Below are 56,213 nucleotides of genomic sequence, written 5' to 3'. Positions count from 1 at the left end.
AATTTTTGCCATTAAACAACTGCTGCTCGTAAACGGTTTTGATTTCCGGTGCGTTAATCTGTAATTGCATCATGCACTCCTCGCTATTTCAGCTTCTCGTGAAGCTCAATCAGTTCCGTCACCAGCTCGCGTGCCAGCATCGACGTCATCAGGTGATCCTGTGCGTGAACCAGAACCAGGCTCACTTTCATTTTACCTTCGCCCTGATCGCCTTCAATCAGTTTCGTTTGTACGAGGTGCGCTTCGTTCAGCGCCATACGAGACTGTTCCATCATGGCCTTCGCCGCCTCAAAATCGCCCTGTTTGGCCATCTTGAGTGCGCCATAGGCCAGGCTACGCGCCTGCCCCGAATTGATGATAAGCCCCATCACCACTTCTTCAAGCTCTTCAGCTTCTGACGATGTATCCACGATATTTTCGATATCCAACATACTCTTTTCCTCTGGTCCAGTCCGGCATGACCGAGAGGCCATGCCGGATTAAATTTAGAATTTCAATGCGTTAGCGATATCTTCTTCGCTTTCTTCTTTATCAATGACGTTCTGCGCTTTGTTGGCGACGACGACGAATGGCAGATACACCAGCGTGGCGACCCCAAGGTTGAACAGTGCCACCAGCAGAGCCGCAACGCTACCGTTGGTGTTAAAGAACGCGCCTAACCCGGTTGGCATCGTCCACGGCGCAATATTGGTAATCGGTGGAATAATGCCAGTGTAGTAGGCTGCCAGCATAATCGCGGCCAGAATCGGTTGAACCAGAATGAACGGGATGAACATAACCGGGTTCATGATAATTGGCAGACCGAACAGAATCGGTTCGTTAATCTGGAAGATACCTGACGGCAGGGCCAGTTTCGCCACCTGACGATAATCCGGACGACGAGATGCCAGGAAGATAGCAATAATCAGCCCCAGGGTTGCGCCGCTACCGCCGAGGAAGATATAGGAGTCCAGCATCGGTTTTGCCCAGACGTGGAACGTCTTACCGGCTTCCAATGCTGCGTCTACAGAACCAAACTGTTGATAGATAGCGATGTTTTCCAGTGCCCAAGGCGTCATGATACCGCTGTCCAGCGCGGTCAGCGCCAGCGAACCGTGAATACCAAAGAACCACAGCAGCGGAACAAAAATCACGTAAGCCCAGCCCACTACGCTGCCCAGCGACGCCAGCGGGGTCGAAATAGAATCCATGATGATCTGGTGGAAGTTGGTGCCCCAGATTGCCAGTGCCCAGCCAATGATCCCCATAATGGAGAGAATGATAAATCCAGGAATCAGTGCTGAGAAGGAGCGCGAGACCGAGGCAGGAACACTATCGGGTAATCTGATAACCCAATTACGACGGACCACAAAGGTGAACATTTCTGCGACCACAAGACCGATAATAATACCGGAAATAATGTTCGCACCACCCAACCAGTTAGCACCAACGGCATAGGCTTCACCCACACTATAAGGCGTGACGGTCATAAAGGCTGCGACGGAGAGCAAACCTGCGGCCAGAGAGTCAACTTTGCGTTCATCGGCCATCGCCATGCCGATAAAGAAAGGCGCCATCAATGACATGATACCCAGCGTACCGTTATAAACGTTCCCACCGATACCTTTTAAGCTATTGAGATTCTCAATAGTCGAAGCATCAAGTCGGATACCCATTGAATAAAAAAACGACCCCTCCCCAAAGCTCAGGAAAACGTTATTGATTAATACAAACATGGCCCCTGCGAGGGTTAACGGCATTAAACGAATAAAACCGTTTTTGATTGCATTAACGTGTGGCTGCTTTCCAATTTTTACAGCAAAAGGAAGGAGTACCTTTTCAAGTGAAGCAATAGCGTTACTCATAGAAAAATACCCTTAAATACCGCAATATAATATTGCGGTGAATGTTAATGAAATAACTCTTTGACGGGAAATTTAAAAAATATAATTAATTTGCTGCGGCTTTTTTAATTGCTGCAACTGCAGCCTTAAGCACGCCTAAACCATCGACTTTGCCATATAACAGCGAGTCAATCACTTCTACAGGCTTGTTAGGTAACAAACGCTGAATTTCGGGTAACATATAAGCAATTTGCGGGCCTAATAACACGACGTCAGCAACAGGACCTTTTTCCCCAGCCAGCGTTTCAGGGAATGCTTCAATAATAACCGGCACTTCGTATTTTTCAGCCTGCGCACGCATCTTCGAAACTAACAAGGAAGTCGACATGCCCGCAGAACAAAACAGATAAATGTGTTTCTTTTCCATAAAAACGATCCTCATATGCGATTATCTGTCATCCAGACACTCCGCAAGCCATAACCTGCATCCATGCTCTGGGTAACTTGCGTCAGCTAAATTACTTTTTTAGGTGGCTGAAATGAGTATACGGGATTGCACCAGAGGATGGTATTTCCTTGACCAACTAAATTGTCTCTCATTGACCTGGCGTTATGACACCCCTCACATTTCAGGCAAATAATTCGCGACATTAAATAAGATCGTACGGCACAAAAAAACCGGCGCAATGGCCGGTTCCGTTGAGTGCTCAGGCATTAAGCAGTCGTTACTGCTTCGCCGCCTGCGGATCGGTGTCGTACTCGGCACAGGTCTGATAACCAGAATTAACCACGTGTCCTGTATCATCCAAAGCTACAAAATAGGTCTCTGCTTTACCATCTCGTTGACCCAGGATGTAGGTCTGACACGTCCCGCGAGCATGCACCATTGTCACTTCAGAAGACGGCTTGCCGGCAATCTGCGCAACCTGCGCCCGGCTCATCCCTTTCTTCACATCTTTCACCACGGGCTGAACAAATTGGTCTTTTGTACGATCGTAGGCCGTACACCCCGCCAGCATAGTCAATACCGCCGCTGCACCCAGAATTCCTGTTAGATTCTTGTTCATTTTCTCGTCCTCTTGTTTTTCAGCGTGTTATATAAGCCTGGAGCACAACAACACATTTTTCAAGCTTACAGATGAGTCTCAGACCATTTCGGAAAAATCTACACCCTAAATAATTCGAGTTGCAGGAAGGTGGCAAGGGAGCGAATCCCCATGAGCTTACTAAAGTAAGTGACTGGGGAGAACGAGTGCAGCCGACGCACATGCAACTTAAAGTATGACGGGTATATTAAAACAAAATACTGCGATATCAGGCTGCATCCCTTGTCGTTTGGACGTCAACGCGTTAGCTTTAACCGATCATATTTTTTGTCATTATTTTTTTCGGAGGGGTTAGATGACTCTGCAGCAAGAGATAATCCAGGCACTTGGCGCACAGCCGCACATTAATGCAGAAGAGGAAATTCGCCGTAGCGTAGATTTTCTGAAATCCTATCTGAAAACCTATCCTTTCCTGAAATCACTGGTATTAGGGATTAGCGGCGGTCAGGATTCAACGCTCGCCGGAAAGTTATGCCAAATGGCCATTTCAGAGCTGCGCGACGAGACCGGGAACGACGCGCTGCAGTTTATTGCCGTGCGCCTCCCTTACGGTGTGCAGGCCGATGAACAGGACTGCCAGGACGCCATCACCTTCATTCAGCCGGATCGCGTGTTAACCGTCAATATCAAAGCTGCGGTGCTGGCCAGCGAACAGGCATTACGTGAAGCCGGTATTGAGCTGAGCGATTTTGTGCGCGGTAATGAAAAAGCCCGTGAACGTATGAAGGCACAGTACAGCATCGCCGGAATGACCAGCGGCGTAGTGGTAGGTACCGATCACGCTGCGGAAGCGATTACCGGCTTTTTCACCAAATATGGCGATGGCGGCACCGACATTAACCCACTATTCCGCCTCAACAAGCGTCAGGGGAAACAGCTGCTGGCCGCGCTAGGCTGTCCGGAGCACTTATATAAGAAAGCGCCTACCGCCGACCTCGAAGACGATCGCCCTTCTCTGCCCGATGAAGCCGCCTTAGGCGTAACGTACGACAACATTGATGATTATCTGGAAGGCAAAATTCTGGATGATGCTATCGCGAAGAAAATTGAAGGCTGGTATTTAAAGACGGAACACAAACGTCGCACGCCCATTACGGTGTTTGACGATTTCTGGAAAAAAGCGTAATCCACCTTCTTGCATAACGCCGGACAGCAACAAAGCTTCGTATGTCCGGCGTCAACAACTTCACACATGTTGCTTTTTTAATCAACAATCGCCTGCTACACTGGATGAATAACCAGCATCCGGAGTAAACAGTGGTACGCCGCCAATCAGCCCCTCGTATTACCTTTGAAGCAGCTGCAATTTATGAGTACCCCGAGCACCTGCGCCCCTTTTTACAAGCGCTTCCGGCCACGCCCGGTGTTTATCTGTTTCACGGCGAAAGTGACACCATGCCGCTTTATATCGGTAAAAGCATCAATGTTCGCAGCCGGGTGATGGCGCATCTACGCAACGCAGACGAAGCGGCCATGCTACATCAATCCCGACGTATTACCTGGATTTGCACGGCGGGTGAAATGGGTGCCCTGTTGCTGGAGGCACGACTAATTAAAGAGCAACAACCTTTATTCAATAAGCGCCTGCGCCGCACTCACCAACTCTGTGCTCTGCAATTAACCGATCAACGCCTCCAGGTTATCTACGCGCGCGATGTGGATTTTTCACAGACCCCGAATCTGTTTGGCCTGTTTGCACACCGGCGCGCGGCGCTGCAGGCATTACAGACGGTCGCCGACGAGCACCAGCTTTGCTACGGTTTGCTGGGACTGGAGCCGCTAAGTCGCGGTCGCGCCTGCTTTCGCTCAGCGCTTAAACGTTGCGCCGGAGCCTGCTGTGGGAAAGAAAGTCCCGAGGCGCATCATCTGCGTCTGATGGCGGCACTGGAAAGATTGCGTGTGCTCTGCTGGCCGTGGAGCAATGCGATTGCGCTAAAAGAAAGCCGCGCAGAAATGACCCAATATCACATTATCAATAACTGGCTATGGCTGGGCGCGGTTTCATCGCTGGATGAAGCCGCTACGCTGGCACGAATGCCCGCCGGCTTCGATCAAGATGGTTACAAAATTCTCTGCCGGCCGGTAATGTCCGGTCACTATGACATTATTGAACTGGATCCGGCGAATGCCCCGGCATCCAGTTAATCTCACTAAACAACAGCTTCCCTTCCGCTTTTAACAACCGCAGCGTGTGCTTGCCGTCGTGCCAGCATGCGCCCTGGTCCGCCGTCAGTAACTTATCGCCCAACTGCCAGGCTCCGCTTAACACAAACACCACACCGCCGCGCGAACCAAAGGTGGTAAACGTTCGATCCGCAACCCTGACTTTGGCCTGGCAGACATCACGACGGGTCATAATATTGAAATCCATCGACATCTGACCTTCTGTCAGTTTGGCTTTGACTACCTGATCGCCCGCAAAGGTAAACGGTTGATGCTGTTTCAGGGTATGGCTGAAGGGATTGGCGCCTTCCAGAGTCACTTCGCCTCCTTCCAGCAGGGTAATCACTCGCTCTACGCCCGGGAAAAGAGAAAACTCACCGTTCGCGGCAATGGACGCGATACTTGCCCGCCAGTGAAAATCGCGGGTCGCTGGCGGAAAACAACAAATCTCTCGCGTTTCACCCGCACCATTGCGCCAAAGATTAACCGGCATTTTGCGGATATCAAAGTATTCCATCATCCCTCCAGAAAGGCGCGGTACGTCAGCATGACGCTCCCTGGCCGCCATAAGTTCACTCTGCACATTTATTGTTATCGGCAGCAGAGTTGATTTGCCTTAGCGAGGATGAGGACGTTTTAAGAAAAAAGATTAACGCGCTGATCCAAGTAGAATTTTCGCAGGCTTCAGGAGAATAGCGTGTCGGTTGCAGGGTGCAATAGGCTGGAAAGAAAAAACCGCCGATCCTGCCCACCTCGTTAAACGTGTTGTGGACAAGACCGGCGGTCTTGAGTTTTGATTCGCGCCGTCCTGAGTAATGCCCAGACACAACGCGAATAATGTAGTGTAGACGCTAATCGGTTACTCAGCAGCCTCTGGCATTTTACCTTTCTGCGCCGCGCGTTCTGTCAGACGCTTCTCAAAATTGGCATTAAACTGTTTTTTCTGTTCCGGCGTCAGGATGTTGTAAATCTTGTTCTGGGTTTCCATATGCGCCAGCATATTAGCTTTGCGCTGTTCTTCCATCTTCGCAATCTGCGCTTCAGCTTTCGCTTTGTCGAAGCTGTCGCTGGCGATGATATCGTGCATTGCACGGCGTTCTTCCAGCGGCGGACGTTTCATCTGATCGCGCTGGCCTTTCATAATGTCGCGGATCTGCTGTTTCTGCGCATCAGTCAGATTCAGATCTTTAAACATCATGTCGTGGTGCGGGCCAAACTTGCCGTTATGGTGCATCATCGGTTTGGCATCAGCCGGAGCGGTAGTTGTGGTATCAGCGGCGTGTGCCAGATTTGCAGCGCCCAGCGCCAGAGTAGAGGCAACAAACAGAGCAGTCAGTTTACGCATAATTTCTATCCTTCCTTTCAGTTATTCTGACGACATTCTTACGATGCTTATCTCATCGGATGTCGTGTTGACGAGATTAACTTTACCGGTAGAAGCGTCAATTAATCAGAGCAACGGTAAAACAATGAAAGTATAAAAAACAAATTCTCATCAATTATGGAGAAAAAAAGAATTAATTGCGCAGAATTGAAATTAAATATTACAACAGGATGATTTTGAAAGGATTATGGAGAACTATACATGAAGCCTGATTATTAATAAAGCAACTCACCAGGAATAATCCGTAATAACGAAAGCGCACACAAAAAAATACCCCCCGGAGATAAACCCGAGGGAAAGATATTGATTATAACCTTTCCAGCATCAGCCCCGCGCGTAAACCACAGGCCACGTTTGGGTTGGGAAACAGCACATATTCAACATCATGAGTAACAACAAAACGCGCATCGCCGTCCTGCGCCAGCAATGTGCCCTCGTTAAAGGGGGTAAAATTCAGCGTCTGATTGTTCATATGAAGAATAAAATCGTCGCTGTGTCGCGTGATTTGCGACACCACGCGATAGCGCAGCGGCGTGGTTTGCGTGGATGATGCACGCTCACCCTGCAACAAAGCCGCCAACGCCTCCGCCGTGTGAGCAAACTGCGTCAAATCGTTTTGCCCGAACGCCAGAGCCTTACCCAGCTCCAGCGTACAGGCCAGCGCACCGAAATGCTCGCCACTGAAATGGGTAAATGTCCCGCCCGGTGTCTGATGGAAAACCAGCGCCTCCAGTCCCGCATCCCCCAGCCACGATAGAAACCCTTCGTCCCAGGGCACGTTGTGCTGCGGCAGTACGCCAAAGCGCAGATGATGCGAACCGCGAATGGCGGTGTGCAGATCCAGATGCCAGCGCACGGACTCCCTGGTGCGCGAATAAAACGCTTCCAGGCACAGCTCAAGTTCGCGGGCGCGCCGCGTTTCACCGCTCTCGACAAATATCTGCCAGCGCCCGCCAAACATACGGTTCATGTCGCTATGGCAATAGCGCTTCCCCTCCGCCAGCGCCTGCGGATTGCCCAGAATCACCAGCAACCGCCATGTAAGCGTCAACTCGCCACGAAAAAGCGCGGACAGCAGCGCATCCAGCATCTCAACCGGTGCCGTTTCATTGCCATGAATACCTGCAGAGATCACCAGCGAACGATCAACCTCGGCGACCGGCGTCAGCTCCAGCATCCCGTGCCCTGTCCACCGCCAGTTAAAACCATGAGCCTCACCGTGGGTGATACCCGGCGAGGTTCCCGCGAGGGTCAGGGCCAGAAAGTTATCCATAGATCGCCCGCTCCTGCTGGAAAGGATACACCGAGCCGAGATTGAGCAGTTGCGTCAGCGAATCCAGCGCTTCGCGCCCTTCACGTAACAGCTGGGGGTCAGCAAGATCTGCAGCGGTAAGCCGGTCCCGGTAGTAACGATCAACCCAGTTATTGAGCGTATTGAACAACGTGTCGTTCATCATTACCGCCGGATTCACCGCCTGCAGTTCCTGTGACGTTAACACCACTCTCAGTCGCAGGCATGCCGGACCGCCGCCGTTCGACATACTTTCACGCAGATCGAATACTCGCAGGTCGTCAAGCGGATTATCCGCGTCCAGTAGACCGTTCAGATAGCGCCACACGCCCGCGTGCTCCCGACACTCCTGTGGTAAAACCAGCATCATTGAGCCATCATCACGGCTCAACAACTGGCTGTTAAACAGATACGTTGCCACCGCATCCGCCACCGACACCTCTGCAGCAGGTACTTCCAGCGCCGTAAACCCATCAACCTGAGCGCGTAGCTGGCTCAACAGCGCCTGCTGTCGGACAAATGCCTGTTCATGGCAAAACAGCACCTGGCGATTCGATACCGCGATCACGTCGTTATGGAACACGCCACTATCGATAACGTCCGGGTTTTGCTGGGCAAAGATAAGTTGATGCGGATTAACCTGGTTCAGCCGCGCCACCGCTTCGCTGGCCTCACGCGATTGTCTGGCCGGGTAGCGCCTCGGCTGTGACACATTCCCCTCCTCGCGACCGTAAACAAACAGCTGCACGCCAGGTGCACCGTAATCTCCGCCAAGGCGATTGTGGTTGGCCGCCCCTTCATCACCCAGCAGAGCCACCTGAGGTAGCGCGCTGTGGACCGCAAAAGCATGCTCATCACGGAATATCGCCCGTAATAACGCTTCGGTAGTCGGCGCTTCCAGTGAACGGTGGAATTTGTTGTTCAGGTTCGCCACCGTCAGATGCACTTTCCCATCCAGTGAATCGGCCGAAGGACAGACCGTGGCCGCATTCGCCACCCACATCGGCGAGGCCGAGCTGGCGCTGGAAAGCCAGTGTGGCGCCTGACGCGCCACCTTTTCCAGGATCTGCTCATCGCTACCGCTGAAGCCGAGCTGACGCAGAACCGGAATATACGGACGTTCATGCGGCGGGATCACCGCCTGAGGAAACCCGGCATCTGCCAGCGCTTTCATCTTTAATAAGCCCTGCTTCGCCGCCAGACGGGGATTCGACACCTGAAAACGGTGCCGAGTCGAGGCCTCATTGCCAAACGACAGCCCCGCATAATGGTGGGTCAGTCCCACCAGCCCGTCGAAATTGACCTCACGCGCTTTCATCGCTTTTCTCCACGAGAAAAATCCAGACCTGGGCTCAGCGTCGTCGGCAATGTTAATGCCGGAGACTCCAGACTCGCCATTGGCCAGGCGCAGTAATCTGCGGCATACCACGCGCTGGCACGATGGTTTCCTGAAGCCCCCACTCCGCCAAACGGTGCCGTACTCGCCGCCCCGGTCAACGGTTTATTCCAGTTAACGATGCCCGCCCGCGCTTCCAGCAACAGCTGGTCAAACTGATTGCGATCCGGTGAGACCAATCCGCATGACAGGCCAAATCGGGTGTGGTTCGCAAGGCTTATTGCCTCGTCGAAACTGTCATAACGCCAGACGCCGAGCAGCGGACCAAATACCTCTTCATCCGGCACGTTGGCCACACCGGTGAGTTCGATAATGCCCGGCGCCAGCAGTGACGTGCCCGCGTTTACCCGTCGCGGCGCCAGCAGCGTACGGCCACCTAACGCCTCAAGACGCTGCCAGGCATCACAGACATGTTGCGCCGCCTGCTCAGATATCAGTCCGCCGATAAACGGTTGCGGCTCGTCATCCCACTTGCCGGGCAGTAAACGCTGGCTGACCTCAACCAGGCGCGCCAGAAACGCATCGCCCTGCGCGCCTTTTTTTACCAGCAGACGGCGGGCGCAGGTGCAACGCTGCCCGGCGGTGACAAACGCCGACTGAATAGTCAGATGCACGGCGGCATCAATATCTTCCGGGTTCTCAATAATTAACGGGTTGTTGCCCCCCATCTCCAGCGCGAGGATTTTTTCCGGCTGACCGGAGAGCTGTCGATGCAGTTGATAACCCGTATTGGCGCTACCGGTAAACAGCAAACCGTCGAGATCTTCCAGCGCGCTTAGCGCCTGCCCGGTTTCGCGCCCACCCTGCACCAGGTTTAGCACGCCCGCAGGGAGTCCCGCCTGCGCCCACAGTTTAGTCACCGCTTCACCGGTCCACGGCGTCAGTTCACTGGGTTTAAAAATCAGCGTATTGCCCGCCAGCAGCGCCGGAACGATATGACCGTTGGGGAGATGGCCGGGGAAGTTATACGGACCAAACACCGCCAGCACACCGTGCGGACGATGGCGTAACGTCGCCGCGCCGTCGGGTAATTCGTTGTATTGCTCCCCGGTACGCGTGTGGTACGCCTTTACGGAAATGGCGATTTTATTGATCATCGCCGTCAGTTCGGTGGCTGCTTCCCAGCGTGGTTTTCCGGTTTCTCTGGCGATAATGGTCGTCAGCTCGGCTTTGTTGCTCTCCAGCAATTTGGCGAATTTTTCCACCACCGCCTGGCGCGCGGAAAAGGGTTGCCTGGCCCAGCCCGCAAACGCCGCACGTGCGGCGCGGCATGCCTGCGCCACCTGCGTAACATCTGCATCATGACCTTGCCACAATACATCGCCGCCCACCGGATTAGTTTTAACCCGACGCTCGCCCTGGCCCGTTACCCAGTCGCCGTTTATCCATAAAGTCATGCTGTTTTCTCCTCTGCACATAGACGAACGAAACGGACGTGGTCACCCGCATGGCACTTCAGGGCATCCAGCTGCGCTGCCGTCAGCACCAGCCGCTGGGTATGCGGATCGGCGCGCACCAGCATGACGCGGAAGTTATGGTAGTTTTCATTCGCCACCAGACAAGCCGGATACTCGCCCGGCGCGGGCTGGCCTTCAGCCACCTCCACCAGCCGGCTTTTCCGAATCGCCCGCACCCGGTCGATATCGCATTCCAGCGTCGGTCCGCCGTCGAAAATGTCGACATAGTTGCGATAGCGGAAGCCTTCTTTCTCCAGTACCGCACGCGCCGGTGCCGTTTGCGGATGCACTTCGCCAATCACGCTTTGCGCTTCATCCGACAGGAAGTGGGTATAGATAGGATGCTTGGGCATCAATTCGGCAATAAAGGCTTTTTGCCCAGTGCCGCAAAGAAAATCGGCACGGCTAAACTCCATCGAAAAGAAGCGTTTGCCGAGGCTCTGCCAGAACGGGGAGTAACCGTGTTCATCAATCACGCCACGCATCTCGGCCACCACTTTTTCATTAAACCGGTCGCGGAATGCCGCCATAAACATAAAGCGCGATTTCGACAGCAAATAGCCGTTGCCCTCTTTACGCCAGTCCGGATCAAGAAACAGGGTGCAAAGTTCGCTGCTGCCGGTGTGATCGTTACTGAGAAACAGCGTCGGCAGCGCGTTATAGACGTTCAACTCCTTCGAGGCATGGACCAGCGTCCCGACGCGATAGTTGTACCAGGGGTCGTTTAGCCCGACCGCCACTTCAATCGCGCAGATCCCGGCCACGGTACCGGTGGCACTGTCCTCGAGTACAAAAACGTAGCCCTGCTCACTTTTTGGCAGTTCGCCCTGCCAGGTTTGCAGTGAACGCTCAATACGCGCCATCAGCGTGGCTTCGTTAGCCGGAAGCGAGGTCAGCCCACCGCCGGTCTTACTGGCCAACTGCATCAACGCCGTAATATCGGCGCGTTCAATGGGACGGATCACCATCATGATGAACCTCCTGCTTTAATACGTTCGCAGGCCAGCGCAAAGCGATCCAGTCCGCTGGCAACCTCTTCTTCGCTAACGTTCAGCGCAGGTGCAAAACGCACCACGTTACCGCCAGCAATCAGCACCATCACGCCGACATTGGCCGCCTCTTGCGAGATAAGCTTCGCTTTACCGGCAAACTCCGCATTCAGCACACAGCCGATCAGCAGGCCCAGTCCACGAACCTCACTAAACAATCCAAAACGTTCGTTAATGGCGTTAATACGCTCCACAAACCAGTCGTGACGCTGTTTTACGCCAGTGAGGATTTCTGGCGTGTTAACGATCTCCAGCAGTTTTCCGGCCACCGCAGAAGCCAGCGGGTTTCCGCCGTAAGTGGTGCCGTGCGTCCCCACCGTCATAACGCTTGCACATGGTTCGGTCGCCAGCAGCGCACCGATAGGGAACCCACCGCCCAGCGCTTTGGCCGTGGTCAGCAGATCCGGCGTCACGTCGTAGTGCATATAGGCATACAGTTCGCCGGTACGTCCCACGCCAGTCTGCACTTCATCAAAAATCAGCAACGCATTGTGGCGATCGCAGAGTTCGCGCAGTCCCTGCAAAAAGGCCTTTGTCGCAGGCACCACGCCACCTTCCCCCTGAATCGGCTCAACAATAACCGCACAGGTGGTGTCATCAATCAGCTGGCTGGCAGAGTCAAGATTGTTATACACCGCATGGCGGATATCCGGCGGCAATGGCGCAAAATCCTGCGAATAGGCCGGCTGGCCCCCGGCGCTGACGGTAAACAGCGTGCGGCCGTGGAAGGCGTTTTTAAACGCGACGATGCCGCTTTTCTGCGTGCCAAAACGGTCGTGAGCATATTTACGCGCCAGTTTTAATGCCGCTTCGTTGGCTTCTGCGCCGGAGTTACAGAAGAAGACACGCTCGGCAAAGGTGGCATCAATCAGTTTTTTTGCCAGCCGCAGTACCGGCTCGTTAGTGTAGCCATTTCCGGTATGCCAGAATTTACCGGCCTGATCGTTTAATGCTTCGCGCAAAGCCGGGTGTGCGTGACCCAGCGCGTTAACCGCAATGCCCCCCGCGAAATCGATATACTCTTTGCCCTGCTGATCCCACAGTCGCGAGCCTTCACCGCGAACCGGCACAAAAGGAGCCGGTGCGTATACGGGCATCATCCATTCATCAAAATTTTCACGCGTAACTGACAGAGACATAGCGACCTCTACGGTAAATAAAAAGTTATTTATATGTTAATAAATATAGTGTTTGCGGTGTAAATGTAGAGTGCAGGGTTCGTGCCAGCCAGCAAAAAATATGCATAAACACGACGAGACAACGAAATATCAATAAGTTACGAACCATCAATATTCATCATATGTGCATATAAAGTGAATACGTTCGCCAGCGGGGTGAATAATTAGAGGAAAAAACGCAATTCTATTCAGTCGCCAAATATAATTCTGGAATTGTGATCGTATACGAAATTTTTCGGAAATTATTGCCCCATTCTGACGCGTATCGCGCCAAAACAGTGCAGTTTTTGCCCCATCGTTAACGCCATTAGCAATCATTGTTGGAATCAGGTGACAAGAAGCAGTCAGCCTGCGGAAATTCTGCTACCATCCTTGCACTATTCATCTTGCAAAGTGGCAGCGACTATGAAATTTGTCTCTTTTAATATCAACGGCCTGCGTGCCCGTCCTCATCAACTGGCAGCCATTGTCGAAAAACACCAACCGGATGTGATCGGCTTGCAGGAGACAAAAGTCCACGATGACATGTTCCCTCTCGAAGAGGTCGCAAAGCTGGGTTACAACGTTTTCTATCACGGTCAAAAAGGCCATTACGGCGTCGCGCTGCTGACGAAAGAAACGCCCATTTCGGTGCGTCGTGGCTTCCCGAACGATGACGAAGAAGCTCAGCGCCGTATTATCATGGCCGAAATCCCGTCTCCACTGGGGAATATCACCGTGATTAACGGCTATTTTCCGCAAGGCGAAAGCCGTGACCACCCGCTGAAGTTCCCGGCCAAAGCCGCGTTTTATCAGAACCTGCAAAACTATCTGGAGACTGAACTGAAGCGCGACAATCCGGTGCTGATCATGGGGGATATGAATATCAGCCCAACCGATCTGGACATCGGCATTGGTGAAGAGAATCGCAAACGCTGGCTGCGTACCGGCAAGTGCTCCTTCCTGCCGGAAGAGCGTGAGTGGATGGAACGACTGATGGGATGGGGTCTGGTGGACACGTTCCGTCACGCACATCCGGACACCGCCGACCAGTACTCGTGGTTTGATTACCGTTCAAAAGGCTTTGACGATAACCGTGGTCTGCGTATCGATCTGCTGCTGGCGAGCAACCCGCTGGCGGAGCGCTGCGAAGAAACCGGCATCGACTATGAGATCCGCAGTATGGAAAAACCGTCCGACCACGCGCCGGTATGGGCCAAATTCCGCGTCTGATCGCCTGAGCGTTGTCACTCTCCGGGCCTTGCCTGGAAAGTCGGTGTAGCCTGAGCAAAATCAAAAAAACCACGGTAATACATTGTTGCCAACGGGGATTTATTATATCTTCGCGCGCACTTTCGCTGGCGAAACGCGTTATTACCCTCGGTATTACAGGAGACCCCCATGAAAAAGAAGTTCGCATAAAGCAGAATACAGACTGCTGATCGTTGCGCTACTCCTCTGTGTCCTGGTGGGCGTTCTCCATTATTCTGGCCTGAGTGGCCTGATAACCCATTTCCACCTTTTACAAGATCTCATCCGCCAGAGCGGCATATACGGCTACGTGCTGTACATTCTGCTGTTTATCGTCGCTGCGCTGTGTCTGATACCCGGCAGCATGCTGGTGATCGTCGGCGGTATCCTGTTTGGCCCGCTGGTGGGGACGCTTGTATCGCTGTTTGCAGCCACCGTGGCCTCGGCGCTGTCGTTCTTACTTGCCCGCTGGCTGGGTCGCGATCTGCTGCTGAAATATGTCGGGCATACGGCCACCTTCCAGGCGATAGAAAAAGGCATTGCCCAAAGCGGTAGCGATTTTCTGATCCTCACCCGCCTGGTGCCGTTATTCCCGTACAACATTCAAAATTATGCCTACGGGCTGACCGCCATCCCATTCTGGTCATTCACCGTCATTTCTACACTCACCACCTTCCCCGGCCTGTTCATCTATACGCTCATGTCGCATGAACTCGTCAGCGACGGTATCACCCTGGCGTTTATGGTTAAACTCAGTATTGCTGGCATTATTTTATTTACCCTGGTACAGGCAGCCAAAGCCTGGGCCCGCGTGAAGCGTATTGATCCCTCTGTCCAACGTGAGTTAGCCGATAAAACATGAAGCTGAACAAAACGCACGTCATACGCTATTGCCGGACCGGGCTGATTCTCCTGCTACTGCTGGCGCCGATCGCCTGGGTATGGGTGCCCGGCGTCAGTGATTTTGTCAGTCACAGCCTAGCGGCATTCGCCACGGTTGACCAGCACGCCATTGAAAATCTCATTCGGTCATACGGTGCTCAGGCTGCGGTGGTATCGTTTTGCTTAATGATCTTACAAGCCATTATCGCCCCGCTTCCGGCGTTTGTGATCACCTTTGCCAATGCGTCATTGTTCGGCGCATTCTGGGGAGGCGTACTCTCCTGGACCAGCGCAATGGCTGGCGCGGCGCTATGCTTTTTCATCGCCCGTGTTTTTGGTCGTAGCACGGTGGAAAAGCTGACCGGAAAAACGGTGTTGAATAGCATGGACGCCTTTTTTGCACGCTACGGCAAACACACTATTCTGGTCTGTCGCCTGTTACCTTTCGTTCCCTTTGACCCGGTCAGTTACGCCGCCGGTCTGACATCGATCCGCTTTCGTCATTTTTTCCTCGCCACCGGCGTCGGTCAGCTACCCGCGACACTCGTCTATTCCTGGGCCGGCAGCCTGTTAACCGGAGGAGCATTCTGGTTCGTGACCGGGCTATTTGTATTATTTGCGCTGACTGTGGTTATCTCCGTGGCGAGAAGCATTTATCTTGAACGGCACAGAAAACACGTCTGAGGCCCCCCTTAACAACTGGAGAGTGTATGCGTTATTGCTTATTGTGCCTGAGTTTGCTGTTTTCTCCGCTGGCGACCTTCGCGCAAGATCACAGCTGGCAGCAGATCAAAAACGACGCCCGTGGCCAGACGGTGTGGTTCAACGCCTGGGGAGGCGATAACGCAGTGAACCAATATCTCGACTGGGTAAGCGGCGAGATGAAAACACATTACGCCATTAACCTGAAAATCGTGCGTCTGGCCGATGCTGCCGACGCGGTTAAGCGTATTCAAACAGAGGCCGCTTCCGGGCGTAAAACCGGCGGCTCTGTCGATTTACTGTGGGTGAACGGTGAAAACTTCCGTACGCTGAAAGAGGCAAACCTGCTGCAAACGCAGTGGGCGCAGACGCTGCCCAACTGGCGCTACGTTGATACCCTGCAGCCTGTCAGCGAAGACTTCTCCATCCCTACAGAGGGAGCCGAGTCACCGTGGGGAGGCGCGCAGCTTACTTTTATCGCTAACCGTGATGTGACCGAACAGCCACCACAAACCCCGCAGGCGCTGCTGGCATTTGCCAAAGCGCATCCTGGTACGGTGACCTACCCGCGCCCCCCGGATTTTACCGGGACGGCATTTCTTGAGCAGTTACTGATGGCGCTTACTACCCAACCACAAGCGTTGAAAATGGCGCCCGATACCGCGACGTTCGCTGATGTTACGGCTCCGCTGTGGCAGTATCTTGACACGCTGCATCCGTTTTTATGGCGTGAAGGTAAAGACTTCCCGCCTACGCCCGCACGAATGGATACGCTGCTGAACAACGGCGTACTGCGCTTGTCGCTGACCTTTAACCCCGCGCATGCACAACAAAAAGTGGTCAGCGGTGAATTGCCCAAAAACAGCTACAGCTTTGGTTTTACGCAAGGCATGATTGGCAACGTGCATTTTGTCACGATCCCGGCTAACGCCAGCGCCAGCGCAGGGGCGAAAGTCGTCGCCAACTTCCTGCTCTCTCCGGAGGCGCAACTGCGTAAAGCCGATCCCGCCTACTGGGGCGACCCTTCGGTTCTCGACCCGCAAAAATTACCTGCGGCACAACGTGAAGCTCTGCAGGCGCGGATCCCCAAAGGACTACCCACCGTGCTTCCTGAACCCCATGCGGCCTGGGTAAACGTACTGGAACAAGAATGGCTACGCCGTTACGGTACGCATTAATCCTGCTGATATGGAGCGTCATGGCGGTGATTTATTTGCCGCTGGTACCTGCCGCCATCGCACTTTTCACACCAGCGCTCTCCATCACTCATTGGCTGGCGCTGTTTGCCGATCCCCAGTTGCCGCAGGCGCTGATGGCGACGCTGGTTTCCGTGACGCTGGCGACCCTCGGTGCGTTGGTCATTGCCCTGTTGGCGATCCTCGCCATGTGGCCCGGCGCGGGCTGGGCGCGGCTGTGCACCCGGCTGCCGTGGCTGTTGGCGATTCCGCACGTCGCGTTTGCCACCAGCGTCCTGTTGTTGTTTGCCGAAGGCGGTCTGCTGTACCGCGTGTTGCCTTTTCTTACCCCACAGGCTGACCGCTACGGGATCGGTCTGGGCTTGACGCTAGCCGTCAAAGAGAGCGCTTTTTTGTTATGGGTACTCTCGGCCCTGCTCAGTGAAAAGCAGCTTGCCCGGCAGGTGACCGTGCTGGACTCGCTGGGATATAGCCGCCTGCAATGCCTCAACTGGTTGGTCTTACCCGCCATCGCACCGGCACTGGGAAAAGTGATGTTGGCGGCCACTGCATGGTCATTGTCGGCGGTGGATGTGGCGATCGTGCTGGGTCCGGGCAATCCGCCAACGCTTGCGGTGTTGAGCTGGCAATGGCTCACTCAGGGCGATGCCGACCAACAGATAAAAGGCTCGCTCGCCAGCCTGCTGCTGGTACTGCTGCTGTGTGTGTATGCGCTGGTTGGTTATCTGCTCTGGCGCAGCTGGCGGCGTACCCTGCCGGGGATTAGCGGGAAGCGTCAGCGTTTTTCATCCTATCCACTGGGGCGCTCACTGGCGCAACTGGTACCCGTAAGCGGCTTACTCTGCCTGCTGGTTCTGGTCCTGGTTGCACAGTATTCATTCATCGATAGCCAGACGTTATTCACCAGCCTGCAAGTGGGAATGATTGCCAGCGCACTGGCATTAATCACGCTGTTGCTATGGCTGGAATGGGGACCACAGCGCGGACATCGTTGGGTCTGGCTGCCGATTATCCTGCCTGCACTCCCGCTGGTCACCGGACAATATACGCTGGCGCTACACTCACAGCTGGATGGTCAATTGTTGACGGTTGTCTGGGGACATTTGCTGTGGGTCACACCGTGGATGCTGTTTATCCTCAAACCGGCGTGGCAGCGAATTGATCCGCGGTTAATGTTGATTGCGCAGACGCTGGGCTGGTCGCGGGAGCGCATCTTCTGGCAGGTGAAATGTCCGCTGCTGCTGCGTCCGGCGCTGATTGCTTTCGCGGTGGGATTTTCCGTCAGTATCGCCCAGTATATGCCGACCCTGTGGTTAGGGGCCGGACGCTTTCCCACGCTGACCACCGAGGCCGTTGCATTGAGCAGCGGCGGCAGCGCGGCACGGCTTGCGTCACAGGCGCTCTGGCAACTGCTGCTGCCGCTGTTGGTTTTCGCACTGTCAGCATTACTCTCCGCATGGGTTGGCCGCTGTCGACAAGGACTCCGCTAATGCTAATTGTGAAAAATGTTTCGCTACATCTGGGACCTTGCGTTCTGCTCAACGAGGCCAATTTCGAGGTCAACAAAGGTGACATTGTCACTATTATGGGTCCCTCCGGCAGCGGCAAATCATCGCTGTTCTCGTGGATGATTGGCGCACTTTCTCCAACGTTTCAGGCGAGTGGCGAGCTGTGGCTTAACGACCGGCGCATCGACTCGTTGCCCACGGCGCAGCGCCAGATTGGCATTTTGTTCCAGGATGCCCTGCCGTTCGACCATTTCAGCGTGGGGCAAAATTTGCTGCTGGCACTCCCCGCAAGTCTGAAAGGATCGGCCAGACGAGATAAGGTCGAGCGCGCCCTTGAGCGTGCCGGGCTGGCGGGGTTTTATCATCGCGATCCGGCGTCACTCTCCGGCGGGCAACGATCGCGTATCGCCCTGCTGCGCGCGCTGTTGGCACAACCACAGGCGCTGCTGCTGGATGAACCCTTCAGCCGACTGGACACCTCGCTTCGCGACGCGTTTCGCCAGTGGGTCTTTGCCGAAGTGCGCAAGCTGGGTATTCCCGTGGTGCAGGTTACCCATGACGCGCAGGACGTTCCGCCCGCGGGCCGCGTTTTGCAGATGGCAAACTGGGCGTGAATGTGGCGATATGCTGCGTTAACGCAATGATTTTATCAGGCTGGCGGCACAGAATGTCGTCTTCTTTTTTTCAACGTCGGGCTATTCGATGAAACGTGTTTCTCAAATGACCGCGCTGGCACTGGCTTTAGGGCTCGCTTGCGCTTCTTCCTGGGCTGCTGAAACAGCACAGACGCTCACCCTCCACCAGTTACAGCAGCAACAAGGCGCGGCAATCGATACCCGTCAAAGTGCGTTTTATAACGGCTGGCCGCAATCGCTTAATGGCCCTTCCGGCCATGAACCTTCCGCCCTGAACCTGTCTGCCGCCTGGCTCGACAACATGAACGACGAGCAACTCACCGCCTGGGTTAAGCAACATCAGTTAAAAACCGATGCACCGGTAGCGCTGTATGGCAGCGAAAGCGACATGCAGGCCGTTAAAGCGCGTCTGCAGAAAGTGGGCTTTAGCCAGCTTTCCACGCTCAGCGATGCACTGCAGGATCCCGCGCGCCTGCAGCGCCTACCGCACTTCGAACAGCTGGTCTATCCGCAGTGGCTACACGACCTGCAACAAGGCAAAGCCGTCACCGCTAAACCGGCCGGTGACTGGAAAGTCATTGAAGCGGCCTGGGGGGCACCGAAGCTCTATCTGCTCAGTCATATTCCGGGTGCCGGATACATTAATACCAACGAAGTCGAAAGCGAACCGCTGTGGAACAAAGTCTCCGACGCGCAGCTCAAAGCGATGCTGGCTAAACACGGTATTCGTCATGACACGACGGTGATTTTGTATGGCCGTGATGTCTATGCGGCGGCGCGTGTCGCACAGATCATGCTGTACGCAGGCGTGAAAGATGTTCGCCTGCTCGACGGCGGCTGGCAGACGTGGTCCGACGCAGGATTACCGGTCGAACGCGGCACGGCACCGACGGTTAAACCGGAGCCTGATTTTGGCGCGACGATCCCTGCCCAGCCGCAGCTGATGCTGGATATGGAACAGGCGCGTGGCCTGCTGCATCGTCAGGATGCGTCGCTGGTCAGCATTCGTTCGTGGCCGGAATTTGTCGGCACCACCAGCGGTTACAGCTACATTAAACCAAAAGGTGAAATTGCGGGGGCTCGTTGGGGTCATGCGGGCAGCGACTCCACGCATATGGAAGATTTCCATAACCCGGACGGCACCATGCGCAGCGCAGACGATATCGCCGCAATGTGGAAACAGTGGAACATCTTGCCGGATCAGCAGGTTTCCTTCTACTGCGGTACCGGCTGGCGTGCCTCGGAGACGTTTATGTACGCCCGTGCGATGGGCTGGAAAAACGTCTCGGTGTACGACGGTGGCTGGTTCGAGTGGAGCAGCAATCCGAAGAACCCGGTAGCCAGCGGCGAGCGCGGCCCGGACACCAGCAAGTAATCGCTGATTATTCCTGACGCTGGACCGATTTCAGCGTCAGGTATCCGCTCCAGATCCGCGTGAACGTTGTCAGCCAGCACAGCGCGCCAAATACCCACGCCAGCACGGCAAAATAATCAGGAAACAGACAGCCCAGCACGAACAGCAATATCGTCTCGGTGCCTTCGGTCAACCCACCTAAATAATAAAACGATTTATGCGCATAACCGGGGTTATCAATCTGATGCTTCGCCGCCAGCGCGGCAAAGGCCAGGAAACTACTGCCGGTGCCGATAAACGCAAACAATAGCCAGCTGCCCGCCAGCGCATTCTGCTCGGGTGCCGCCAGAATAAAGCCAAACGGCACCAGCGCGTAAAACAGAAAATCGAGTGAAATATCGAGGAATCCGCCGGCATCGGTCAGTCCCCTGCGCCGCGCCAGCGCGCCGTCCAACCCATCAAACAGACGATTAAGCACAATGGCGACCAGCGCCGCCGAATACCAGCCTAATGCCAGAAACGGCAAGGCCAGCACGCCAATAGCGAAACCGAAGAGCGTCAGACCGTCCGGCGAAATACCGGGCTTATCAATCATGCGAGCGCACTGATGTAGCAGCGGTTTTAACCGCGGATGAAGATGGCGGTCAAGCATGTGGCCGTCCTTTGAAACTGTCGCACAATCCCTGCGAAGGAATATCCAGCACGGCGTTAAAGCGTGCCGAGAGATTTTGAAAGGCAATCAGCGCGGTCATTTCGGTAATCGTGTCATCGGTAAAATGCTGCTGCATTTGCGTCTTCAGCGCATCATCAAGGCGCGGCGGCGTGGCAGTCATCGCATCCGCATAGGCCAGCGCCACACGCTCTTCTGCGCTAAACAGTGCAGACGATTGCCAGTTCGCCACCTGTAACACTTTATCCAGCGCCCCGCTGCGTTCGGCCAGCCGTAAGCTGTTGGCATCCACGCAGAACGCGCAATGACACACCTGCGACACCCGCGTCATCAACAGCGCGCGCATCACCGGGGTTAATCGCGCCCGTTTACGCTCCAGAAATCCGACAAACAGCGCGACCAGCCAAAACAGAAACGGCATACGCCCCCACCAGCGCGTGGGATGCAGCACGTCGCCGTAATGTTTTTTCTGCGTCGCGACAAGCGGTTTCAAACTGGAAGGGATACGCGTCAACGGTTTTACCCACGCCTGAGGATCGTTCAACGGTGACTCCTGAATACTTTAGATAAAACAAAGATAGCGATAGTATGTCACTTTCTGCTGTTAGATCTTGATGAATATGATGAAAACCCTCGACGTGGTCGCCGCTATCCTTGAACGTGATGGCAAAATATTACTCGCTCAGCGCCCGGCGCATGCGGATCAGCCGGGTATGTGGGAGTTTGCGGGCGGTAAGGTAGAGCCCGGCGAGAGCCAGCCGCAGGCGCTGAGGCGTGAACTGCACGAAGAACTCGGCATTGAGGCGATTGTTGGGCAGTACGTTGCCAGCCATCAACGCGAAGTATCAGGCCGGATTATCCATCTGCATGCCTGGCATGTGCCAGATTATCAGGGCGAACTGCACGCGCACGAGCATCAGCAACTGGTGTGGTGCCTACCTGAAGAGGCGCTGACGTATCCGCTGGCGCCTGCCGACATCCCGCTCTTACAGGCGTTTATTCTTTTACGCGACGCCAGACCAGCGGATTAGTGCCGATCGTTTTCTCATCGCGCTGGCATTGCAACAACACGCCATCAGCCTTGATCACCGCGCCTTCCGAATAGTTTTGATCCTGATAAACGCAGCACTGATTACAGGGCTGCGCCCGCTGACCGCTGGAACTGAACACTTCTGGCGGCACATTAACCTGCACATCCGGGCGATAAAGCTGATTTGCCAGTGCCGTGCTGGAGAGCAAAACCAGCGCACCTGCCATGATAAAACGGCGCATACTCTTTCCTTTTAAACTGACCTCTATGCTCAGTATAACGGTATAAACCGGCAGAAACTTTAGTCCCTTCCCGCATCGTTTTTAGTTATGACCTACGCCGCAATATTAATTTCCTTAGCGGGGTTAATTTTTTCTTGCGTCCCGTCACACTGCTGATGTTATAGTCAAAAACTGCACAACACATAACATAAACATCAAAAATATAACCATATCAATACATAAGAGGTTCTTATATCTATGGATCAGACATGTTCTTTGGCGTCATTTCTCAACCATGTGCAAAAGCGCGACCCGAATCAAACCGAGTTCGCGCAAGCCGTTCGTGAGGTCATGACGACGCTGTGGCCGTTCCTCGAACAAAACCCGCGCTATCGTCAAATGTCATTGCTGGAACGTCTGGTTGAACCTGAGCGCGTGATCCAGTTCCGCGTGGTCTGGCTGGACGATCGTAATCAGGTACAGGTTAACCGCGCATGGCGTGTACAGTTTAGCTCGGCGATTGGTCCTTACAAAGGCGGCATGCGTTTCCATCCGTCGGTAAACCTGTCGATCCTGAAATTCCTTGGCTTCGAGCAGACTTTTAAAAACGCCCTCACCACGCTGCCGATGGGCGGAGGTAAAGGCGGGAGCGATTTCGATCCAAAAGGCAAAAGCGAAGGCGAAGTGATGCGTTTTTGCCAGTCCCTGATGACCGAACTGTTCCGTCATTTAGGACCAGACACTGACGTTCCGGCGGGTGATATCGGCGTGGGCGGTCGTGAAGTCGGCTTTATGGCTGGGATGATGAAAAAACTCTCCAACAACAGCGCCTGCGTCTTTACCGGTAAAGGTCTGTCGTTCGGCGGCAGTCTGATCCGCCCGGAAGCGACCGGCTACGGCCTGGTGTACTTCACCGAAGCAATGCTTAAGCGCCATGGTCTGGGCTTTGAAGGCATGCGTGTCGCCGTTTCCGGCTCCGGTAACGTGGCGCAATTCGCCATTGAGAAAGCCATGGAGTTTGGTGCCCGTGTGGTGACCGCCTCCGACTCCAGCGGTACCGTGGTTGACGAGAGTGGCTTCACGAAAGAGAAACTGGCGCGTCTGTGTGCCATTAAAGACAGCCGCGATGGCCGCGTGGCGGATTACGCCCGTGAGTTTGGCCTGACCTATCTGGAAGGTAAGCAACCGTGGTCAGTGCCGGTGGATATCGCCCTGCCGTGCGCTACGCAGAACGAACTGGATGTGGACGCTGCGCAGATGCTGATTGCCAACGGCGTCAAGGCCGTGGCGGAAGGCGCAAACATGCCGACCACCATCGAAGCCACCGATCTGTTCCTCGAAGCGGGCGTACTGTTTGCGCCGGGTAAAGCCGCCAACGCCGGTGGTGTGGCGACATCAGGCCTGGAAATGGCGCAGAACGCCGCGCGTCTGGGTTGGAAAGCGGAGAAAGTGGATGCGCGCCTGCACCACATCATGCTGGATATTCACCACGCCTGCGTCGAGTACGGTGGTGAAAGCAAACAAACCAACTACGTGCAAGGCGCCAACATTGCTGGCTTCGTGAAAGTTGCCGACGCGATGCTGGGCCAGGGTGTGATTTAATCATCAGTCATGACCGCATTACAGGCCTGCCTCCTCTGAAGGCGGGCTTTTTTTCGCCGGACGTTTTCGCGGCGCGCTCTTTTTCTTCTCCGCGCCAGCCGGCGCGGTTATCCCGCGGAATCGGCGTACTGGCGTACGTTTAGCCTGGTCAATCAGCTGATACAGCGTGTCCACCAGCGGCTGCATAAAGTCCTGATAGCGGCACTGCTTTTCACTGATTTGCGTCAGGATCGACTCCCAGTGCGCGGTCATATCCGGACGCGTCGCCATTTCTGGCAACGAATGGAACAGCGCCTTTCCGGGATCCGTCGAGTGTATATAGCGACCCTTTTTCACCAGGAACCCGCGCTTAAACAGCAGTTCGATAATCCCCGCACGCGTAGCCTCCGTTCCTAGTCCGTCGGTGGCGCGCAGGATCTTTTTCAGATCTTTATCCTGCACAAACCGTGCGATCCCGGTCATCGCCGACAACAGCGTCGCGTCGGTAAAATGGCGCGGCGGCTGGGTCTGGCGTTCCACCACTTCGCCCTTTTCACACAGTAGTTCGTCATCACGAGCCACCACCGGCAACGGTGTGCCGTCGTTTTCTTCGTCGCGCTCTTTGTTACCCAGCAGCGTACGCCACCCGGCTTCCGCCAGGAAACGGGCTTTAGCAACAAATTTGCCTTTCGCAATATCCAGCTCAATGACGCACTTGCGGAATACCGCGTCCGGGCAGAACTGCATCAGATACTGACGCGCAATCAGGTTGTACACCTTGGCTTCATTGTCATTCAAATTGATGGATGAACTGCGCGCAGTGGGAATAATCGCGTGGTGCGCATCAACCTTTTTATCGTCCCAGCAGCGATTACGCGTATCGGGATTGACCGCAGGCTGCGGAAATAAATCCGGAGCGTGCACGCTAATCGCATTCATCACCGCATGGCGACCGGCAAAATGTTCTTCCGGCAGATAGCGGCTATCAGAACGCGGATAGGTAATCAATTTGTGGGTTTCATACAGCTTCTGGCAGATATCGAGCACGTTTTGCGCGCTCAGTCCGAAGCGTTTAGCGGCTTCAATCTGCAACGCCGACAGTGAGAACGGCAACGGTGCGGATTCTGATTCCCGTTTATCGTTATAGCTGGTGACTATCGCAGGCTGACCGTTGATGCGTTTCACCACATGCTCCGCCAGCGTACGGTTCAGTAAGCGCCCTTCTTCATCCTGATAAGGTTCACACGCCTCGCTCGGCTGCCAGATAGCGGTAAACCGCTCGTCGGCAGGTGTGACGATATGCGCTTTGACCTCAAAGAAATCTTTGGCGACGAAGTTTTCAATCTCTTCATCACGGCGCACCACCAGACCAAGCACCGGCGTCTGCACACGCCCCACGGACAGCACGCCCTGATAACCCGCGTTACGCCCAAGAATGGTATAGGCGCGCGTCATATTAATGCCGTACAGCCAGTCGGCACGCGCTCGCGCCAGCGCCGAAACGCACAGCGGGATGAACTCGCTGTTGGCGCGCAGACGAGAAATTGCCCGCTCCACCGCCTGTGGGTTAAGGTCGTTAATCAGACACCGTTGTACCTGATGACGCTTTTCCGGCGCCAGTTGCAGGTAATCCAGCACTTCATCGACCAGCAGCTGTCCTTCACGATCGGGGTCTCCCGCGTGAATGACTTCACTGGCCTCATGCAGAAAGCGCTTGATGACGTTGAGCTGTTTGGTGACGGAGGGACGCGGCTGCAGTTGCCACTTTTCCGGTACAATCGGCAAGTCGACCAGACTCCAGCGTGCATAGCGACTGTCGTAGGCGTCTGGCTGCGCCTGTTCAAGCAGGTGACCGATACACCAGGTCACCACTTGCCCATTTCCGCATTCAATAAAGCCATCACCTTTGCGATGTGGCTTAGGGAGCACATCGGCAATCGCGCGCGCCAGACTCGGTTTTTCGGCAATAAACAACCGCATCGAATTAACGGATCTCAACCATGGCGCGACCGCCACGTGCTTCAACCAGCTCACCAATCGCGGTGAGATCAATGCCAAACTGCGCGGCAACCGCTTTCACTTCAGCCTCAGATTCCGGTGTTACCGCCAGCAGCAGGCCGCCGGAGGTTTGCGGATCGCACAGCAGGTCTCGTACCGCCTGCGGCATCTCACCCATCAGATGCCCGTAGCTGGCAAAGTTACGCTGCGTGCCGCCCGGCACTGCGCCCTGCGCGATGTACTCTTCAACACCAGGTAGTTTTGGAATATCCTGGTAAACGATTTGCGCCTGAACGCCCGCGCCCTGACACATTTCGCTCAGGTGTCCCAGCAGGCCAAAACCGGTCACGTCGGTCATGGCTTTCACGCCTTCAATGTCCGCAAACGCTGCGCCCGCAATATTCATGCGGCACATCACTTCCGTCGCCAGCCCAACATGCTCAGGCTTAAGCAGCGATTTTTTCTCAGCGGTGGTCAACACGCCAATGCCCAGCGGCTTGGTGAGGAACAGCTTGCATCCCGCTTCTGCGGTGCTGTTTTTCTTCACGCGCTCGGTCGGGACCACGCCCGTCACGGCAAGACCAAAAATCGGCTCCGGGGCATCAATAGAGTGACCGCCTGCCAGCGCAATACCGGCCTGGCGACAGGCGAAACGCCCGCCTTCGGTCACTTCACGGGCGACTTCCGGTGCCAGTTTATCGAGCGGCCAGCCCAGAATCGCGATAGCCATAATCGGTTTGCCACCCATCGCGAAGATATCGCTGATGGCGTTGGTCGCGGCGATGCGGCCAAAATCAAACGGATTATCGACAATCGGCATAAAGAAATCGGTGGTGCTGATAACGCTGGTGCCATTACCCAGATCGTACACGGCCGCGTCGTCGCGGGTTTCATTCCCCACGAGTAAATTCGGATCAACAAATTTCGCCTGCTCGCTGTGCAGGATGGTTTCCAGCACTTTGGGGGAAATTTTACAACCGCAACCGGCTCCGTGGCTGTATTGCGTTAAACGAATAGCGTGCTCGCTCATGGACATCTCCTGTCATTGCAATCGTGCTATGGTAGCGCTCATTCCATGATGTGGTAAGAGTGACTGTCTGAATTCGGGTGTCTTTGCTCATAATCCAGACAGTTTAGCCGCTGAAATCAGAAATACTGGACGAATGCGCTCGGATCGGCAGGGTTAATCGTGGTGGATGCTTTAAGCTGTGGCGTGCCCAGATAGAGGAAGCCGACAATTTTATCCTGCGCACGACAGTCAAATGCCTCGCGCACCACTGCACTTTCGGTTAATGCACCGCTGCGCCAGATCCCGCCAAAGCCTTGCGCAATCGCCGCCATTTGCATGGCCATTACCGCACAACCCGCTGACATTTCCTGTTCCCACAGTGGAACCTTGTCACTTTCTTCACATTTCGCCACCACCGCAATAATCAGCGGGGCACGAAACGGCGCAGTACGCGCTTTTTCGACAGCCTTTTCGTCGCCCTCTGCGGCAATAGCCCCTTTTTCGAGCACGGCGCTAAAACGCTCACGCCCTGCACCTTCAATCACAAAGAAACGCCACGGCTGCAGCGATTTGTGATCCGGGGCGCGCATCCCCGCCCGCAGGATATTTTGCAGTTGCTCACCCACGGGAGCGGGTTCAACAAGACGAGAGGCGCTACGGCGGGTAAGAAGTAATTCGAGTGCATCCATTTGCTTAACTCCAACAATGAAATTTGTTCACAAAATTAACACGTGAGCGGATTTTGTTACAGCGCCGGCGGTGATTCCTGCTGACAATTGCCTGCCGGGTCATTACGATAGCCACATCTTAACGCCTTCTCCGCTAAAACGGGGGGCGTGTTGTTCATCGGTAGGGAGAATACATGCGAACCCTGTGGCGTTTTATTGCCGGAATTTTTAAATGGACGTGGCGAATACTGAATTTCGTCCGCGAATGTGTACTGAACCTGTTCTTTATCTTTTTGGTCCTGGTGGGCGTGGGGATCTGGATGCAGGTCAGCAGTAGCACCTCCAGCGAACACGCGGAGCGTGGCGCACTGCTGCTCGATATCTCCGGCGTTATTGTCGATAAGCCCTCGAGCACCAGCCGCTTAAGTGTCATCGGACGTCAGCTGTTTGGCGCCAGTTCCGATCGCCTGCAAGAAAACTCACTGTTCGATATCGTTAACACCATTCGCCAGGCAAAAGACGATCGCAACATCACCGGCATCGTGATGGATTTAAAAAACTTTGCCGGGGCCGATCAGCCGTCCATGCAGTATATCGGCAAAGCACTGCGCGAATTCCGCGACAGTGGAAAACCGGTATTTGCCGTGGGCGATAACTTCAGCCAGGGACAGTATTACCTCGCAAGCTTTGCCAATAAAATTTGGCTCTCCCCGCAGGGTTCGGTTGACCTGCACGGCTTTGCGACCAACGGTCTGTATTACAAGTCTCTGCTGGATAAACTAAAAGTCTCCACCCACGTTTTCCGCGTCGGTACCTATAAGTCCGCCGTCGAGCCGTTTATTCGCGACGATATGTCCCCGGCCGCACGTGAAGCCGACAGTCGCTGGATTGGCGAGCTGTGGCAGAACTATCTCGATACCGTTGCCGCTAACCGCCAGATCCCGGCGCAGCAAGTGTTCCCGGGCGCACAGGCGATGCTTGACGGCCTGACGAAAGTGGGTGGCGACACCGCGAAGTACGCCCTCGACAATAAACTGGTCGATGCTCTCGCCTCCAGCGCTGAAGTGGAAAAACTGCTGACTAAACAGTTTGGCTGGAGCAAAACAGAGAAGAACTACAGTGCCGTCAGCTATTACGATTACACGCTAAAAACCCCGGCGGATACCGGTGACAGCATTGGCGTAGTCTTCGCCAATGGCGCGATCATGGACGGAGAAGAAACACCGGGCAACGTCGGCGGCGACACCACTGCGGCACAAATCCGTGAAGCGCGTCTCGATCCGAAGGTAAAAGCCATTGTCCTGCGCGTTAACAGCCCAGGCGGCAGCGTCAGCGCCTCGGAAGTGATCCGCGCTGAGCTGGCTGCAGCAAAAGCGGCAGGTAAACCGGTGGTGGTTTCCATGGGCGGCATGGCGGCCTCCGGCGGTTACTGGATCTCAACCCCGGCAAACTACATTGTGGCGAACCCCAGCACCCTGACCGGCTCCATCGGCATCTTTGGCGTGATCAACACCGTTGAAAACAGCCTCGATTCCATTGGTGTACATACTGACGGTGTGGCGACCTCGCCGCTGGCCGATATTTCCGTCACCAAAGCGTTACCGCCGGAAGTGCAGCAGATGATGCAACTGAGCATCGAGAACGGCTATAAGCGCTTCATCACGCTGGTCGCGGATGCACGTAAGACAACGCCAGAGCAGATTGATAAAATCGCCCAGGGCCACGTCTGGACCGGTCAGGATGCAAAAGCGAATGGTCTGGTCGACAGTCTCGGCGATTTCGACGACGCTGTAGCAAAAGCGGCAGAACTGGCGAAACTGAAACAATGGCACATTGAGTATTATCAGGACGAGCCCACGTTCGTTGATATGGTCATGGACAGCATGTCTGGTTCCGTTCGCGCTATGCTACCAGAAGCCATTCAGGCCATGCTCCCGGCACCACTGGCCTCTGCGGCAAGCGTGGTAAAAACCGAAAGTGATAAGCTGGCCGCGTTTAACGACCCGCAGAACCGTTATGCGTTCTGCCTGACCTGCGCCAACGTCCGCTAACTCTTGACCCCTCTTCGGGATGAAGAGGGGTTTTTCTTTGAGACAGAAGAAAAGTCATGCAGAAGAAATCGATTTACGTTGCCTATACCGGCGGTACCATCGGTATGCAGCGCTCAGAACAAGGTTACATTCCGGTTTCCGGCCATCTTCAGCGTCAACTGGCATTGATGCCTGAATTCCACCGCCCTGAGATGCCAGACTTCACCATTCACGAATATGTCCCGCTGATGGATTCCTCCGATATGACGCCAGAAGACTGGCAGCATATTGCGGAAGATATTAAAGCTCACTACGACGAATACGACGGTTTTGTGATCCTGCATGGCACCGACACCATGGCGTTCACCGCCTCAGCGCTGTCGTTTATGCTGGAGAATCTGGGCAAGCCGGTTATTGTGACAGGGTCACAAATCCCACTGGCTGAGCTACGTTCAGACGGACAAATCAATTTGCTGAATGCGTTGTACGTTGCGGCCAATTATCCGATCAATGAAGTCACTCTGTTCTTCAATAACCGACTGTATCGTGGTAATCGCACTACCAAAGCGCACGCCGACGGTTTTGACGCCTTCGCTTCACCTAACCTTGCACCTTTACTGGAAGCCGGGATCCACATCCGTCGTTTGGGCACCCCGCCCGCGCCGCACGGTGCGGGCGAGCTGATTGTGCACCCTATCACCCCGCAGCCGATTGGCGTGGTCACGATTTATCCTGGAATTTCCGCAGACGTGGTGCGTAACTTCCTGCGCCAGCCAGTCAAAGCGTTAATTCTGCGTTCTTACGGCGTGGGCAATGCCCCGCAGAATAAAGAGTTCCTGAAGGAGCTTGAGGATGCCAGCTCACGCGGTATTGTGGTCATTAACCTCACGCAGTGCATGTCCGGCAAGGTCAACATGGGCGGTTATGCGACGGGGAATGCGCTGGCACATGCGGGCGTGATTGGCGGTGCGGATATGACCGTTGAAGCAACACTGACCAAGCTGCATTATTTGCTGAGCCAGGGTCTGGACACGCAGGCCATCCGTGACGCGATGACGCAAAACCTGCGCGGTGAACTGACGCCGGATGATTGAAGGAGGAGTGACGATGGCACGAGCATTACTGCTGGTTGATTTACAAAACGATTTTTGTGCCGGAGGCGCACTTGCCGTTCCAGAAGGTGATAGCACCGTGGATGTCGCCAATCGCCTGATTGATTGGTGTTCGCTGCGCGGTGAGAAGGTTGTTTCCAGTCTGGACTGGCATCCGGCTAATCACGGCAGCTTTGCCAGCCAGCATCAGGTCGCCCCTTACACCCAGGGACAACTGGACGGCCTGGCGCAGACGTTCTGGCCGGATCACTGTGTACAGAACTCGCAGGGAGCGGCCCTGCACCCTCTGCTGAATGAGCGCGGCATTGATAAGACGTTCTATAAGGGCGAAAACCCGCAGGTTGACAGCTACAGCGCATTTTTTGATAACGGTCGCCGTCAGGCAACGGAACTGAATGCGTGGCTTATGCAACAGCGTATTACCGACCTCATCATCATGGGGCTGGCAACCGACTACTGCGTGAAGTTTACCGTCCTCGATGCGCTGGAACTGGGCTATACGGTGAACGTCATTACCGACGGTTGTCGAGGGGTGAATATTCAGCCTCAGGACAGCACGCAGGCGTTTATGGAAATGGCCGCTGCGGGTGCAACGCTGTATACGCTGGCAGACTGGGAAGAAACTCAGCGTTAAGTTTATTGCCGGATGGCGGTGAAAATAGCTTATCCGGCCTACACATGGTCACTAATAAACTCTGATCCCCACGTCGTGCACAATAGGTTATGATTATCACCATCTGCTGCGCCTGACGTTGGCGCAGCTTTTCATATTCTACAGGAGCACGAGGTTTTATGGCTTTTATCCCTAAAAATTACGCCCGTCTGGAAGTCGGATACCGGGAAAAGGCGCTTAAACTGTTCCCCTGGGTCTGCGGGCGCTGTTCGCGCGAGTTCGTGTATTCCAACCTGCGAGAGCTGACGGTACACCATATCGATCATGACCATTCCAATAACCCGGAAGATGGCAGTAACTGGGAGATGTTATGCCTGTATTGCCACGATCATGAGCACTCGAAATACACCGAAGTGGATCAGTATGGTTCTACCGTGGTGGCAGGCGAAGATGCGCAGAAAGACGTCGGCGAGGCGAAATACAACCCGTTTGCCGACCTTAAGGCGATGATGAACAAGAAGTAAGACTTTGCAGGTCCGTTACGGTAAGCCGTGCCGGACCTGCGAATTCATGTTGTTTCCGCAATCAGGATTTGAACGTCGCAATCGGCTCAGGCGTTATCCCAAATTCAACTTTCAGCTGCTGCTTACTCTTCATGACCATCTCACCGTTGGTGTCGATAGTCATATGCTGCGCATCGATATTGTTACGCGCCTGCCATAACATCACCAGTTGCATGCTGTTCTCTTTTTGTTCTGCCGTCAGCGCGACGCCATCCGGCCATTTTCCCAGCTCAACGGCCGTCGATAAGCGCTGATAAACTTCCGGCGTCATGCTGTTAATCATCTCATCAAGATTCATCTTAAACCCACTCCCGTAGAATAATTTGCTGAATCGTTTCTTCAGCCTTTAATCTGCTCACCGTTTTCATCGTCAGTAAAGTTCAAAGACGCTGAGTTGACGCAGTAGCGTTCACCGGTAGGTTTTGGACCATCCGGGAAGACATGTCCCAGGTGCGCATCACAGTTGCCGCAACGAATTTCAATGCGCTGCATGCCGTGTGACGTATCCTTAATGTAACGAATCGCCTCTTCACTGACAGGCTCGTAAAAGCTAGGCCAGCCGCAGCCAGAATCATATTTTGTATCAGAACGAAACAGCGGTTTGTCACAGATCAGGCAGTGGTAAACACCGTCCCGCTTGTTATGCAGCAAACGCCCGGTAAATGGCGGTTCTGTCCCATGATTTTGTGTCACGTAGAACTGCATTTCGGATAAATTTTTCTTTAGGTCTTCTGGAGAAGGTTGATTAGCCATTTGCTCACATCTCGCTTTATCTAAACTCACATTGCGAGACAGATTCTAACAAAACATTAACACCGCAGGGCGAACTTTTGTTCTAAACTTGATCATTGCGAAATGGCAGCCTATAAATCGTGATAGCAATCACGTTTTTATCTTGATTGCCCTTTAAAATTCGGGCCGCCGCCCCCATGTGGTTTCAAGCCCAAAGGAAGAGTGAGGCGAGTCAGTTGCGCAAAGCTTAGGCAGCAGATTGATTTGTCGCAATGATTGACACGATTCCGCTTGACGCTGCGTAAGGTTTTTGTAATTTTACAGGCAACCTTTTATTCACTAACAAATAGCTGGTGGAATATATGACTATCAAAGTAGGTATCAACGGTTTTGGCCGTATCGGTCGCATTGTTTTCCGTGCTGCTCAAGAACGTTCTGACATCGAGATCGTTGCAATCAACGACCTGTTAGACGCTGACTACATGGCTTACATGCTGAAATATGACTCCACTCACGGCCGTTTCAACGGTACCGTTGAAGTGAAAGACGGTCATCTGATCGTAAACGGTAAAAAAATCCGTGTTACCGCTGAACGTGATCCGGCTAACCTGAAATGGGACGAAGTTGGTGTTGACGTAGTTGCTGAAGCTACTGGCCTGTTCCTGACAGACGAAACCGCTCGTAAGCACATCACTGCTGGCGCGAAAAAAGTGGTTCTGACTGGCCCGTCCAAAGACAACACTCCGATGTTTGTTAAAGGCGCTAACTTTGACAAATACGAAGGTCAGGACATCGTTTCTAACGCTTCCTGCACCACTAACTGCCTGGCTCCGCTGGCTAAAGTTATCAACGACAACTTCGGTATTATCGAAGGTCTGATGACTACCGTTCACGCGACCACCGCGACTCAGAAAACCGTTGATGGCCCGTCTCACAAAGACTGGCGCGGCGGTCGTGGCGCAGCACAGAACATCATCCCGTCCTCTACCGGTGCTGCTAAAGCAGTAGGTAAAGTACTGCCAGAACTGAATGGCAAACTGACTGGTATGGCGTTCCGCGTTCCTACTCCGAACGTATCCGTTGTTGACCTGACCGTTCGTCTGGAAAAAGCTGCTTCTTACGAAGAAATTAAGAAAGCAATCAAAGCTGCTTCCGAAGGCCCGATGAAAGGCGTTCTGGGTTACACCGAAGACGACGTTGTATCTACCGATTTCAACGGTGAAGTTTGCACTTCCGTGTTCGATGCTAAAGCAGGTATCGCACTGAACGACAACTTCGTGAAACTGGTATCCTGGTACGACAACGAAACCGGCTACTCAAACAAAGTTCTGGATCTGATTGCTCACATCTCCAAATAAGTTGAGATGAAAATCTGATCCAAAAAGGCGACCTCGGTCGCCTTTTTTTATGGTTTTCAACATCAAGGATTGCATCATGATTAATAAAATTTTTGCACTTCCGATAATCGAACAAATTTCCCCTGTCCTCTCCCGTCGTCAGTTGGATGAACTGGAGGTCGTGGTGGTCGATCACCCGCAGGTGAAAGCCTCTTTCGCCCTACAGGGCGCGCATCTTCTGTCATGGAAACCGACCGGCGAAGATGAGGTCCTGTGGTTAAGCAACAATACGCCGTTTAAAACGGGCGTAGCGCTGCGTGGTGGCGTCCCTATTTGCTGGCCATGGTTTGGCCCGGCGGCACAGCCAGGACTTCCCTCGCACGGTTTTGCCCGTAATCTGCCGTGGACGCTGAAAGCGCACAACGAAGATGATAGCGGTGTGGTTCTGACGTTTGAACTGCAAAGCAGTGCTGAAACGCGTCAGCTTTGGCCGCATGAGTTTACGCTGTTAGCGCGTTTCAAAGTGGGTGCTACCTGTGAAATAGAACTGGAAGCCCACGGTGAATTTGAAACCACCTCCGCGCTGCACACCTATTTTAACGTCGGTGACATTGCAGCGGTGAAAGTGAGTGGCCTTGGTGACCGTCTGATCGATAAAGTTAACGATGCGAAAGAAGATGTCCTGGCTGACGGTATCCAGACGTTCCCGGACCGCACCGACCGCGTGTATCTGAACCCGGAAGCGTGCAGCGTCATCCATGACGATTCACTGAACCGCAACATCGACGTCGTACACCATCACCATCTGAACGTTGTCGGCTGGAACCCAGGGCCAGCCCTGTCTGTCAGCATGGGTGACATGCCGGACGACGGGTACAAAACATTTGTCTGCGTAGAAACCGCTTACGCGACCGCGCCGCAGAAAACCACCACTGAGAAACCTTCTCGCCTGGCACAAACAATTCGTGTTGCTAAGCGCTAAGATTTTGCCAGTTGCCTGATGGCAACTGGCGTTTTATCAGGCCATATCTAGCGGTGTTTTGGCTGCAGGGGCAGGAAAAGCCGAGTCTAACAACATCAACTCCTCGTCAGAAAGCGTCATATTTAGCGCTGCGGCATTCTGCTCAACGTGTGCGACATTTGCCGCCTTCGGAATGGCTATCACCCCCGGTTGTCGAATAACCCACGCCAATAAAATCTGCGCGGCGCTGGCCTTGTGCGCGTGCGCAATCTCACTCACCACCGGATTAGTGAGCAAATCTCTGCGTAAACGCCCCGCCTGGGCCAACGGGCTGTAGGCCATGACCGGTATCTGCCGTTGCTGACACCATGGCAGTAAATCAAACTCAATGCCGCGTGACGCCAGATGATACAGCACCTGATTCGTGGCACACTGCTGTCCACCAGTAACCTGCCATAGCGCCTGCATGTCTTCATAGTCGAGGTTAGAAACGCCCCAGCGGCGGATTTTCCCTTGCGCGATCAACCTTTCCATCGCCTCAACCGTCTCTGCAAATGAAAAATTACCCGTCCAATGCAGTAAGTAGAGATCCAGATAATCGGTCTTCAGTCGCCGCAGGCTCGCTTCGCAGGCCGCGATGGCTTTCTGGCCCCCAGCATTCCAGGGATAAACTTTTGATACCAGAAAAGCGTCATCGCGTCGCCCCAATAACGCCTCGCCGACAATCTCTTCCGCTGCACCATCAGCGTACATTTCTGCAGTATCAATAAGGCACAAACCCAGATCCAGTCCAGCACGCAGCGCCGCCACTTCAGCTCCCCGGCAATGGGCGTTTTCACCCATATACCACGTCCCCTGCCCGATAGCAGGAAGCGTGGCCTGCCCGGTAAACATCACCTGTTTATCTGTCATCTCACTCTCCTGTATTTTGCACCACAGTAAAGCAAAACAGTGCGCATGTGTCCTGTAATGGTGCACAAATTGCACCATCATCGTTTGGGCTATTTGTTGCCCGGCCTGCCAGCAGACAAAAAAAAGCCCGCTGTAATGCGGGCTTCTGTTTAGAATGGTCAGTTATCAGAACTTGTAGGTAATACCCGTAGAGATCAGACCCGTCCAGGATTTGTCCACCATCGGACTGTCGGTCACTTCATCAGACAGGTGGGTATAACGCGCCGTCGCGTATGCACTCCAGTTGCCGATGAAGTTATAATTTGCGCTCAGCTCCAGGTACGGGCTCCAGCTGCTATTTGGATCGTAGCTACGCAGGCCGCTGCGAGAGGATTCATGATGCGATACACCATAATAGTATTCGTTTTGGTTTTCGCTGTTCCACTCGACACCGATCCCCGGCGTCAGCGTCAGGCCACCGTTAGTGTAACGATATAACCACGCCAGATCCCAGACGATACCATTACTGTTGTCCAGCGCGTCTCCCGCAAGGCTGGTGCGCAGGAAGCCGTATTGCGTATTGTGGACGTAAGACAGACCGGCCATCATGGTGCTCTTACGTTTATCCAGTCGACGCAATTGACTGTTATCGCTGTCGCCCGGCTTAAAGTACATCGGTGACCAGTAAGCCATGACAGACAACTTATCGGTATTGTCATTCCACAGGTAGTAACCGCCCCCCAGCCCACGGAACCAGAAGTTCTCACTGTCATAGGTCACTACAGGTACCGGGTAAACGTCGTTATCGTATTGTTTATAAGCGTTCTCAACCACACCAACGCCCGCGCCCAGCGACAGGTCGCTTTCTGCTTGTGCTACGCTGGAAGAAGTGGCAATAAGCACGCCAAGTGCCAGAAGTTTGAGTTTGGTCACAGTCCATAATTCCTTATTCAAATGTAAAGCACCCAAAGTGTAACCGTCATTGCGTGACAGCCCAACTATTTTACGTATTCATCTCGTTATGTAACCCTCTAATTTCTCAGCGAGTGATGACATTTTACTTGCAGCCCGATGAACAAGGCATGAATTCCGTCCTATTTCTTTACATAAGATGTCTATTTTTTGCCGATGAGTTATTGATATGCCATTGAAATTCGTTTGCGCGCGCAGGCAAGTTTTGCAAATGCCATCTACGCTTAATTTTAGAAGGTGTATCACCGAATACGTTGATCTTCTGACCATCAAAATGGCATGAGAGTTGCTTATTTTTCCAGCAGCGACGTCGTTCAGTTTACCTCTTCAGGGGCCTCTACTATTCATATGAACGGCTCTTAACATGTGCTAAAAAACGAAAGGACGGCATACCATGAATATATTCGATCACTATCGCCAGCGTTATGAAGCTGCCAAGGACGAAGAGTTCACGCTGCAGGAGTTTCTTACCACTTGTCGGCAAGATCGCAGTGCTTATGCCAACGCGGCAGAGCGGCTATTAATGGCTATTGGTGAGCCTGTCATGGTCGATACTGCCCATGAACCTCGACTTTCTCGACTCTTCTCTAACCGGGTTATTGCACGTTATCCCGCGTTTGAAGAGTTTTACGGCATGGAAGACGCGATTGAACAGATTGTCTCCTATCTGAAGCACGCGGCGCAGGGGCTGGAAGAGAAGAAGCAGATCCTGTATCTGCTGGGGCCTGTAGGGGGAGGAAAATCCTCTCTTGCTGAGCGACTGAAGTCGCTGATGCAGAGGGTACCGATTTATGTCCTGAGCGCCAACGGTGAACGCAGCCCGGTTAACGATCACCCGTTATGCCTGTTTAATCCGCAGGAAGATGCACAAATCCTGGAGAAAGAGTACGGGATCCCACGTCGCTATCTTGGCACCATTATGTCGCCATGGGCCGCGAAGCGTCTGCATGATTTTGGTGGAGACATCACCAAATTCCGCGTGGTTAAAGTGTGGCCGTCTATTCTGGAACAAATCGCTATCGCCAAAACGGAACCGGGCGATGAGAACAACCAGGACATTTCCGCGCTGGTCGGCAAAGTGGATATTCGTAAACTCGAACACCACGCCCAGAACGATCCGGATGCCTACGGCTATTCCGGCGCACTGTGCCGGGCTAACCAGGGGATTATGGAGTTCGTGGAGATGTTTAAAGCACCGATTAAAGTGCTACATCCTCTGCTGACCGCAACGCAGGAAGGTAACTACAACGGGACAGAAGGTATTTCTGCCCTGCCGTTTAACGGCATCATTCTTGCCCACTCAAACGAATCTGAATGGGTGACGTTCCGTAACAACAAAAATAACGAAGCCTTCCTTGACCGCGTATACATCGTGAAGGTTCCGTATTGCTTACGCATTTCCGAAGAGATCAAGATCTACGAGAAATTGCTTAATCACAGTGAATTGACCCACGCGCCGTGCGCACCGGGTACGCTGGAAACGCTGTCTCGCTTTACCATTCTTTCTCGCCTGAAAGAGCCAGAAAACTCGAGCATCTACTCGAAGATGCGCGTTTACGATGGCGAGAGCCTGAAAGACACCGATCCGAAAGCGAAATCCTATCAGGAGTACCGGGATTACGCCGGAGTCGATGAGGGGATGAACGGTCTGTCAACGCGCTTCGCGTTTAAGATCCTCTCCCGCGTGTTTAACTTTGACCATGTAGAAGTGGCAGCCAACCCGGTGCACCTGTTCTATGTTCTGGAGCAGCAAATTGAGCGCGAGCAGTTCCCGCAGGAGCAGTCCGAACGTTATCTCGAGTTCCTGAAAGGTTATCTGATCCCGAAATACGCTGAATTTATTGGCAAAGAGATCCAGACCGCCTATCTGGAATCCTACTCCGAGTATGGACAGAACATTTTTGACCGTTATGTCACCTATGCGGATTTTTGGATCCAGGATCAGGAATACCGTGACCCGGATACCGGTCAGCTGTTTGACCGCGAGTCGCTGAATTCAGAACTGGAAAAAATTGAAAAACCGGCGGGTATCAGCAACCCGAAAGATTTCCGTAATGAGATCGTCAACTTTGTTCTGCGCGCCAGAGCGAATAACAGCGGTCGTAATCCAAACTGGACCAGTTACGAAAAACTGCGCACGGTTATTGAGAAGAAAATGTTCTCCAACACCGAGGAGTTGCTGCCGGTCATTTCGTTTAACGCTAAAACCTCAACTGACGAGCAGAAAAAGCACGACGATTTTGTCGACCGCATGATGGAAAAAGGCTACACGCGTAAACAGGTGCGTTTACTGTGCGAATGGTATTTGCGCGTACGTAAATCGTCTTAACATAAGTGCCCGGTGGCGCATGCGCTTACCGGGCATGCAAAACAATGTTCCGTAGGCCGGATAAGCGCCAGCGCCATCCGGCACTTACAGACATGGCGAACAGTTGGCAGTACGGGGGGCATATGACCTGGTTCATAGACCGACGTCTTAACGGTAAAAACAAGAGCACGGTTAACCGCCAGCGCTTCTTGCGCCGTTATAAATCACAAATTAAACAGTCGATCTCCGAGGCCATTAATAAGCGTTCGGTGACTGATGTCGATAGTGGCGAGTCTGTCTCTATCCCAACCGATGATATTAGCGAACCGATGTTCCATCAGGGGCGTGGAGGCCTGCGCCATCGCGTACATCCGGGTAACGACCATTTTGTGCAGAACGACCGTATAGAACGCCCTCAGGGCGGCGGCGGGGGTTCAGGAAGCGGGCAAGGCCAGGCCAGCCAGGATGGAGAAGGCCAGGATGAGTTCGTGTTTCAAATTTCTAAAGATGAGTATCTGGATCTGCTGTTTGAAGATTTGGCACTGCCGAATCTGAAGCAAAATCAGCAACGTCAGTTAACGGAATACAAAACCCACCGTGCGGGTTTCACCTCCAATGGGGTGCCAGCCAATATCAGCGTGGTGCGTTCCCTGCAAAACTCACTGGCGCGCCGCACGGCGATGACGGCAGGTAAACGTCGGGAGCTGCACGCGCTTGAAGCTGACCTGGAGACCATCGCCAATACAGAACCGGCGCAGTTGCTGGAGGAAGAACGCCTACGCAAAGAGATTGCTGAACTGCGGGCAAAAATTGAACGCGTCCCGTTTATCGATACCTTTGATTTACGCTATAAAAATTATGAAAAACGACCCGATCCTTCCAGCCAGGCGGTGATGTTCTGTCTGATGGACGTTTCCGGCTCGATGGATCAGTCAACGAAAGATATGGCCAAGCGGTTTTACATTCTGCTGTATCTGTTCTTAAGCCGTACCTACAAGAACGTGGAAGTGGTTTACATTCGCCACCATACCCAGGCAAAAGAGGTGGACGAGCATGAGTTCTTCTACTCTCAGGAAACCGGGGGCACCATCGTCTCCAGCGCGCTGAAGTTGATGGATGAAGTGGTGAAAGATCGTTACGATCCTGCCCAGTGGAATATCTATGCGGCGCAGGCATCAGATGGCGATAACTGGGCGGATGACTCACCGTTGTGCCATGAGATTCTGGCGAAAAAACTGCTGCCGGTGGTGCGATATTATAGCTATATCGAAATCACCCGCCGCGCGCACCAGACCTTATGGCGTGAGTACGAGCATCTGCAATCGACCTTTGATAACTTTGCCATGCAGCATATCCGTGACCAGGATGATATCTATCCGGTGTTCCGGGAACTGTTTCATAAGCAGAGTGCCACAAGTTGAGATGAACCATTGACGATCGGCCAGTTACGTACTGTTTCTGGCTGATTTTTCAACATGATACGCCCTATACGCCGTTTACACTTGTCTCTGCCGGGCAACGCTCAACTCCAACGCTGAAATATCGCCAGATGACAACAGCGGTTGCAACGCCACCAGCGTCTCTTCCGCCAGTTGATACAAATCCAGCGCCAGCAATCGTTTAATATCCTCTTCGGGAAGTCGATATCTTATGATCTTCGCCGGATTCCCGCCGACAATCGCATACGGAGGTACATCTTTGGTCACGACAGCACCCGCAGCCACGACAGCGCCTTCTCCAACCGTCACGCCAGGCATAATCATCGCGCGCATACCTAACCAACAGCCATCCTTGAGAACCGTGTCTCCGCGAAACTGGTAGGCATCGTTGATGGACGCCATAAAGGGGTAAAGACTTATCCAGTCCAACCGGTGGGTACTGTTTCCCCCCATAACAATCACGCTCTCGGCACCAATACAGACGAAATTACCGATGATCAACTTATCCAGATGCCCGAGCGGTTCCCACTCTCTGCTAACCTCGTCGCCAAGTAAATATCGCACGACTGAAGCCTCAAAGCCTTTATCCCAGCAGTCGCTGTAATAACTGTGCGTCCCTTTAATTACGATATTGGGATTCGTCACTGTCTGGTGAAGATATTCCATTCTCGACCAGTGTTTTTCTGACATTCCAGTAGCCCTTTACTCAGTTATGTTCTTAACGCACATTACATCCTTTCTACCAGCGGATAGAAATCTTTATTTTCCCGCTGCATACGCTCAAACACTTTGCGTAATACGGTATTGGCGTTGCGTCTGAACGCCTCGTCATTACCCATCAACTTGCTGGCAATATTCCAGCGGCGCGAAAACGCATCATACTCACCAACAATATCCGCCATTTCACGTTGAAATTGGGTACTGACCTGTCTGAGTTTACTATTCCCATCCTGTTCAATTTGAGGATAAAGAAACTGATCTTCCGCTGACAGATGCGTTTTAATGATCGCACTCATGCTCACGATCGCCGCAGCAATTTGCTGCGCATTGGATGATACCCCGGACTGGCTTAACGTACGTAGAAAAGATATTTTTTCGAGAATATCAACGTGCTGATGTTTCATTTTATCCAGATTCATCCCTTTATCCTTTTTATTTACCCTTTACGGAACAGCAGGCGATATAGTTGAGTTGGTGACGCTGTGCGCGGAAAAAACGGAACATCTTAAGAAAACGCTGGCGATTCTCATGCGTGCGTAGTCCGTTATAAGCAATTTTAAGGGCGCCGTTAAATCCCTCATCACGAATTAACCCCTGCGGCGACATTAGCGACATTTCACCATTTTGCTGTAGCACCTGTTCAAATCCCGCGCCCAGAAATAGATCGCGCCAGCCTTGCTGCGTCAGTGGACTCACATTTGACTTCACAACCTGCTGAAGCTGGTTTTGATCGCCCTCTCCCAGTTTTTGCGCCGTAAACATAATGTCATGGGTTAACAAGCGCCCACCAGGTTTCAGTACCCGATGGTATTCCGCAATCAACTTCGTCTTAGCCTTATCACCGTACATCGTGAGCATGGCTTCATTAATCACCACGTCAAAACTGTTGTCGGCGAAAGGAATAGTATTCGCATTAGCGGCCATGACATGAATGTGATTTTCCAGCCCATGGACAGCGACGTTATTTCTCGCCTTAACCAGCGCATTTTTATCCATATCAATGGCGTATACAGTGCAGCCAAAGCGTTGCACCAGTTCAATCGCCGTGGTCGCCATGTTACACGCCACTTCAAGCACCTGACTGTCTGACGTCAATTGCGACTGGCTGAACAGCCATTCTGTGGCTTCTATACCCCCCGGGCGCAGGCGGGTTTTCCCCAGGCTGGCCAGAAATGTATGGCCTGCTTTTTCCATCGTACTCATCGGCCTGTCTCCTTTTCTATAAGTTGCATTATAAATACAACATTAGAGATTAAAGGTGAAGAGTACGAATGATTTTTATTACAAAAATAGCCAACAATGGGTCATTCCCATACCGTTAGAGTGGACGTTTAGCGTGTGATAAACTGAAGTATCGGACTTACAGGGCTGAAAAACATTATGAAATTTCATCATAAAGCGCTCCGGCACTTTATCTCCGTAAGCGTTATTGTTTTGACCTCTTCTTTTCTGGTGTACGAACTGATTGCCAGCGATCGGGCAATGAACGCCTATATGCGTTATGTCATTGAGAAAGCCGACTCTTCTTTCCTGTATGATAAATACACTAATCAGAGTATTGCCGCCCATTTAATGCGCCGTTTTTCATCGCCCAAAGCCCCTGTTTCTGCTGAACAACGAAAAGCACTGTGCCAGGCATTTGAGCACGTTAACGGCACGTACGGGCTGAATCTCACCTCACATAGCTACCTGCCGTTACGCGGTACTTTACAGACCCACTCAGCAAACTGTATTGAACAACTTGATGACATATTCTTGTTGCCCGCTTTCGACCAGGCGGTCAACGTCAATCGTGAACTGGTCGATTATGGCCATGGATTAGCCACACTGGAGTATAAATTTCGTTATTACATTGATTTAAATAATAACTATATCTATTTCTACAACCTGATTAACTCTAATCAGTTCACGATGAATCATTGGTCTTTTTTGCAAAAAGGCACGCTGGGAATTCACCAGAACGATATCGATGATGTTTTTACCGGCCGCACCGTCATTTCCAGTATTTATGAGGATGATCTGACGCAAGAAAAAGTCATGAGCTTTATCACCCCGGTCTATTACGCCGGTAAACTCAAAGGCGTCGTGATGGTGGATGTGAACAAGGACAATCTGCGGCATATTTTTTATACCAGCGATCGTCCCCTCGTCTGGCGTTATCTGAACGTCACGTTGTCTGACGTCAGTTCAGGAAAAGAGATCGTCATCAACCAGAGTGAATCAAACCTGTTCCAGTATGTGCAATATGTTAATGATATTCCCGGCGGAATACGGATCACACTCTCCCTTGATTTAATGTACTTTATTGTCTCTTCCTGGAAAATTTTCGCTTTTTACCTGCTGGCAACCGCGCTACTGCTGAATTTGGTCAGAACCCACTTTCGTTTGTATCATAACGTCCGGCGCGAAAATATCAGCGATGCGATGACCGGGTTGTACAACCGTAAAATCTTAACGCCAACGCTTGAGCAACGTTTGCAGCAACTGGTCAACGCCGGAACGCGGGTGACATTTATCGCTATTGATTGTGACAAGCTAAAAACCATTAATGACACGCTGGGACACCAGGAAGGCGATCGTATTATCACTATTCTGGCCAAAGCGATTCAAAACGCGATCCGCAAAAGTGATTATGCTATTCGCCTCGGGGGCGATGAGTTCTGCATGATTCTGATCGATTATCCTGCCGAGCTCACTCCTCAGTTGCTGGAACGGATCGACGAGAACTTACACATTATTGCGCCGGGGACCTCCGTTAGCTTTTCCGCCGGCATTTATAATATGCAGCCGGGTGACACCATTAACGATGCTTACAAAGCCTCTGACGCCCAGCTGTATCTCAACAAACAGAAAAAGCACCCTCGTTCGTGATACTTTTTCTGCGCAGGATTTTTATTGTGGTATCAGGAGTAAGAGATGACGGAAGTAAATACAGGTAATGTAACCCATCAACGTTTGGTCGCGTTATTGTCGGAACACGGCGCAACGTACCGCGTGGTCAGCCACGACGCCGTCGGCAAATGCGAGGCGGTATCAGAGATTCGTGGCACAGCCTTGGGTCAGGGTGCAAAAGCTCTGGTGTGTAAAGTGAAAGGCAATGTCGTCAATCAGCATGTGCTTGCTATTCTTTCTGCCGATCAACAGGCTGATCTGAGCCAACTCGCCAGCCATCTTGGCGGCTTGAGGGCCTCCCTGGCAAGCCCTGCTGAAGTGGATGAACTGACGGGATGCGTCTTTGGCGCCATTCCTCCTTTCAGCTTCCATCCTCAGCTCAAGCTGGTCGCCGATCCACTCTTGTTCGAGCGTTTTGATGAGATTGCCTTTAACGCCGGGGTGCTGGACAAATCGGTCATTATGGACACCCAGGATTACCTGCGCATTGCGCAACCGGAGTTAGTCACGTTTCGCCGCACGCAATAACACGCTATAACGCCCCGTTACCGGCACAGAAACGCACGGTTATGCGTTCGCCCAAATAGCGTATACATCACTAAAAAAAGCCTGTTCCACCACGCATTTGCGCGTACAGTAAGCAGGCTTATCTTTTTTGGCAAGGAAACTACGATGTTTGATGTCACTCTGCTGATCCTGCTCGGACTGGCAGCTCTGGGCTTTGTCAGCCACAACACCACTGTCGCCGTTTCAATCCTGGTGCTGATTATTGTCCGTGTCACCCCGCTGAACACCTTTTTCCCGTGGATTGAAAAACAGGGCCTGACTGTCGGGATTATTATCCTGACGATTGGCGTGATGGCACCGATCGCCAGCGGAACGCTACCGCCCTCCACGCTCATTCACTCCTTCGTAAACTGGAAGTCACTGGTCGCCATTGCTATCGGCGTATTCGTCTCCTGGCTGGGTGGACGTGGCGTCACGCTGATGGGCAGTCAGCCGCAGTTAGTCGCCGGGTTGCTGGTCGGTACGGTACTGGGCGTTGCGCTGTTTCGCGGCGTCCCTGTGGGGCCGCTCATCGCCGCGGGTCTGGTTTCGCTGATTGTGGGGAAACAGTAGCCAGCCCCGTCAGATAACGGCCTGGGGTTTGACCCAGGCCTTTTTTGAACATGGTGATAAAGGCGGTTGTTGAATCGTAACCCAGCATGTGGGCGACCTGCTGGACGTTACGACCATCAACCAGCGCCTGTAATGCCAGAATCAACTGTAGTTGCTGACGCCAGCGGCGAAAACTCAGCCCGGTCTCTTTCACCACCAGCCGGGCAAGATTGCGTTCGCTCATCGCAAACACGCTAGCCCACTGGCCCAAGGTCTGCCATTGCGCGGGCTCCTGCGCCATCGTTGCGACCATCCTGCGAATTTTCGGATGATCGGAAACCGGCAGCTGCATTTGCTCCTGCGGTTGCTGCGGAAGTTCATCAAACAAAACCTGCGTCAGCCGCTGCGTTGACGGCTCCAGCCGCTGGGCATCGGTTCTGGTCGCCAGCGAAAGAATCAGTTCCCGGCAGAGTGGTGATATTTTCAGCGTGCAGCAACGTTCAGGCATCACCACCGCCTGCGGTTCAATAAACAAAAAACACAGCTCAGCGCCAACGGTGACGTGATTACTGTGAGGGATCTCACCCGGGATCCACACCGCGTACTGGGGTGGCACCATCCACATGGCGTGTTCAACTTCACAGGTAATCGCGCCATGCAATGCCAGGATCAACTGGCCTTTACGGTGCTGATGCAGCGGGCTGAAGAGTTCATCTTCCTGAGCCTGAATACAAAAAGCCACAGCGGCATCGTGATAGCGATCCGGTTCATACCCGTCCAGCCTCAGTCCCAGCATAACGTTGTCCGATTTTAGCGATAATCTGTCATTTTAGCTTGATTCATCCATGGTGTAAAAACGGTAAGGTATCGCCTCGCCTGACGATAAGAGAAAAAGATGACCTATTCCCCTTCCCCCCGCGGCAAACAAGGTGCGTTGCTGATTGCGGGTATCCTGATGATCGCCACCACGCTTCGCGTTACCTTTACCGGTGCTGCGCCACTGCTGGATGCCATTCGCGCAGATTACGCGCTGACGACCGCCCAGACGGGGCTCCTGACTACCCTGCCGCTGCTGGCCTTTGCGTTAGTTTCCCCCCTGGCGGCGGGCGTTGCCCGTCGATGGGGTATTGAGCGCAGTCTGTTTGCCGCCATGCTGCTGATTTGCGCCGGTATTGCCATACGTTCATTGCCCTCGCCGCCATTCTTATTTGGTGGAACCACCCTCATTGGCTGTGGGATAGCATTAGGCAACGTGCTGCTTCCGGGGCTGATTAAGCGTGATTTTTCACAACATGTCGCAAAACTTACCGGGGCGTACTCGTTGACGATGGGAGCTGCGGCCGCCATTGGCTCAGCCATCGTGGTGCCGCTGGCGCTTAACGGATTCGGCTGGCGCGGTGCGCTGATGATGTTGATGGTCTTTCCGCTGCTGGCGCTGTTTATCTGGCTACCGCAGTATCGCCAGACGAGCCATGCCACGATGAGTAACTCGCGCGCGTTGCATTCCCGAGGGATCTGGCGCTCCAGCCTCGCCTGGCAGGTGACGCTGTTTTTGGGGATCAACTCACTCGTCTATTACGTGATTATCGGCTGGTTGCCCGCTATTTTGATTAGCCATGGCTACAGCGAGGCGCAGGCGGGTTCGCTGCACGGTTTGCTGCAACTCGCTACTGCCGCACCCGGCTTACTGATCCCTTTAATCTTGTTTAAATTGAAGGATCAACGCGCCATTGCCGCTTTGGTCTCATTAATGTGTGCGATTGCAGCCGCAGGATTCTGGCTGCTACCCAACCAGGCCGTGTTGTGGACGATTTTATTTGGCTTTGGCTCGGGCGCGACGATGATCCTCGGACTGACGTTCATCGGACTTCGTGCCAGTTCTGCGCACCAGGCGGCTGCGCTATCCGGTATGGCGCAGTCTGTGGGGTACTTGCTGGCGGCGTGTGGACCGCCGTTAATGGGCAAAATTCACGACCTCAACGGTAACTGGCAGATACCGTTGATTGGCGTCGCCCTGCTAGCGACGCTGATGGCTGTGTTTGGCCTGTATGCTGGACGCAGCCGTGAGATAACCTCGCCATAACGCATGGGGCAGGCTCATTGCAGATCTGCCCGACTTTTTATCCGCGCGCCGCGCGTAACATCGCCTGAACCAGTGGCACGGGTTTCCCCGCCAAGGCACCCCGTTCATGTTGAAAGAGCGTGCCAACATAAAAAGGATGCGTCACCAGTTCAATGGCACGAATATCTCCCGCCTCATCCCAGCCCGTCACGCGTAAATCCCCACGCTCCAGTTCGTCGGCAAAGGCTTGCGATACGCCGTAGTTGCAGTGATAACCTTCAGAGATCACCTCCTGATTGTAGGCTCTGGCGATCAGCGTATTCGCCCGCAGTTCGATATCATCCGTTTTTTCGACCAGCGAGCAGTTCAATGGGGCAATTACCATGCGACCTTCGGTATCCGTTTCTGCGTGTGCGGCATCGTGCCAACCCAGCACGTTGCGGGCATATTCGAGGATGGCATGCTGAAAACCACCGCAGGTGCCGAGAAAGGGAATACTGTTTTCACGGGCGTAACGAATAGCCGTCAGCGCACCTTCTGGATGCTGATACGGGCTACCGGGCACCACCCAAATAGCGTCATAGCCGACCAGGTCCTCACCGCTATTAATATCCGATGTGGTTAGCCAGTCGTAATCCGCCATTAATTCCAGCACCGCGGCAGCGTCATCAATAGCAAGGGGAATCGCCTGATGCGCGACAATGTCAGGGTTGTAGTCACCGACCAGCGCAATGCGAAGTGTATTTTTTACAGGGGAAATGTCCATGAGAGTTTCCTTGTGTCCAGACAATAAGGGACAACATAAGGAGCCTCACCCTACCGATATTTTGTTGTTTTCACAATCCCTTAAATTGGGAGTCAGTCGCGACAAAATGCTATAATGGTCACGTTTTACGATCTTAATGTACCGTAAAGACGATAATAAAACGTCTCCATTCGGTGACATAACGGAGCGGATTGAGAAATGAATATTCAATGTAAACGCGTGTATGACCCGGCTGAACAAAATGATGGTTATCGCGTTCTGGTCGACAGACTGTGGCCACGGGGGTTAAAAAAAACCGACCTGGCCTGCGATGAGTGGAATAAAGCGCTCACGCCCTCGACTGAATTACGCAAAGCATTTCATGCTGAACTTATTGATTTTAAACATTTCGCAGAACTATACCGCGCCGAGCTTGCTCAACAGCAGCAGGAAGGGAAACGGCTTGCTGACATCGCGCGTCAACAGACCGTCACGCTACTGTATGCGGCAAAAAATACGCAGCAAAACCACGCTCTCGTGCTGGCCGAGTGGCTACGTCAATGGTAGCAGGCTCTCACTGCGTTTTAGCCGGGTGATCTCTGCGCCAAAGCGCCCATTCGTCGATTACTTCTCCTCCGGGGAGCTTGCAGTCAGAACGTACCCCTTGCGGCGTTTGTACCGCAATCAGCGAACCTCCTTTTTGCTGGCAATAGACGGATGCCGGATTCGCCATACCCACTTTCGGTGGCATTGGTGCATCGGGTTGCGTCGAACATCCCGCTAACATCAGCATACTTGGCAACACAATAAACATAGATTTCATGACCGCTCCTGCAAATAATGTTATTGCGGAAGATTACCCTGACTGCCCGCCTACCTCCATGTTTTACTGATGCGTTTTCATTCTCCGCTTACATTTCATACAGTTCGGCTTGTTTCATCTTTCACAGTGTTGTTTTATCATGCAGGCATCACCGTCGTTGTTACTACTCAGGAGTATTTACCTCTCATGTCTGACATGATCCTTGCCAGAGTCTCACAATCATTAGCCACCGAGCAGTCTGTTGAGGGTCTGGTTCGGCAACTTCTGGAGATGCTGGAAATGGTGACTGACATGGAGTCGACCTATTTAACCAAAGTCGATTTAGATGCACGCCTGCAGCATATTCTGTATGCACGTAACAGCCGACAGATGCATATACCCGAGGGTTTGTCGGTGCCGTGGGATGAAACGTTGTGCAAGCGCGCAATCGAAGAAAACTGCCTGTACAGTGATAACGTCCCCGCTCGCTGGCCAGACTGTGCCGCCGCACGCGCGCTGGAAATTACCACCTTTTTGAGCACGCCAGTCCACCTTCCGGATGGGACATTTTACGGCACGCTTTGCGCCACCAGCCGGCAGCAACAAACGTTGAGCCAACGCGGAGAGCAGGTCCTGCATCTGTTTGCGAGTCTGATTGCCCAGTCGATTCAAAAAGAGTCACTGGTGGCGCAATTACGTGAAGCGAATGCGGCACTCATTGCACACTCCTACACCGACGCGCTCACCGGATTACCTAATCGTCGGGCCATTTTCGAAAATATGGAAACCCTCTTTTCGCTGGCTCGCCATTTGCAGCAAAAAATTATCGTCGCCTATATTGATTTAGATGATTTCAAGCTGATCAATGACCGTTTTGGCCATGAAGTTGGTGACCAATTTTTGATCCAGGTTGGGCAACGTTTGCGCCATGTGTGTAGTGAAAACGATATTCTCGGCCGACTGGGCGGCGACGAATTTCTCGTCGCGGGTCTGTCACAAAAAAGTGAAGAAGATCAACACACGCGCATGCAAAGGGTTAAAGACCAGTTGCAACAACAACTCTGCGGCGACTATCAGCTTGGCGCTATCAGCCTGTTTTATCCTGGCGCCAGCCTGGGCGTGATTGAAGTCGATCCGCGAGAAACCGACTTAAACTGTGCGCTTCATAACGCTGATAGCGCGATGTACCTGGATAAAAAACGCGAGGGCAAAACTGCTTTTGTCACGCATTAAGCCCTGTTATTCTGGCTCATCTTCACATAACGTTGGCTGGTGAAACCATGCGGATTGGTATTATTTTTCCTGTCATTATCTTCATTTCCGCCGTTGTTTTTTTATCCTGGTTCTTTATTGGCGGCTACGCCGCTCCGGGAGCATAACCATGAAAAAAACAACGCTCATCATGATTGGCGTCGCCATTATTGTGGTACTCGGCACCGAATTGGGCTGGTGGTAAAAAAATAAAGGCCACACGAAGTGGCCTCTACTTCAATATCTGTTTTGATTTAGCTTTTGACTTTTCTGTAGATAAACAGAACAACGAGCGCGCCGATAATCGCCACGGCAAAGCTGCCAAAGTTGAAACCATCCACTTTGCCAAAGCCAAGCAATGTACTGATCCAACCGCCAACGACTGCACCGATAACCCCTAAAATAATAGTCATAAAGAATCCGCCGCCGTCCTTGCCCGGCATAATCCATTTTGCCAATATCCCAGCGATAAGACCGAAAATAATCCATGAAAGTATACCCATTTTTTTCCTCGCTTATGTTTTTACGTGAACGATTGACTCGTTATTTAAAAGCATAGCATAGCGCCGAAAAATTAAAATTTGTGATCACCATCACCATGGATTTTCATCTTATTCCGATGTTTCATGATCTTAGATCACCGCAAATGGCGATCTTTTCTGACGTTTATCGTCATTAATGTCGTTTCGTCAGTGACTTTACGTTTAATTTCGCAGCCCAACCCTACCGTGACTACGTTTTCAATTCTGGCACACTTTATGCTTTAACAGCCCGTCACTACGATACATCGTAGCCCGTGACCTATTCACGTGGCTGCGTCTACAATTCGCGCTATTTCAGCATTTAACAGGTCTGTTATTGATGAAAAAAATCACCAGTGTATGCCCATACTGCGGGGCCGGGTGCAAGCTCAAGCTTGTTGTTGAAAATAACAAAATCATCCGCGCCGAAGCCGCTGAAGGGGTGACCAACCAAAACCAGCTATGTCTGAAAGGCTACTACGGTTGGGATTTTCTTAACGACACGCGCCTTCTGACTCCCCGTCTAACTCGCCCGCTGATCCGTTATGAAAAAGGGGGAAAGTTCACGCCCGTCAGCTGGGATGAAGCCATTCGCTACACGGCAAAACGCTTATCCGACATCAAAAATGCTCATGGTCCCCGCGCCATCATGACTACTGGCTCTTCCCGTGGAACAGGAAATGAGACCAACTATGTGATGCAAAAGTTCGCGCGTGGCGTGCTCAACACCAATAATGTCGACTGCTGTGCTCGCGTATGTCATGGCCCTTCCGTTGCCGGATTACAGGAAACCTTAGGCAATGGCGCGATGAGCAATTCCATCAGCGACATTGAAAATTCCAAATGCCTGCTCATCTTTGGCTATAACTGCGCAGACTCTCATCCGATAGTCGCCCGCCGGGTCATCAAAGCCCGTCAGAACGGGGCGAAAATCATTGTCTGCGATCCTCGCCGCATTGAAACCGCGCGTATTGCAGACCAGCACCTGCAGTTGAAAAATGGCTGTAACATGGCGCTGGTCAACGCCTTTGGACACGTGCTGATTGAAGAGCAGCTCTACGATCGTGAATACGTACAAAAGCATGCCGAAGGCCTGGAAAGCTATTGGGAAACCGTAAAGGACTATGCGCCTGAAACCGTTGAACACCTCACCGGGGTGCCAGCTCAACAGGTACGCCAGGCGATGCGCACCTTTGCCGCCGCACCGTCAGCGACGGTGATGTGGGGAATGGGCGTGACGCAGTTCGGCCAGGCTGTCGACGTCGTGCGTGGGTTGTCGAGTCTGGCCTTGCTGACCGGCAATCTGGGTCGACCTAACGTCGGCGTCGGCCCGGTACGCGGGCAGAATAACGTTCAGGGCGCATGCGACATGGGCGTGCTTCCCAATCAATTTCCGGGCTATCAGGACGTTACCGATTCCGCAGTGAGAGCGAAATTTGCTCAAGCCTGGGGGATTGACGTCAACCTGATGGATGACAAGGTGGGCACACGGATCACCGAAGTCCCGCATCTGGCGATTGAAGGCAAAGTTAAAGCCTACTACATCATGGGGGAAGATCCGCTGCAAACCGAAGCCGATTTGGGCCTGGTTCGAGAAGGCTTCAACGCGCTTGATTTTATCGTGGTGCAGGACATCTTCATGACCAAGACGGCGGAAATGGCCGACGTTATCCTGCCCGCAACCTCATGGGGCGAACACGGTGGCGTCTTTACCTGCGCCGATCGTGGTTTTCAGCGTTTTGAGAAGGCGATCGAACCCACCGGGGATGTGAAGCGCGACTGGGAAATTATCAGTCTGTTGGCGACCGAAATGGGTTACCCAATGCAGTATCAAAACAACCAGCAAATCTGGGATGAGATGCGCGAACTCTGTCCGCTATTCTATGGGGTAACGTATGAGAAAATGGGCGATATGGGCCATATTCAGTGGCCTTGCCCGGATCTCGATCACCCTGGCACCCCGTATCTCTATCAGAATAGTCGGTTTGATACCGCCAACGGTAAGGGCAAGCTGTTTGCCGCTCAGTGGCGAGCCCCTGCCGAAGTACCGGATGAAAAATACCCGATGGTGCTCTGTACCGTACGCGAAGTGGGGCATTACTCCTGTCGTTCCATGACCGGCAATTGCGCAGCACTGCAGGCGCTGGCAGATGAACCGGGCTATGTGCAAATCAATACTCAGGATGCCGCCAAACAGGGGATCCGTCATCGTGACCTGGTGTGGGTGAGTTCCCGTCGAGGGAAAGTCATCAGCCGTGCCGATGTCTCCGAGCGCATCAATAGCGGAACGGTGTATATGACGTATCAGTGGTGGATTGGCGCATGTAACGAGTTAACCCAGGATAATCTTGATCCTATCTCGAAAACGCCGGAAACCAAGTATTGCGCGGTGAATATCGAACACATCACCGATCAACATTGGGCAGAGAAGTATGCTGCGCAATCATATAGCGAGATGAAGTCACGTTTATGTGAGGCTATTGCGTAAATAACAGTACACACAGCCTGAGTCTTTTGTTCAAGGCTCAGGCTGTTATTTCGATCACTTAGCCAGCAGTTGCTTGCCTACACGAACAGATGCGTATTCTTCCTTCTTATCTCGCCGCATAAAACCAAGGTTCATCAGAAATAATCCCACCATAAACGGCAGTTCATACAGCTCTTCAATAAGATCGCCGTAATGGGCATTATGCAGAAACAGTGGCGACAGCAGGCGATGATGTTCTACGGTGTCAGATATTAAAAATGCACAGGTGGTGATTGCCAGCAGCCAAATCGGCAGCGGTTCATTACGTACACGACGTGCAATATCCTGCCGTAAGCGCTTCGACAATAACACTGGCAGAATAATCATGGCAATTAACACGACTGAAATGGTTCTGAACAGAAGTTTAGGGTGCTCAGGGAAATAATCACGTCCCCAACTGGTGCTTCTGCCCAGTAAAACCAGCCACCACACTGCCGCCCACAGCCAAAATTGCTTCTCACCTTCAGGACGAGATAAAGGCCGAATATAGACGAGAGTAAATATCGCGCCAAACAGTAGCCACAGCGCCTGCCCATTTTCAATCCATCTGACAACGGTGCCGTTTAACAGAGGAAGATTCCAGTTTGCGGTGAACGGGATCGCGACGATGACCAATCCAAGAATGAGTGTGGGTAATGTAAGCTGGGTGTTCAATTTCATAAGCAAGATGTTCTGTAGTGTTACTGTGTACCGATCATAACCCCTGTGAATGGTTGCCTATTAGCAATGAATGCGATGTTCTTAAGGTTTTCTTAAGAATTCTTTTTTCGGACTGTTTAAGTAACCAGTCACAGGATGTCAGTCAATAAAAAAACCGCAGCATGCTGCGGTTTTTTATATAAATCATAGAGTAACGGCGTTTATGGCGTTACCAGCCGCAAACATCGTGTTCATTTTCTGTATCGTACGAACGTACGGTATTCACCAGATCTTTGACCACTTCGGCTGCCACGTCGGGTACCAACAGCGTCATTGGCGCTTCCGTTTCATAATCAACAGAAACGCCATTGCTGTTATTGGTTACGGTGACGGTATAGGTTGCTTTACTCATGACTCACTCCTTGCCGGTACGCACGACTTTTCGTTGATTAGCACTCTCCATCAGAACCTCAGGCGCAACGAAAAAATCGATATTAAAGTAGGTGTCGTCGGTCATCACTTCGATGTTATGCCATTTTTCCGGTGGAAAAACGCCAAACTGACCGGCTTCAATAATCATCACCTCTACGGGCTCCGGGCTGTGCTCATCTGCGAATCCGAGATATTTGACCGCCCCCTGCATAACCGACAGTCGAGGATAAACCCCCGCACGGGTACCTTTATCAAGGTGGCGTTCGAAAATTCCGGCAGGCGCAGTGTCTTTGTTCCAGAACGGTGTTGAGCGTGTATGAATGTGATTCTGTGGAATTTGAAGCATCTTTCTTCCCTTTTCCAGTCGACAACCAGCGAGCCTTATTGAATCGCTGCTGTGAACAGGGTACGCCTCAAAATATACATTTAAAATACCATTTATTGGTTAGTATTCTTACTGATGGACAATGATAAGAATGGGGAAAAACGCAAAGCCCGCCGCCTGGAGCGGGCTAATGGTGTTAAGACTGAAGCGTCGCCAGACGGGCGGCAAATCCCACAAAAATTAAACCGATGAGAGAATTGCCCACCTTCGCCAGTTTCTTCTTGGTGCGAATATACTGCGTGACAAAAGCACCGGAGAAAATAAGGAAGCTCAGGTAGAAAAAGCTCACGATTTCAAGCGTAATGGCCAAAATAAAGAACGACAACCCTGAATGTGTTGCATTGACGTCAATAAATTGAACGAAAAACGACACATAAAACAGAATGGCTTTTGGATTAGTCAGACTCAAAATTAATGCACGTTTGAAAATAGCACCAAAGGGCGTTTCTTCGGCCGCAGTCTCCGTGGCCTTCGATTTTAACGTGGCATACAGAATCTTCGCGCCGAGATATAACAGATAAAAAGCCCCCAGATAACGCACGATATTAAACAAAACGGGCGTTGTTTTGATCAGTGCCGCAACACCTGCGTAGGCCAAAAACATCAGCACGGCATCACCGATGAACACCCCGCAGGCTGCAAGGTAACCGCCCTTCACCCCTCGCCCTACGCTGTTCTTCAGCACGAATATCGTATTGGGCCCCGGTACCAGTACAATAAAAATAGCCCCCACCAAATACGTCCAGTAATTCAGAACTCCATACTCTGCGAACACGTTAACCTCTTCCTGATAAAACACATGCACTTGCTGCGAGACAATATGCTAACGAATGCATCACCTGATGGAAAGAGAAGCTTATGAATAGCGCACTCTGTTGCAGAATATTTTTCGTTCCAGATTTGCAACGATGAAACTCATTTTTGCGACTACCCAATACCCCGGATAGCCACTACTGTTTATCAATAGATTTCGCCGTCGAGGCCCCCTCTCATCACCTGGAGAAAGAAAAAATGACGATTACCTATAAACGTGTGGATAAGGATCAGGCTGCCGTACTGTTGGTCGATCACCAGGCAGGTTTACTGTCGCTGGTCCGTGATATTGATCCCGACAAGTTTAAAAACAACGTGCTGGCGCTGGCCGATCTGGCGAAGTACTTCAAACTCCCCACCATTCTGACCACCAGCTTTGAAACCGGTCCTAATGGCCCTCTGGTTCCTGAGCTGAAAGCGCTGTTTCCTGACGCCCCTTACATTGCCCGCCCGGGGCAGATTAACGCCTGGGACAACGACGATTTTGTCAACGCGATTAAAGCGACGGGTAAAAAACAGCTGATCATTGCCGGTGTCGTCACCGAAGTGTGCGTCGCCTTCCCTGCACTATCGGCCATTGAGGCAGGGTTCGACGTGTTCGTGGTTACCGATGCGTCCGGCACCTTTAACCCGCTGACCCGCGACTCTGCCTGGAACCGTATGTCTTCTGCCGGCGTGCAGTTGATGACCTGGTTCGGTCTGGCCTGTGAATTACACCGCGACTGGCGTAATGACGTTGAAGGGCTGGGCACGCTGTTTTCCAACCATATTCCTGACTATCGCAACCTGATGACCAGCTACAGCACGCTGGCTTCCGGAAAATAATATCCGCAATTT

The 56,213-nt window shown here is 52.8% G+C and carries 61 protein-coding genes and 1 pseudogene (1 of these 62 only partly in view); 29 read left to right on the top strand and 33 right to left on the bottom strand.

The window, feature by feature from the left end; translation table 11 throughout:
- From chbR to osmE, 5 genes are all read right to left on the bottom strand, one after another.
- Positions 1–73, bottom strand: the 5' end (the start) of a protein-coding gene (gene chbR / locus FDW95_RS22985; protein ID WP_096757269.1) for a transcriptional regulator ChbR. It extends 770 nt beyond the left edge of the window; 73 of the gene's 843 nt are visible here — the first part of the coding sequence; the start codon lies at positions 71–73; its stop codon lies off the left edge, out of view.
- Between the two features lie 10 nt (positions 74–83).
- Complete coding sequence (gene chbA / locus FDW95_RS22980) at positions 84–431, bottom strand: PTS N,N'-diacetylchitobiose transporter subunit IIA (RefSeq protein WP_096757270.1); 348 nt, start codon at positions 429–431, stop codon at positions 84–86.
- A 54-nt stretch (positions 432–485) separates the two neighbouring features.
- The gene (gene chbC / locus FDW95_RS22975) at positions 486–1,844 is read right to left on the bottom strand and encodes a PTS N,N'-diacetylchitobiose transporter subunit IIC (protein WP_115258672.1); all 1,359 of its coding nucleotides are present in this window, start codon (positions 1,842–1,844) and stop codon (positions 486–488) included.
- Between the two features lie 85 nt (positions 1,845–1,929).
- On the bottom strand, positions 1,930–2,250 hold the full coding sequence (gene chbB, locus FDW95_RS22970; protein WP_003832547.1) for a PTS N,N'-diacetylchitobiose transporter subunit IIB: 321 nt from the start codon (positions 2,248–2,250) through the stop codon (positions 1,930–1,932).
- Between the two features lie 298 nt (positions 2,251–2,548).
- A complete protein-coding gene (gene osmE, locus FDW95_RS22960; protein WP_096757272.1) occupies positions 2,549–2,890 on the bottom strand; it encodes an osmotically-inducible lipoprotein OsmE in 342 nt (113 codons plus the stop codon).
- A gap of 334 nt (positions 2,891–3,224) precedes the next feature.
- Here osmE and nadE point away from each other — a divergent pair, with 334 nt between their 5' ends.
- Both nadE and cho read left to right on the top strand, forming a co-directional pair.
- On the top strand, positions 3,225–4,055 hold the full coding sequence (nadE, locus tag FDW95_RS22955) for an ammonia-dependent NAD(+) synthetase (protein WP_115258674.1): 831 nt from the start codon (positions 3,225–3,227) through the stop codon (positions 4,053–4,055).
- Between the two features lie 131 nt (positions 4,056–4,186).
- Positions 4,187–5,074, top strand: coding sequence for an excinuclease Cho (gene cho / locus FDW95_RS22950; RefSeq protein WP_115258675.1), 888 nt, complete (start codon positions 4,187–4,189; stop codon positions 5,072–5,074).
- Here cho and ves read toward each other — a convergent pair.
- From ves to FDW95_RS22915, 7 genes are all read right to left on the bottom strand, one after another.
- Positions 5,034–5,609: an environmental stress-induced protein Ves gene (ves, locus tag FDW95_RS22945; RefSeq protein WP_115258676.1), complete on the bottom strand. Its 576-nt coding sequence runs from the start codon at positions 5,607–5,609 to the stop codon at positions 5,034–5,036. The genes cho and ves overlap by 41 nt on opposite strands.
- Before the next feature lie 342 nt (positions 5,610–5,951).
- Positions 5,952–6,437, bottom strand: coding sequence for an ATP-independent periplasmic protein-refolding chaperone Spy (gene spy, locus FDW95_RS22940; protein ID WP_096757276.1), 486 nt, complete (start codon positions 6,435–6,437; stop codon positions 5,952–5,954).
- Between the two features lie 346 nt (positions 6,438–6,783).
- On the bottom strand, positions 6,784–7,749 hold the full coding sequence (astE, locus tag FDW95_RS22935; RefSeq protein WP_137363621.1) for a succinylglutamate desuccinylase: 966 nt from the start codon (positions 7,747–7,749) through the stop codon (positions 6,784–6,786).
- On the bottom strand, positions 7,742–9,085 hold the full coding sequence (astB, locus tag FDW95_RS22930) for an N-succinylarginine dihydrolase (RefSeq protein WP_115258678.1): 1,344 nt from the start codon (positions 9,083–9,085) through the stop codon (positions 7,742–7,744). The genes astE and astB overlap by 8 nt, the downstream gene beginning before the upstream one ends.
- The gene (gene astD, locus FDW95_RS22925; RefSeq protein ID WP_115258679.1) at positions 9,082–10,560 is read right to left on the bottom strand and encodes a succinylglutamate-semialdehyde dehydrogenase; all 1,479 of its coding nucleotides are present in this window, start codon (positions 10,558–10,560) and stop codon (positions 9,082–9,084) included. The genes astB and astD overlap by 4 nt, the downstream gene beginning before the upstream one ends.
- Positions 10,557–11,591 (bottom strand): arginine N-succinyltransferase, encoded by a 1,035-nt coding sequence (gene astA, locus FDW95_RS22920; RefSeq protein ID WP_096757280.1) that lies wholly within the window; start codon positions 11,589–11,591, stop codon positions 10,557–10,559. Before astA ends, astD begins: the two co-directional genes overlap by 4 nt.
- Positions 11,588–12,808 (bottom strand): aspartate aminotransferase family protein, encoded by a 1,221-nt coding sequence (locus tag FDW95_RS22915; protein ID WP_115258680.1) that lies wholly within the window; start codon positions 12,806–12,808, stop codon positions 11,588–11,590. The genes astA and FDW95_RS22915 overlap by 4 nt, the downstream gene beginning before the upstream one ends.
- Before the next feature lie 444 nt (positions 12,809–13,252).
- Between FDW95_RS22915 and xthA the strand changes: the two genes are divergently transcribed.
- The 7 genes from xthA (at position 13,253) to FDW95_RS22875 (ending at position 20,375) form a co-directional block, all read left to right on the top strand.
- On the top strand, positions 13,253–14,059 hold the full coding sequence (gene xthA / locus FDW95_RS22905) for an exodeoxyribonuclease III (protein ID WP_115258681.1): 807 nt from the start codon (positions 13,253–13,255) through the stop codon (positions 14,057–14,059).
- A 328-nt stretch (positions 14,060–14,387) separates the two neighbouring features.
- Entirely contained in the window at positions 14,388–14,939 is a 552-nt protein-coding gene (locus FDW95_RS22900; RefSeq protein WP_249359304.1) for a TVP38/TMEM64 family protein, read from the top strand.
- Entirely contained in the window at positions 14,936–15,643 is a 708-nt protein-coding gene (locus tag FDW95_RS22895; RefSeq protein ID WP_115258682.1) for a TVP38/TMEM64 family protein, read from the top strand. Before FDW95_RS22900 ends, FDW95_RS22895 begins: the two co-directional genes overlap by 4 nt.
- 26 nt (positions 15,644–15,669) lie before the next feature.
- Positions 15,670–16,839 (top strand): ABC transporter substrate-binding protein, encoded by a 1,170-nt coding sequence (locus tag FDW95_RS22890; RefSeq protein ID WP_115258683.1) that lies wholly within the window; start codon positions 15,670–15,672, stop codon positions 16,837–16,839.
- Entirely contained in the window at positions 16,812–18,347 is a 1,536-nt protein-coding gene (locus FDW95_RS22885) for a thiamine ABC transporter permease (protein ID WP_115258684.1), read from the top strand. The genes FDW95_RS22890 and FDW95_RS22885 overlap by 28 nt, the downstream gene beginning before the upstream one ends.
- Positions 18,347–18,979 carry an ATP-binding cassette domain-containing protein gene (locus FDW95_RS22880; protein WP_115258685.1) on the top strand — a complete coding sequence of 211 codons (633 nt, stop codon included), beginning with the start codon at positions 18,347–18,349 and terminating at the stop codon, positions 18,977–18,979. The genes FDW95_RS22885 and FDW95_RS22880 overlap by 1 nt, the downstream gene beginning before the upstream one ends.
- 88 nt (positions 18,980–19,067) lie before the next feature.
- The gene (locus FDW95_RS22875) at positions 19,068–20,375 is read left to right on the top strand and encodes a sulfurtransferase (RefSeq protein ID WP_115258686.1); all 1,308 of its coding nucleotides are present in this window, start codon (positions 19,068–19,070) and stop codon (positions 20,373–20,375) included.
- A gap of 7 nt (positions 20,376–20,382) precedes the next feature.
- On the opposite strand, the gene FDW95_RS22870 is transcribed toward FDW95_RS22875, so the two are convergent.
- Positions 20,383–21,006, bottom strand: coding sequence for a CDP-alcohol phosphatidyltransferase family protein (locus tag FDW95_RS22870; RefSeq protein ID WP_115258687.1), 624 nt, complete (start codon positions 21,004–21,006; stop codon positions 20,383–20,385).
- The gene (locus FDW95_RS22865; RefSeq protein WP_115258688.1) at positions 20,999–21,568 is read right to left on the bottom strand and encodes a carboxymuconolactone decarboxylase family protein; all 570 of its coding nucleotides are present in this window, start codon (positions 21,566–21,568) and stop codon (positions 20,999–21,001) included. Before FDW95_RS22865 ends, FDW95_RS22870 begins: the two co-directional genes overlap by 8 nt.
- Positions 21,569–21,647: 79 nt before the next feature.
- On the opposite strand from FDW95_RS22865, the gene FDW95_RS22860 reads away from it, so the two are divergent.
- Positions 21,648–22,055, top strand: a complete 408-nt coding sequence (locus tag FDW95_RS22860) for a pyrimidine (deoxy)nucleoside triphosphate diphosphatase (protein WP_115259956.1) — start codon at positions 21,648–21,650, stop codon at positions 22,053–22,055.
- Here FDW95_RS22860 and FDW95_RS22855 read toward each other — a convergent pair.
- Positions 22,021–22,296: a YnjH family protein gene (locus FDW95_RS22855; protein WP_115258689.1), complete on the bottom strand. Its 276-nt coding sequence runs from the start codon at positions 22,294–22,296 to the stop codon at positions 22,021–22,023. The two genes, FDW95_RS22860 and FDW95_RS22855, sit on opposite strands and share 35 nt — an antisense overlap.
- A 237-nt stretch (positions 22,297–22,533) precedes the next feature.
- Here FDW95_RS22855 and gdhA point away from each other — a divergent pair, with 237 nt between their 5' ends.
- On the top strand, positions 22,534–23,877 hold the full coding sequence (gdhA, locus tag FDW95_RS22850; protein WP_096757292.1) for an NADP-specific glutamate dehydrogenase: 1,344 nt from the start codon (positions 22,534–22,536) through the stop codon (positions 23,875–23,877).
- Positions 23,878–23,895: 18 nt separating this feature from the next.
- Here gdhA and FDW95_RS22845 read toward each other — a convergent pair whose 3' ends face one another.
- The 3 genes from FDW95_RS22845 to FDW95_RS22835 all read right to left on the bottom strand — a co-directional run bounded on the left by FDW95_RS22845 (position 23,896) and on the right by FDW95_RS22835 (position 27,552).
- On the bottom strand, positions 23,896–25,836 hold the full coding sequence (locus FDW95_RS22845; protein WP_115258690.1) for a DNA topoisomerase III: 1,941 nt from the start codon (positions 25,834–25,836) through the stop codon (positions 23,896–23,898).
- Between the two features lie 4 nt (positions 25,837–25,840).
- Positions 25,841–26,884, bottom strand: coding sequence for a selenide, water dikinase SelD (gene selD, locus FDW95_RS22840; protein ID WP_115258691.1), 1,044 nt, complete (start codon positions 26,882–26,884; stop codon positions 25,841–25,843).
- A gap of 116 nt (positions 26,885–27,000) precedes the next feature.
- Positions 27,001–27,552 (bottom strand): NAD(P)H nitroreductase, encoded by a 552-nt coding sequence (locus tag FDW95_RS22835; protein WP_096757296.1) that lies wholly within the window; start codon positions 27,550–27,552, stop codon positions 27,001–27,003.
- 173 nt (positions 27,553–27,725) lie between these two features.
- Here FDW95_RS22835 and sppA point away from each other — a divergent pair, with 173 nt between their 5' ends.
- The 4 genes from sppA (at position 27,726) to yajD (ending at position 31,810) form a co-directional block, all read left to right on the top strand.
- A complete protein-coding gene (gene sppA / locus FDW95_RS22830) occupies positions 27,726–29,582 on the top strand; it encodes a signal peptide peptidase SppA (protein WP_096757297.1) in 1,857 nt (618 codons plus the stop codon).
- A gap of 56 nt (positions 29,583–29,638) precedes the next feature.
- On the top strand, positions 29,639–30,655 hold the full coding sequence (gene ansA / locus FDW95_RS22825; RefSeq protein WP_096757298.1) for an asparaginase: 1,017 nt from the start codon (positions 29,639–29,641) through the stop codon (positions 30,653–30,655).
- Between the two features lie 13 nt (positions 30,656–30,668).
- The gene (gene pncA, locus FDW95_RS22820) at positions 30,669–31,307 is read left to right on the top strand and encodes a bifunctional nicotinamidase/pyrazinamidase (RefSeq protein WP_115258692.1); all 639 of its coding nucleotides are present in this window, start codon (positions 30,669–30,671) and stop codon (positions 31,305–31,307) included.
- 158 nt (positions 31,308–31,465) lie between these two features.
- Positions 31,466–31,810, top strand: a complete 345-nt coding sequence (yajD, locus tag FDW95_RS22815; RefSeq protein ID WP_003030690.1) for an HNH nuclease YajD — start codon at positions 31,466–31,468, stop codon at positions 31,808–31,810.
- 61 nt (positions 31,811–31,871) lie between these two features.
- Here yajD and FDW95_RS22810 read toward each other — a convergent pair whose 3' ends face one another.
- Entirely contained in the window at positions 31,872–32,147 is a 276-nt protein-coding gene (locus FDW95_RS22810) for a YeaC family protein (RefSeq protein ID WP_115258693.1), read from the bottom strand.
- Positions 32,148–32,188: 41 nt separating this feature from the next.
- On the bottom strand, positions 32,189–32,602 hold the full coding sequence (gene msrB, locus FDW95_RS22805) for a peptide-methionine (R)-S-oxide reductase MsrB (protein WP_168246963.1): 414 nt from the start codon (positions 32,600–32,602) through the stop codon (positions 32,189–32,191).
- Positions 32,603–32,943: 341 nt separating this feature from the next.
- Between msrB and gapA the strand changes: the two genes are divergently transcribed.
- Both gapA and FDW95_RS22795 read left to right on the top strand, forming a co-directional pair.
- Positions 32,944–33,939: a glyceraldehyde-3-phosphate dehydrogenase gene (gapA, locus tag FDW95_RS22800; RefSeq protein ID WP_096757311.1), complete on the top strand. Its 996-nt coding sequence runs from the start codon at positions 32,944–32,946 to the stop codon at positions 33,937–33,939.
- A gap of 76 nt (positions 33,940–34,015) precedes the next feature.
- Positions 34,016–34,900 (top strand): D-hexose-6-phosphate mutarotase, encoded by an 885-nt coding sequence (locus tag FDW95_RS22795; RefSeq protein ID WP_115258694.1) that lies wholly within the window; start codon positions 34,016–34,018, stop codon positions 34,898–34,900.
- Between the two features lie 36 nt (positions 34,901–34,936).
- Here FDW95_RS22795 and FDW95_RS22790 read toward each other — a convergent pair whose 3' ends face one another.
- Together FDW95_RS22790 and FDW95_RS22785 are read right to left on the bottom strand one after the other, a co-directional pair.
- Entirely contained in the window at positions 34,937–35,791 is an 855-nt protein-coding gene (locus tag FDW95_RS22790) for an aldo/keto reductase (RefSeq protein WP_115258695.1), read from the bottom strand.
- Between the two features lie 165 nt (positions 35,792–35,956).
- Entirely contained in the window at positions 35,957–36,703 is a 747-nt protein-coding gene (locus FDW95_RS22785; RefSeq protein WP_115258696.1) for a MipA/OmpV family protein, read from the bottom strand.
- Positions 36,704–37,136: 433 nt separating this feature from the next.
- Here FDW95_RS22785 and yeaG point away from each other — a divergent pair, with 433 nt between their 5' ends.
- The gene (yeaG, locus tag FDW95_RS22780; protein WP_096757315.1) at positions 37,137–39,071 is read left to right on the top strand and encodes a protein kinase YeaG; all 1,935 of its coding nucleotides are present in this window, start codon (positions 37,137–37,139) and stop codon (positions 39,069–39,071) included.
- Positions 39,072–39,193: 122 nt separating this feature from the next.
- Entirely contained in the window at positions 39,194–40,471 is a 1,278-nt protein-coding gene (locus FDW95_RS22775; protein ID WP_096757316.1) for a YeaH/YhbH family protein, read from the top strand.
- Positions 40,472–40,546: 75 nt separating this feature from the next.
- Here FDW95_RS22775 and FDW95_RS22770 read toward each other — a convergent pair whose 3' ends face one another.
- The 3 genes from FDW95_RS22770 to FDW95_RS22760 are packed head-to-tail and all read right to left on the bottom strand — an operon-like array spanning position 40,547 to position 42,412.
- Complete coding sequence (locus FDW95_RS22770; RefSeq protein ID WP_170973041.1) at positions 40,547–41,179, bottom strand: CatB-related O-acetyltransferase; 633 nt, start codon at positions 41,177–41,179, stop codon at positions 40,547–40,549.
- Between the two features lie 38 nt (positions 41,180–41,217).
- Positions 41,218–41,628 (bottom strand): hemerythrin domain-containing protein, encoded by a 411-nt coding sequence (locus FDW95_RS22765; RefSeq protein WP_115258698.1) that lies wholly within the window; start codon positions 41,626–41,628, stop codon positions 41,218–41,220.
- Positions 41,629–41,641: 13 nt separating this feature from the next.
- Positions 41,642–42,412: a class I SAM-dependent methyltransferase gene (locus tag FDW95_RS22760; RefSeq protein ID WP_115258699.1), complete on the bottom strand. Its 771-nt coding sequence runs from the start codon at positions 42,410–42,412 to the stop codon at positions 41,642–41,644.
- A gap of 177 nt (positions 42,413–42,589) precedes the next feature.
- On the opposite strand from FDW95_RS22760, the gene dgcJ reads away from it, so the two are divergent.
- From dgcJ to FDW95_RS22745, 3 genes are all read left to right on the top strand, one after another.
- A complete protein-coding gene (gene dgcJ, locus FDW95_RS22755; RefSeq protein WP_096757320.1) occupies positions 42,590–44,080 on the top strand; it encodes a diguanylate cyclase DgcJ in 1,491 nt (496 codons plus the stop codon).
- Positions 44,081–44,125: 45 nt separating this feature from the next.
- The gene (locus FDW95_RS22750) at positions 44,126–44,629 is read left to right on the top strand and encodes a YbaK/prolyl-tRNA synthetase associated domain-containing protein (RefSeq protein ID WP_115258700.1); all 504 of its coding nucleotides are present in this window, start codon (positions 44,126–44,128) and stop codon (positions 44,627–44,629) included.
- 144 nt (positions 44,630–44,773) lie between these two features.
- A complete protein-coding gene (locus tag FDW95_RS22745; protein ID WP_016152803.1) occupies positions 44,774–45,220 on the top strand; it encodes a DUF441 domain-containing protein in 447 nt (148 codons plus the stop codon).
- Here FDW95_RS22745 and FDW95_RS22740 read toward each other — a convergent pair.
- Positions 45,203–45,995: pseudogene (locus FDW95_RS22740) on the bottom strand (helix-turn-helix transcriptional regulator); the annotation flags it as partial. The gene FDW95_RS22745 and the pseudogene FDW95_RS22740 sit on opposite strands and share 18 nt — an antisense overlap.
- A gap of 99 nt (positions 45,996–46,094) precedes the next feature.
- Between FDW95_RS22740 and FDW95_RS22735 the strand changes: the two are divergent.
- Positions 46,095–47,282, top strand: coding sequence for a CynX/NimT family MFS transporter (locus FDW95_RS22735; protein ID WP_115258702.1), 1,188 nt, complete (start codon positions 46,095–46,097; stop codon positions 47,280–47,282).
- Between the two features lie 37 nt (positions 47,283–47,319).
- Here FDW95_RS22735 and FDW95_RS22730 read toward each other — a convergent pair whose 3' ends face one another.
- Positions 47,320–48,027, bottom strand: coding sequence for a CTP synthase (locus FDW95_RS22730; RefSeq protein ID WP_115258703.1), 708 nt, complete (start codon positions 48,025–48,027; stop codon positions 47,320–47,322).
- Between the two features lie 198 nt (positions 48,028–48,225).
- On the opposite strand from FDW95_RS22730, the gene FDW95_RS22725 reads away from it, so the two are divergent.
- Positions 48,226–48,573, top strand: coding sequence for a DUF488 domain-containing protein (locus tag FDW95_RS22725; RefSeq protein ID WP_115258704.1), 348 nt, complete (start codon positions 48,226–48,228; stop codon positions 48,571–48,573).
- 7 nt (positions 48,574–48,580) lie between these two features.
- Here the strand turns inward: FDW95_RS22725 and FDW95_RS22720 are convergent, their stop codons facing one another.
- Positions 48,581–48,829: a DUF333 domain-containing protein gene (locus FDW95_RS22720; protein WP_115258705.1), complete on the bottom strand. Its 249-nt coding sequence runs from the start codon at positions 48,827–48,829 to the stop codon at positions 48,581–48,583.
- Between the two features lie 186 nt (positions 48,830–49,015).
- On the opposite strand from FDW95_RS22720, the gene FDW95_RS22715 reads away from it, so the two are divergent.
- Genes FDW95_RS22715 through yoaJ form a run of 3 tightly spaced genes read left to right on the top strand, consistent with a single transcriptional unit; the run spans position 49,016 to position 50,264 of the window.
- Positions 49,016–50,041 carry a sensor domain-containing diguanylate cyclase gene (locus FDW95_RS22715; RefSeq protein WP_115258706.1) on the top strand — a complete coding sequence of 342 codons (1,026 nt, stop codon included), beginning with the start codon at positions 49,016–49,018 and terminating at the stop codon, positions 50,039–50,041.
- Between the two features lie 47 nt (positions 50,042–50,088).
- Positions 50,089–50,187 carry a YoaK family small membrane protein gene (locus tag FDW95_RS22710; protein WP_096757327.1) on the top strand — a complete coding sequence of 33 codons (99 nt, stop codon included), beginning with the start codon at positions 50,089–50,091 and terminating at the stop codon, positions 50,185–50,187.
- A 2-nt stretch (positions 50,188–50,189) separates the two neighbouring features.
- Positions 50,190–50,264, top strand: coding sequence for a protein YoaJ (gene yoaJ / locus FDW95_RS22705; protein WP_099530266.1), 75 nt, complete (start codon positions 50,190–50,192; stop codon positions 50,262–50,264).
- Positions 50,265–50,313: 49 nt separating this feature from the next.
- Here yoaJ and FDW95_RS22700 read toward each other — a convergent pair whose 3' ends face one another.
- Complete coding sequence (locus FDW95_RS22700) at positions 50,314–50,562, bottom strand: GlsB/YeaQ/YmgE family stress response membrane protein (protein WP_115258707.1); 249 nt, start codon at positions 50,560–50,562, stop codon at positions 50,314–50,316.
- 358 nt (positions 50,563–50,920) lie between these two features.
- Between FDW95_RS22700 and fdhF the strand changes: the two genes are divergently transcribed.
- The gene (gene fdhF / locus FDW95_RS22695) at positions 50,921–53,068 is read left to right on the top strand and encodes a formate dehydrogenase subunit alpha (RefSeq protein ID WP_115258708.1); all 2,148 of its coding nucleotides are present in this window, start codon (positions 50,921–50,923) and stop codon (positions 53,066–53,068) included.
- A gap of 54 nt (positions 53,069–53,122) precedes the next feature.
- Here fdhF and FDW95_RS22690 read toward each other — a convergent pair whose 3' ends face one another.
- From FDW95_RS22690 to leuE, 4 genes are all read right to left on the bottom strand, one after another.
- On the bottom strand, positions 53,123–53,767 hold the full coding sequence (locus FDW95_RS22690; RefSeq protein WP_115258709.1) for a hypothetical protein: 645 nt from the start codon (positions 53,765–53,767) through the stop codon (positions 53,123–53,125).
- A 208-nt stretch (positions 53,768–53,975) separates the two neighbouring features.
- Positions 53,976–54,158 (bottom strand): DUF1869 domain-containing protein, encoded by a 183-nt coding sequence (locus tag FDW95_RS22685; RefSeq protein ID WP_096757331.1) that lies wholly within the window; start codon positions 54,156–54,158, stop codon positions 53,976–53,978.
- 3 nt (positions 54,159–54,161) lie between these two features.
- The gene (gene yeaR / locus FDW95_RS22680; protein ID WP_096757332.1) at positions 54,162–54,524 is read right to left on the bottom strand and encodes a DUF1971 domain-containing protein YeaR; all 363 of its coding nucleotides are present in this window, start codon (positions 54,522–54,524) and stop codon (positions 54,162–54,164) included.
- A 175-nt stretch (positions 54,525–54,699) separates the two neighbouring features.
- Positions 54,700–55,338, bottom strand: a complete 639-nt coding sequence (leuE, locus tag FDW95_RS22675; protein WP_115259957.1) for a leucine efflux protein LeuE — start codon at positions 55,336–55,338, stop codon at positions 54,700–54,702.
- Between the two features lie 236 nt (positions 55,339–55,574).
- Here leuE and ycaC point away from each other — a divergent pair, with 236 nt between their 5' ends.
- Positions 55,575–56,201, top strand: coding sequence for an isochorismate family cysteine hydrolase YcaC (gene ycaC, locus FDW95_RS22670; RefSeq protein ID WP_096757333.1), 627 nt, complete (start codon positions 55,575–55,577; stop codon positions 56,199–56,201).
- Positions 56,202–56,213 lie beyond the last annotated feature (12 nt).

The organism is Citrobacter sp. wls718, from assembly GCF_005280945.1.
Taxonomy (GTDB): Bacteria; Pseudomonadota; Gammaproteobacteria; order Enterobacterales; family Enterobacteriaceae; genus Citrobacter; species Citrobacter gillenii.
Note: the sequence above shows the minus strand (reverse complement) of the source record. Positions and strands in the feature narration are given on the sequence as shown.

Bases quoted from the DNA above. Each gene is read 5' to 3' on its own strand.
- yajD (WP_003030690.1), top strand. From the start codon at position 31,466: ATGGCTTTTATCCCTAAAAATTACGCCCGTCTGGAAGTCGGATACCGG.
- dgcJ (WP_096757320.1), top strand. From the start codon at position 42,590: ATGAAATTTCATCATAAAGCGCTCCGGCACTTTATCTCCGTAAGCGTT.
- chbA (WP_096757270.1), bottom strand. From the start codon at position 431: ATGTTGGATATCGAAAATATCGTGGATACATCGTCAGAAGCTGAAGAG.
- FDW95_RS22725 (WP_115258704.1), top strand. From the start codon at position 48,226: ATGAATATTCAATGTAAACGCGTGTATGACCCGGCTGAACAAAATGAT.
- gapA (WP_096757311.1), top strand. From the start codon at position 32,944: ATGACTATCAAAGTAGGTATCAACGGTTTTGGCCGTATCGGTCGCATT.
- FDW95_RS22870 (WP_115258687.1), bottom strand. From the start codon at position 21,006: ATGCTTGACCGCCATCTTCATCCGCGGTTAAAACCGCTGCTACATCAG.
- FDW95_RS22720 (WP_115258705.1), bottom strand. From the start codon at position 48,829: ATGAAATCTATGTTTATTGTGTTGCCAAGTATGCTGATGTTAGCGGGA.
- FDW95_RS22760 (WP_115258699.1), bottom strand. From the start codon at position 42,412: ATGAGTACGATGGAAAAAGCAGGCCATACATTTCTGGCCAGCCTGGGG.
- FDW95_RS22775 (WP_096757316.1), top strand. From the start codon at position 39,194: ATGACCTGGTTCATAGACCGACGTCTTAACGGTAAAAACAAGAGCACG.
- FDW95_RS22790 (WP_115258695.1), bottom strand. From the start codon at position 35,791: ATGACAGATAAACAGGTGATGTTTACCGGGCAGGCCACGCTTCCTGCT.
- ansA (WP_096757298.1), top strand. From the start codon at position 29,639: ATGCAGAAGAAATCGATTTACGTTGCCTATACCGGCGGTACCATCGGT.
- FDW95_RS22855 (WP_115258689.1), bottom strand. From the start codon at position 22,296: ATGCGCCGTTTTATCATGGCAGGTGCGCTGGTTTTGCTCTCCAGCACG.
- yeaG (WP_096757315.1), top strand. From the start codon at position 37,137: ATGAATATATTCGATCACTATCGCCAGCGTTATGAAGCTGCCAAGGAC.
- FDW95_RS22715 (WP_115258706.1), top strand. From the start codon at position 49,016: ATGTCTGACATGATCCTTGCCAGAGTCTCACAATCATTAGCCACCGAG.
- osmE (WP_096757272.1), bottom strand. From the start codon at position 2,890: ATGAACAAGAATCTAACAGGAATTCTGGGTGCAGCGGCGGTATTGACT.
- nadE (WP_115258674.1), top strand. From the start codon at position 3,225: ATGACTCTGCAGCAAGAGATAATCCAGGCACTTGGCGCACAGCCGCAC.
- FDW95_RS22795 (WP_115258694.1), top strand. From the start codon at position 34,016: ATGATTAATAAAATTTTTGCACTTCCGATAATCGAACAAATTTCCCCT.
- FDW95_RS22730 (WP_115258703.1), bottom strand. From the start codon at position 48,027: ATGGACATTTCCCCTGTAAAAAATACACTTCGCATTGCGCTGGTCGGT.
- FDW95_RS22860 (WP_115259956.1), top strand. From the start codon at position 21,648: ATGAAAACCCTCGACGTGGTCGCCGCTATCCTTGAACGTGATGGCAAA.
- astD (WP_115258679.1), bottom strand. From the start codon at position 10,560: ATGACTTTATGGATAAACGGCGACTGGGTAACGGGCCAGGGCGAGCGT.
- sppA (WP_096757297.1), top strand. From the start codon at position 27,726: ATGCGAACCCTGTGGCGTTTTATTGCCGGAATTTTTAAATGGACGTGG.
- FDW95_RS22685 (WP_096757331.1), bottom strand. From the start codon at position 54,158: ATGAGTAAAGCAACCTATACCGTCACCGTAACCAATAACAGCAATGGC.
- FDW95_RS22770 (WP_170973041.1), bottom strand. From the start codon at position 41,179: ATGTCAGAAAAACACTGGTCGAGAATGGAATATCTTCACCAGACAGTG.
- astA (WP_096757280.1), bottom strand. From the start codon at position 11,591: ATGATGGTGATCCGTCCCATTGAACGCGCCGATATTACGGCGTTGATG.
- FDW95_RS22895 (WP_115258682.1), top strand. From the start codon at position 14,936: ATGAAGCTGAACAAAACGCACGTCATACGCTATTGCCGGACCGGGCTG.
- selD (WP_115258691.1), bottom strand. From the start codon at position 26,884: ATGAGCGAGCACGCTATTCGTTTAACGCAATACAGCCACGGAGCCGGT.
- FDW95_RS22810 (WP_115258693.1), bottom strand. From the start codon at position 32,147: ATGAATCTTGATGAGATGATTAACAGCATGACGCCGGAAGTTTATCAG.
- FDW95_RS22875 (WP_115258686.1), top strand. From the start codon at position 19,068: ATGAAACGTGTTTCTCAAATGACCGCGCTGGCACTGGCTTTAGGGCTC.
- FDW95_RS22765 (WP_115258698.1), bottom strand. From the start codon at position 41,628: ATGAATCTGGATAAAATGAAACATCAGCACGTTGATATTCTCGAAAAA.
- yeaR (WP_096757332.1), bottom strand. From the start codon at position 54,524: ATGCTTCAAATTCCACAGAATCACATTCATACACGCTCAACACCGTTC.
- ycaC (WP_096757333.1), top strand. From the start codon at position 55,575: ATGACGATTACCTATAAACGTGTGGATAAGGATCAGGCTGCCGTACTG.
- gdhA (WP_096757292.1), top strand. From the start codon at position 22,534: ATGGATCAGACATGTTCTTTGGCGTCATTTCTCAACCATGTGCAAAAG.
- pncA (WP_115258692.1), top strand. From the start codon at position 30,669: ATGGCACGAGCATTACTGCTGGTTGATTTACAAAACGATTTTTGTGCC.
- FDW95_RS22885 (WP_115258684.1), top strand. From the start codon at position 16,812: ATGGCTACGCCGTTACGGTACGCATTAATCCTGCTGATATGGAGCGTC.
- ves (WP_115258676.1), bottom strand. From the start codon at position 5,609: ATGGAATACTTTGATATCCGCAAAATGCCGGTTAATCTTTGGCGCAAT.
- FDW95_RS22890 (WP_115258683.1), top strand. From the start codon at position 15,670: ATGCGTTATTGCTTATTGTGCCTGAGTTTGCTGTTTTCTCCGCTGGCG.
- FDW95_RS22880 (WP_115258685.1), top strand. From the start codon at position 18,347: ATGCTAATTGTGAAAAATGTTTCGCTACATCTGGGACCTTGCGTTCTG.
- spy (WP_096757276.1), bottom strand. From the start codon at position 6,437: ATGCGTAAACTGACTGCTCTGTTTGTTGCCTCTACTCTGGCGCTGGGC.
- astB (WP_115258678.1), bottom strand. From the start codon at position 9,085: ATGAAAGCGCGTGAGGTCAATTTCGACGGGCTGGTGGGACTGACCCAC.
- FDW95_RS22700 (WP_115258707.1), bottom strand. From the start codon at position 50,562: ATGGGTATACTTTCATGGATTATTTTCGGTCTTATCGCTGGGATATTG.
- xthA (WP_115258681.1), top strand. From the start codon at position 13,253: ATGAAATTTGTCTCTTTTAATATCAACGGCCTGCGTGCCCGTCCTCAT.
- chbB (WP_003832547.1), bottom strand. From the start codon at position 2,250: ATGGAAAAGAAACACATTTATCTGTTTTGTTCTGCGGGCATGTCGACT.
- FDW95_RS22915 (WP_115258680.1), bottom strand. From the start codon at position 12,808: ATGTCTCTGTCAGTTACGCGTGAAAATTTTGATGAATGGATGATGCCC.
- FDW95_RS22710 (WP_096757327.1), top strand. From the start codon at position 50,089: ATGCGGATTGGTATTATTTTTCCTGTCATTATCTTCATTTCCGCCGTT.
- astE (WP_137363621.1), bottom strand. From the start codon at position 7,749: ATGGATAACTTTCTGGCCCTGACCCTCGCGGGAACCTCGCCGGGTATC.
- FDW95_RS22835 (WP_096757296.1), bottom strand. From the start codon at position 27,552: ATGGATGCACTCGAATTACTTCTTACCCGCCGTAGCGCCTCTCGTCTT.
- FDW95_RS22735 (WP_115258702.1), top strand. From the start codon at position 46,095: ATGACCTATTCCCCTTCCCCCCGCGGCAAACAAGGTGCGTTGCTGATT.
- chbC (WP_115258672.1), bottom strand. From the start codon at position 1,844: ATGAGTAACGCTATTGCTTCACTTGAAAAGGTACTCCTTCCTTTTGCT.
- FDW95_RS22690 (WP_115258709.1), bottom strand. From the start codon at position 53,767: ATGAAATTGAACACCCAGCTTACATTACCCACACTCATTCTTGGATTG.
- FDW95_RS22745 (WP_016152803.1), top strand. From the start codon at position 44,774: ATGTTTGATGTCACTCTGCTGATCCTGCTCGGACTGGCAGCTCTGGGC.
- FDW95_RS22845 (WP_115258690.1), bottom strand. From the start codon at position 25,836: ATGCGGTTGTTTATTGCCGAAAAACCGAGTCTGGCGCGCGCGATTGCC.
- FDW95_RS22750 (WP_115258700.1), top strand. From the start codon at position 44,126: ATGACGGAAGTAAATACAGGTAATGTAACCCATCAACGTTTGGTCGCG.
- fdhF (WP_115258708.1), top strand. From the start codon at position 50,921: ATGAAAAAAATCACCAGTGTATGCCCATACTGCGGGGCCGGGTGCAAG.
- msrB (WP_168246963.1), bottom strand. From the start codon at position 32,602: ATGGCTAATCAACCTTCTCCAGAAGACCTAAAGAAAAATTTATCCGAA.